The organism is Intrasporangium sp. DVR, assembly GCF_040365325.1.
Taxonomy (GTDB): Bacteria; Actinomycetota; Actinomycetes; order Actinomycetales; family Dermatophilaceae; genus Intrasporangium.
The window spans coordinates 562571-607816 of the sequence record NZ_BAABZW010000005.1 but is presented as its reverse complement, the minus strand read 5'-3'; the positions used below and the strand labels follow the sequence as shown (position 1 = coordinate 607816).

The 45246-nt window shown below is 67.0% G+C and carries 41 protein-coding genes and 2 tRNA genes (1 of these 43 running past the window's edge); 28 read left to right on the top strand and 15 right to left on the bottom strand.

Annotated features, from left to right (window positions below):
• The first annotated feature begins 734 nt into the window (after positions 1–734).
• Together ABWV20_RS07370 and ABWV20_RS07365 are read left to right on the top strand one after the other, a co-directional pair.
• Entirely contained in the window at positions 735–1583 is an 849-nt protein-coding gene (locus ABWV20_RS07370) for a DNA methyltransferase (protein WP_353354181.1), read from the top strand.
• A 2-nt stretch (positions 1584–1585) separates the two neighbouring features.
• Positions 1586–2362, top strand: coding sequence for a DNA-methyltransferase (locus ABWV20_RS07365; RefSeq protein ID WP_353354180.1), 777 nt, complete (start codon positions 1586–1588; stop codon positions 2360–2362).
• Here the strand turns inward: ABWV20_RS07365 and ABWV20_RS07360 are convergent.
• Positions 2316–3623 carry a hypothetical protein gene (locus ABWV20_RS07360; RefSeq protein ID WP_353354178.1) on the bottom strand — a complete coding sequence of 436 codons (1308 nt, stop codon included), beginning with the start codon at positions 3621–3623 and terminating at the stop codon, positions 2316–2318. The genes ABWV20_RS07365 and ABWV20_RS07360 overlap by 47 nt on opposite strands.
• Before the next feature lie 1567 nt (positions 3624–5190).
• On the opposite strand from ABWV20_RS07360, the gene ABWV20_RS07355 reads away from it, so the two are divergent.
• From ABWV20_RS07355 to ABWV20_RS07310, 10 genes are all read left to right on the top strand, one after another.
• Positions 5191–5442, top strand: coding sequence for a hypothetical protein (locus ABWV20_RS07355; RefSeq protein ID WP_013490916.1), 252 nt, complete (start codon positions 5191–5193; stop codon positions 5440–5442).
• 5 nt (positions 5443–5447) lie between these two features.
• On the top strand, positions 5448–5900 hold the full coding sequence (locus ABWV20_RS07350) for a hypothetical protein (protein ID WP_353354176.1): 453 nt from the start codon (positions 5448–5450) through the stop codon (positions 5898–5900).
• A complete protein-coding gene (locus ABWV20_RS07345; protein WP_353354175.1) occupies positions 5897–8413 on the top strand; it encodes an ATP-binding protein in 2517 nt (838 codons plus the stop codon). The genes ABWV20_RS07350 and ABWV20_RS07345 overlap by 4 nt, the downstream gene beginning before the upstream one ends.
• A gap of 41 nt (positions 8414–8454) precedes the next feature.
• Positions 8455–10452 (top strand): hypothetical protein, encoded by a 1998-nt coding sequence (locus ABWV20_RS07340; RefSeq protein ID WP_353354174.1) that lies wholly within the window; start codon positions 8455–8457, stop codon positions 10450–10452.
• Positions 10445–11059 (top strand): hypothetical protein, encoded by a 615-nt coding sequence (locus ABWV20_RS07335; RefSeq protein ID WP_353354173.1) that lies wholly within the window; start codon positions 10445–10447, stop codon positions 11057–11059. Before ABWV20_RS07340 ends, ABWV20_RS07335 begins: the two co-directional genes overlap by 8 nt.
• Position 11060: 1 nt before the next feature.
• The gene (locus ABWV20_RS07330; protein ID WP_353354172.1) at positions 11061–12179 is read left to right on the top strand and encodes a C40 family peptidase; all 1119 of its coding nucleotides are present in this window, start codon (positions 11061–11063) and stop codon (positions 12177–12179) included.
• Positions 12172–12870 (top strand): hypothetical protein, encoded by a 699-nt coding sequence (locus ABWV20_RS07325; RefSeq protein ID WP_353354171.1) that lies wholly within the window; start codon positions 12172–12174, stop codon positions 12868–12870. Before ABWV20_RS07330 ends, ABWV20_RS07325 begins: the two co-directional genes overlap by 8 nt.
• A gap of 104 nt (positions 12871–12974) precedes the next feature.
• Positions 12975–13790: a helix-turn-helix domain-containing protein gene (locus ABWV20_RS07320; RefSeq protein ID WP_353354170.1), complete on the top strand. Its 816-nt coding sequence runs from the start codon at positions 12975–12977 to the stop codon at positions 13788–13790.
• 20 nt (positions 13791–13810) lie between these two features.
• Positions 13811–14032: a DUF397 domain-containing protein gene (locus ABWV20_RS07315; RefSeq protein ID WP_353354169.1), complete on the top strand. Its 222-nt coding sequence runs from the start codon at positions 13811–13813 to the stop codon at positions 14030–14032.
• Positions 14029–15243, top strand: coding sequence for an MFS transporter (locus tag ABWV20_RS07310; protein WP_353354168.1), 1215 nt, complete (start codon positions 14029–14031; stop codon positions 15241–15243). The genes ABWV20_RS07315 and ABWV20_RS07310 overlap by 4 nt, the downstream gene beginning before the upstream one ends.
• On the opposite strand, the gene ABWV20_RS07305 is transcribed toward ABWV20_RS07310, so the two are convergent.
• Entirely contained in the window at positions 15240–16115 is an 876-nt protein-coding gene (locus ABWV20_RS07305; protein ID WP_353354167.1) for a TY-Chap domain-containing protein, read from the bottom strand. The genes ABWV20_RS07310 and ABWV20_RS07305 overlap by 4 nt on opposite strands.
• 174 nt (positions 16116–16289) lie before the next feature.
• On the bottom strand, positions 16290–18152 hold the full coding sequence (locus ABWV20_RS07300; protein ID WP_353354166.1) for a DUF262 domain-containing protein: 1863 nt from the start codon (positions 18150–18152) through the stop codon (positions 16290–16292).
• Between the two features lie 368 nt (positions 18153–18520).
• On the opposite strand from ABWV20_RS07300, the gene ABWV20_RS07295 reads away from it, so the two are divergent.
• Genes ABWV20_RS07295 through ABWV20_RS07260 form a run of 8 tightly spaced genes read left to right on the top strand, consistent with a single transcriptional unit; the run spans position 18521 to position 24254 of the window.
• Positions 18521–18979: a plasmid replication, integration and excision activator gene (locus tag ABWV20_RS07295; RefSeq protein WP_353354165.1), complete on the top strand. Its 459-nt coding sequence runs from the start codon at positions 18521–18523 to the stop codon at positions 18977–18979.
• 32 nt (positions 18980–19011) lie between these two features.
• Entirely contained in the window at positions 19012–19260 is a 249-nt protein-coding gene (locus ABWV20_RS07290; RefSeq protein ID WP_353354164.1) for a hypothetical protein, read from the top strand.
• Positions 19260–19514: a hypothetical protein gene (locus ABWV20_RS07285; protein ID WP_353354163.1), complete on the top strand. Its 255-nt coding sequence runs from the start codon at positions 19260–19262 to the stop codon at positions 19512–19514. Before ABWV20_RS07290 ends, ABWV20_RS07285 begins: the two co-directional genes overlap by 1 nt.
• Positions 19511–20932 (top strand): FtsK/SpoIIIE domain-containing protein, encoded by a 1422-nt coding sequence (locus tag ABWV20_RS07280; RefSeq protein ID WP_353354162.1) that lies wholly within the window; start codon positions 19511–19513, stop codon positions 20930–20932. The genes ABWV20_RS07285 and ABWV20_RS07280 overlap by 4 nt, the downstream gene beginning before the upstream one ends.
• Positions 20929–21309 carry a WhiB family transcriptional regulator gene (locus ABWV20_RS07275; protein WP_353354161.1) on the top strand — a complete coding sequence of 127 codons (381 nt, stop codon included), beginning with the start codon at positions 20929–20931 and terminating at the stop codon, positions 21307–21309. The genes ABWV20_RS07280 and ABWV20_RS07275 overlap by 4 nt, the downstream gene beginning before the upstream one ends.
• Positions 21306–22841, top strand: a complete 1536-nt coding sequence (locus tag ABWV20_RS07270; RefSeq protein WP_353354160.1) for a replication initiator — start codon at positions 21306–21308, stop codon at positions 22839–22841. The genes ABWV20_RS07275 and ABWV20_RS07270 overlap by 4 nt, the downstream gene beginning before the upstream one ends.
• 4 nt (positions 22842–22845) lie before the next feature.
• Positions 22846–23049, top strand: coding sequence for an excisionase family DNA-binding protein (locus tag ABWV20_RS07265; RefSeq protein ID WP_353354159.1), 204 nt, complete (start codon positions 22846–22848; stop codon positions 23047–23049).
• Complete coding sequence (locus ABWV20_RS07260) at positions 23049–24254, top strand: tyrosine-type recombinase/integrase (protein ID WP_353354158.1); 1206 nt, start codon at positions 23049–23051, stop codon at positions 24252–24254. Before ABWV20_RS07265 ends, ABWV20_RS07260 begins: the two co-directional genes overlap by 1 nt.
• Before the next feature lie 76 nt (positions 24255–24330).
• Here the strand turns inward: ABWV20_RS07260 and ABWV20_RS07255 are convergent.
• The 6 genes from ABWV20_RS07255 to gyrB form a co-directional block, all read right to left on the bottom strand.
• Positions 24331–24406 (bottom strand) — tRNA-Ala (locus ABWV20_RS07255).
• A gap of 21 nt (positions 24407–24427) precedes the next feature.
• Positions 24428–24613 (bottom strand): DLW-39 family protein, encoded by a 186-nt coding sequence (locus tag ABWV20_RS07250; RefSeq protein ID WP_353354157.1) that lies wholly within the window; start codon positions 24611–24613, stop codon positions 24428–24430.
• 27 nt (positions 24614–24640) lie between these two features.
• A tRNA-Ile gene (locus ABWV20_RS07245) sits at positions 24641–24717 on the bottom strand.
• Between the two features lie 163 nt (positions 24718–24880).
• Positions 24881–25591: a DUF3566 domain-containing protein gene (locus ABWV20_RS07240; protein WP_353354156.1), complete on the bottom strand. Its 711-nt coding sequence runs from the start codon at positions 25589–25591 to the stop codon at positions 24881–24883.
• Positions 25588–28341 (bottom strand): DNA gyrase subunit A, encoded by a 2754-nt coding sequence (gene gyrA, locus ABWV20_RS07235; RefSeq protein WP_353354155.1) that lies wholly within the window; start codon positions 28339–28341, stop codon positions 25588–25590. The genes ABWV20_RS07240 and gyrA overlap by 4 nt, the downstream gene beginning before the upstream one ends.
• Positions 28342–28434: 93 nt before the next feature.
• Entirely contained in the window at positions 28435–30549 is a 2115-nt protein-coding gene (gene gyrB, locus ABWV20_RS07230; RefSeq protein WP_353354154.1) for a DNA topoisomerase (ATP-hydrolyzing) subunit B, read from the bottom strand.
• A gap of 321 nt (positions 30550–30870) precedes the next feature.
• On the opposite strand from gyrB, the gene ABWV20_RS07225 reads away from it, so the two are divergent.
• Both ABWV20_RS07225 and ABWV20_RS07220 read left to right on the top strand, forming a co-directional pair.
• Positions 30871–31380, top strand: coding sequence for a SigE family RNA polymerase sigma factor (locus tag ABWV20_RS07225; RefSeq protein WP_353354153.1), 510 nt, complete (start codon positions 30871–30873; stop codon positions 31378–31380).
• Positions 31377–32696 (top strand): hypothetical protein, encoded by a 1320-nt coding sequence (locus tag ABWV20_RS07220; RefSeq protein ID WP_353354152.1) that lies wholly within the window; start codon positions 31377–31379, stop codon positions 32694–32696. The genes ABWV20_RS07225 and ABWV20_RS07220 overlap by 4 nt, the downstream gene beginning before the upstream one ends.
• A gap of 64 nt (positions 32697–32760) precedes the next feature.
• Here the strand turns inward: ABWV20_RS07220 and ABWV20_RS07215 are convergent, their stop codons facing one another.
• The 6 genes from ABWV20_RS07215 to dnaA form a co-directional block, all read right to left on the bottom strand.
• Positions 32761–34269, bottom strand: a complete 1509-nt coding sequence (locus tag ABWV20_RS07215; RefSeq protein WP_353354151.1) for a protealysin inhibitor emfourin — start codon at positions 34267–34269, stop codon at positions 32761–32763.
• Positions 34270–34431: 162 nt separating this feature from the next.
• A complete protein-coding gene (locus ABWV20_RS07210; RefSeq protein ID WP_353354150.1) occupies positions 34432–35001 on the bottom strand; it encodes a DciA family protein in 570 nt (189 codons plus the stop codon).
• A complete protein-coding gene (locus ABWV20_RS07205; RefSeq protein ID WP_353354149.1) occupies positions 34994–36247 on the bottom strand; it encodes a DNA replication/repair protein RecF in 1254 nt (417 codons plus the stop codon). Before ABWV20_RS07205 ends, ABWV20_RS07210 begins: the two co-directional genes overlap by 8 nt.
• A gap of 9 nt (positions 36248–36256) precedes the next feature.
• Complete coding sequence (gene gnd / locus ABWV20_RS07200) at positions 36257–37381, bottom strand: phosphogluconate dehydrogenase (NAD(+)-dependent, decarboxylating) (RefSeq protein ID WP_353354148.1); 1125 nt, start codon at positions 37379–37381, stop codon at positions 36257–36259.
• 82 nt (positions 37382–37463) lie between these two features.
• Positions 37464–38591, bottom strand: a complete 1128-nt coding sequence (gene dnaN / locus ABWV20_RS07195) for a DNA polymerase III subunit beta (protein ID WP_353354147.1) — start codon at positions 38589–38591, stop codon at positions 37464–37466.
• Positions 38592–39395: 804 nt separating this feature from the next.
• The gene (gene dnaA / locus ABWV20_RS07190; protein ID WP_353354200.1) at positions 39396–41150 is read right to left on the bottom strand and encodes a chromosomal replication initiator protein DnaA; all 1755 of its coding nucleotides are present in this window, start codon (positions 41148–41150) and stop codon (positions 39396–39398) included.
• A gap of 553 nt (positions 41151–41703) precedes the next feature.
• On the opposite strand from dnaA, the gene rpmH reads away from it, so the two are divergent.
• The 6 genes from rpmH to rsmG all read left to right on the top strand — a co-directional run.
• A complete protein-coding gene (gene rpmH / locus ABWV20_RS07185; protein ID WP_013885212.1) occupies positions 41704–41841 on the top strand; it encodes a 50S ribosomal protein L34 in 138 nt (45 codons plus the stop codon).
• Between the two features lie 8 nt (positions 41842–41849).
• Complete coding sequence (gene rnpA, locus ABWV20_RS07180) at positions 41850–42218, top strand: ribonuclease P protein component (protein ID WP_353354146.1); 369 nt, start codon at positions 41850–41852, stop codon at positions 42216–42218.
• Positions 42188–42595, top strand: a complete 408-nt coding sequence (gene yidD / locus ABWV20_RS07175; RefSeq protein WP_353354145.1) for a membrane protein insertion efficiency factor YidD — start codon at positions 42188–42190, stop codon at positions 42593–42595. Before rnpA ends, yidD begins: the two co-directional genes overlap by 31 nt.
• Positions 42596–42653: 58 nt before the next feature.
• Positions 42654–43850: a membrane protein insertase YidC gene (gene yidC, locus ABWV20_RS07170; protein ID WP_353354144.1), complete on the top strand. Its 1197-nt coding sequence runs from the start codon at positions 42654–42656 to the stop codon at positions 43848–43850.
• 142 nt (positions 43851–43992) lie between these two features.
• A complete protein-coding gene (locus ABWV20_RS07165) occupies positions 43993–44616 on the top strand; it encodes a Jag family protein (protein ID WP_353354143.1) in 624 nt (207 codons plus the stop codon).
• Between the two features lie 90 nt (positions 44617–44706).
• Positions 44707–45246: the 5' portion of a 16S rRNA (guanine(527)-N(7))-methyltransferase RsmG gene (gene rsmG, locus ABWV20_RS07160; RefSeq protein WP_353354142.1), read on the top strand. Its footprint extends 258 nt past the window's final position; only the first 540 of its 798 coding nucleotides appear in the window; its start codon is at positions 44707–44709; the stop codon falls past the right edge of the window.

The window sequence follows — 45246 nt, the reverse complement described above, 5'->3', positions numbered from 1 at the left end:
CCCCGACGACGCGCAACGAGTGATCGACGACCTCGCCCAAGGTGGTCACTAATCTGAAGCAACTCAGGCCTGGCACGGGCCCTTCGAGGCCATCCCGGCCGCCGAGCTCTGGTTCCGCTTTCGGCACGATGCGCGCCTAGTGGGGGACCGGTGACCACGGGCACGAAAGAGGCCCTCTCCCGGAGTGGGAAAGGGCCTCTGACCTGTGGTGGAGCCAAGGGGACTCGAACCCCTAACCCCCTGCTTGCAAACTCGAAGCGGACTCCTCGGGGTCTCTCGCCCAGACACGGACGGAGCCGTCCAGGGTCGTCGAGGGTCGTGCGCGGGCGATCGCGTTGCAGTACTTCGTTGCAGTACGTGCGGTCGGCTCGGCGCCAACGGGCTCTGAGTGCAGCCGGTGCCTGCACACTGTCGGAGTGCCTTGTGCCGGACGAGCCCAAGCAGGTCGTGGACTGCAGGGGGCTCGGTGATGCCCAAGACTCGCGACGGTCCTGCTCAAGGATGCCGCTGCAGCGTTACTCGGATCGCCCTTGCGCTCCTCGCAAGGGAGGGCACAAACGTAGCCATACCCCAGCTGAGCCAGGCACCGCGAACACTTCGATCCGTGATGTGGGCCTACCCGGGGACACGCCGAGCCCCGGAACGACCTGGCCTCCAGGTCCGCCTAGCATGCTCTACAAGACTGTCGGCGGACCCTGCGAGGCTTCCGGAGTCGTCACATGAGGAGGAACAGGTTGGCCAGCAACGAGGAAGAGCCTCGGGTGTCCCCCAAGAACACACTCAACCACCTCACCTCCAAGGAGTGGCTGAGCGAGAGCGTCAGTGTGTGGACCCAGCGTGGGCTCGGGGCGGCGCACGCTGAGGCCGCCATCGAGAAGCTGCATCCCGCGCCTTTCAGTTATCAGGATGTCGCTCGTCTCATCCGAATGCTGTCAAAACAGGGCGGCCGCGTGCTCGATCCGTTCAGTGGCGTCGGATCGACGCTGAAGGCCTGCGCGTTGGAGGGTCGCGAGGGTATCGGCTTCGAGCTGTATCCCCACTTTGCCGAACTGACGCGCGTACGTCTCGCGACAGAGCTGCCTCAGGGACTCGAAACCTTGCCACAGACCATCTACGAGGGTGACGCGCGCATCTTGGCGTCCAAGCTCGAAGAGGGCAGCGTCGATTTGATCGTCACAAGCCCGCCCTACTGGGGCATTTTGAACAAGAAGGCCGACCACAAGGTCAAGACTGAGCGAGTGGATCGGGGGCTCGCGACCAATTACGGTGACGACAGCCGCGACCTTGGGAACATAAAGGACTACGACGAATTTATCGAGGAGCTGGGGGCTACTCTGGCGGCCTGTGGCCAGGCCCTTAAACACAAGGGATACATGGCGCTCATCGTGGGCGACTTCAGACACAAGAGCCGGTATTACATGTTCCATGCGGACATCGTCAACTCTCTTGAGAGGTATGGGTACACCCTTCAAGCGATGAACGTTCTGTATCAGCGCCACAAGCGAGTGTTTCCCTATGGTTACCCATACGCATATGTTCCGAATGTGCATCACCAGAACATTGTAATCTTGCGGAAGGTCTGAGCTTGAACCTCCTGATTCAAGGCGACTCTATCGAGAAGTTGCGCGAGCTGCCTGACGGCGCGGCACAACTGGTCATTGCCGACCCTCCTTACAACGTCGGACCCTCCTTCGGCATCGACCGCGAGTGGAATAGGTCAACTGAGTGGCTGCCATGGTCGGAAACTTGGATTAAAGAGTGCATCCGTGTCTTGGATGACGATGGGCAGATATTCATCTATGGAATCCACCACTACCAGTGCTACATCCAGGTGCTTCTCTATCAATTGGGCATGCACTACCGACGTCAGATAATTTGGCACTACGAGAATGGTTGGAGTCGTAGTCGAAAGACGCTCGCGACACACTATGAGCCTTTGCTCTGGTTTAGCAAGAGTGAACGCTACACCTACCACCCGGTGCGCGAGCCATACAAGAGCACCGAACGGTTAAAGCACAAGATCGTGAAAAACGGCAAGGTGTGGACGCCGAACCCCGAAGGCCGCATGGCGGGCGACGTCTGGCGATTTCCGACGTTGGCGGGCCGTCGATTCCAGGATGAGCGGGTTGCCCATCCCACGCAGAAGCCGCTGAGCCTAACCGACCGAATCGTTCGACACTTCAGCAATGAGGGCGACCTTGTGGTGGTCCCCTTTGCAGGAAGTGGAACGGAGTTGGTGTCTGCGGTGAGAAATGGCCGCAAGTACTGGGGCTGTGAAATCAATCCCGACTTCATTCAAATCGCCCAGGAGCGACTTAGGTCTCCGGAAGCTGATCCAAGATTGTCTGCCCAATCGAATTAACCGCGCGTGGTTGGTCCTTGTCCTCGTGAACGATCGCCCCGATGCCATCGTGGTTCAGATAATCGGCTAGAGCGCCTGGGATATCGGCGTCGAAGGCAGCGGCGCGAGCGATGGTGCGCCCTGTCCAAGTGGGCTCGACGTGGAAGTACTGGTAGTAACTGAGTTGCCCAACCGCATGGCGAGCCCGAGCGTACGCGTCCGTTTCGTTAGAGACTGACTTCATCTCCCAGAGCACGAGTGGCGCCGAGTCGTCATCTGGCACCCAAAGTAGGTCATAGCTGAACTCGTCTTCGAAGAGTTCGCCGACGCCGTCGCCAATGTGCAGGGCCAAACGCTTGACTAAGGCTTGGTGTAAGGCAGTGCGCTCCTGCAGTTTCTCTGCAGCCCGTGCCTGCTCCTCCGGAGATAAGGTCTTTGGGGGCTTGGTAGCACGGCGCGCCGCCACGGAGTCGGTGGTCACCAACTTTCCGACGGTCGTGCGGCGGCCTCGGCGTTGTGCTATGGCCTTCTTCGCTGCTGCTGGAGGGAGCGTGGCGGCCGTGGATGCCCCGCCAATGATGTTCCAACCATCCTGGGAAAGGGAGAAATACCCGTGGTCGTCCTCCACGATGAGACCAGCCGTTACGGCTAGAGACGGGAAGATCTTGACCGCGTTAGCGCGTTGGTGCTGAGTTATACCCAGCGCTTTCATCCGGTCACTTCTCGAGAGCCCGTACAGCTTGGCAACACGGTCAAACTCAGCATCGGAGTCGTCGACCGGCGCAAGTGCGAGCTCGAGTCCCTCGCGATGAAGGCTCGGGGCAAGCGCCAGCAGTCGCAGCATCGTGCGCACTGGATGGTGATAGTGAATTTGGCCCCTGTCGTACGCTTGGATGCTCAGCAGTCCCTCCACCAAGAGGGCCTGCTCTTCGACGCTATTAATCCCGGTCGCAAGGAGTGCCTTGCCCTCGTCAGTCACTTGGGCGCTGTCCTCGATCCAACCCATGTCCCGCAGAGTCCTGCGCAGTTCACGGGCGAACGTGAGCACCCCCTGACTAGATTTGGGCTTCTCCTTCTCCTCATCAATTCGCGCATCGACGTCGGCCTGGGTCGCATGGGTGCCGTCGAGGCCACGGAAGGTGTACACGCCCGCCTGGGCAGCGGCGTAGCCCAGCGCTTCGTCCGCGGTCGCGTCCTCCCCCTGGTCGTTGAGTTCGTGGATGATCGCCAAGGTGTCCCGAATGCGCCCGAAGGTGGACGCTTGGTTCGGGTAGTTTTTCAAGGCTCGACTCCCTGCATGCTGGCGGCCAATCTGGCTCACGGACGGTCTGATGATTTGCTCGGCCTCGTGGCCACAGCCTGTCGGGTTCGTCCCCTCTGGACGCTAGTGGCATTACGCGTCTCTGTCGGCGAAATGACCGCAATGGCCTAGTCGAGGCGGCGAGGACGGCGCGCCAGCGCCGCCCGCAGGCGCCCGCCGGCGGAGCCGGCGCCTTGATCTCATAGAGGTCTATTCGGCAACAGAGTGCTTCCGGAAGCTGTCGACGGCGACGGCACCAGCCCCGGGGGTGTCGAAGCCGCCGCCGGCGTCCCGCGGATACCGTGTGAGCAGCGCAACCGGATCCACGACGCGCGCGAGCGACGGACCCACGTTGTAAGCGTCCCCTGGTCACGGATGGACAGGCCCCAACCTAGATTCATGGCAGGCTTTGACCATGCCCATGGATGGGAGAGAGCCGGCGGACCTAGCAGAGCGGTGCCGGCTCGAATCCGAGTATGGATTGCTCGTCGACGGCACCTTGCGCCGCGTTCGCTTTGAAGGCGTCGAGGAGTACAGGAGCCTGAATCCCAAAGCGATCGACAAGCGCCGTTACCGGACACACTTTGTTGAGTTGCGTGAGGGACTGTCAGACCGCGAGTTTCATGTGCGCGGACAGGTCGATCGGCTGACGCCTTGGCCGATCTGGATCAGGGCCCAACGGGCAATCTCTTGGCTAGGTCTCCAGACCGAGCCAAGCAAGGGGTTGCTGGGCGGCCACTACTGGCGGCTTGAACGGGAGCAGATGCAGAACGTTGCTCGAGAGATCGATCGGGTTGGGATGTCCCATCCCAGCGTCGCCGAGCTCGGATGGCCAGTCCCCTCTCGCAGTGCACCTTTCCGGCCGCCTCACTGGCGCCTTGACCTCCGCCAGCTAGTCGCCTTGTCAGTGATCCTTGAGGCCCCGGATCGATAGGAGTGCCAAGCGCGGACTGACCTCGATTTGGTTGGCCAGGAGGTCGCGCGTTCAAGCTCAGGCCCGAAACATGGGCGAGCGAACAACGGCACCGAAGAGCAACTCAGGGACCTCGCCAGCGCGGACAGTATGACGCCAGTGCGTTGGCCTTACAAGGTTCATCGTCGCAGCCGCGTGAAGCAGCGCCGATGTGTGGCGGCACGGCACCCACCTTGATTCTGAGTTACCAATCGGGCGTGTCCGCTCTCTTACTGACTTCCAACCACCTTGGCACCGCCGCGCATCTGTGGATAACTGCGTGAGGGCACACCGCAGGGATGATCCCCTTAGCGGAGCAGAAGTAGGGCCGGACCGGACGGGTCAAGGGTGGCCGAAGGGCATCGCGCAGCGACGCCGCAGGCGCCCTTGACGCGACCGGGGAGGCCCGGATGATGTCCGCGACGGGGTCATCCCGGCTCTCAGCCACGTCCCTCCTTCGCGCGCAGCGCGAACGTAAACGCTTGGTGGACAGCGGTTCTGGAGTTCGTCAAGACTTGGCAAGTTTCTAGACTCGCTCCGCGCTGCGTTCCTTAATGGATCGGGGAACTACCCCAGACCATCTGAAAGGGGACGAAGATGCACACCTTGGAGACGCTCGCCACAGCCGCGGGCACGACCGGCCTGCAGGGCTGGATCAAAGCCAACATCATCCCGCTGCTGCTCCTGCTCATCGCGACGATGCTGTTCGTGCTCGCCCAGCGGGGCGACAACGCCAAGGCCATGCGGGTCGTGTCCGGCGTGATCATCGCGCTGGCGGTCCTGGGCCTGGCGACCAGCGGCAAGGCCGACAGCTTGGGGTCCTGGATGGCCTCGCTCATCACGGGGTGAATGCAATGCGACTTCCCGTGGATGACGAGATCTACAACGTCAACGCTGTCTGGCTCGGCCCGCCGAACCGTACCCTGCCGTTCCGTGCCCGTTACGTGGCCTACGCCGTTGGCGCGGTCGTGTTCCTGCTTCTGCAGGTCATCGAGCGACGCCTCGGCATCGGGCTGGGCTTCTTCTCGCTGGCCTACAGCCTTCTCGCGACCGTCGCGCTCACGCGCCTGATCCTCTCCGTCGTCAACCCCGACCGGCCCTTGGCCGCGGTCCTCGGCGCGTTCGTGCACGAGGTCTCCGCTCCTCGCCAGGAGTCACGGGTTGCGACGCACACAATCCGCCCGGCTCGGGTGCGTGCCGTCCCCGCGCGCCTGAGCCGGGCCCAACGCCGGCTGGCGAAGAAGAGCGTGACCGCTGCGGCCGCGGGCACCACCGATCCCGGGGACACGCAGGAGGTGACCTCATGACCGGCAAGAGCGGCCTCGCACTCCGCCGAATCAGTGGCCACTGCACCATCACCGGCGACAAGCTCATGGCTTGGTACCTTCTCGACCCCCAGGGCTGGTCGTTCCGGCCCGACGGCGTCCGAGAGCAACTCATCGTCGACGGAGCCGACGTCTTCGGACAGCTCGTTCGCCGAGAGATCCACATCCGAGTTACCACGCGTCCCTATCCGGTCGCGCGCTGGGCCGCCGACCACGACGCGAACGCACCCTCGCCGCTGCCCGCATGGCGTGACCACCTCATCACGGACCAGCGGCGCCTCGCCTCTCTGAGCATGGCCGACAAGGAGGTCTACCTCGGTGTCGAGATTCCGACCCGAAGCCCGGCCTACAAGGCGCTGGGCTCGTTCTGGGGATCGATGTCCGACCGTGAGGTCGCCGCGCTGTCGGGTCACGTCCGGGCAACCGACGAGCTGATGGCCTCCCCAGGCATCGAGGCCGCGCCCGCGACGCCCCGCCAGCTCGAGTGGCTCCTCCACAGGTCCTGCTCCCTTGGCCTGCCCGCGCCGGTCACCTTGGGTGCCGCCGAGCTCGAGGCCTGGGACGTCGCGGACCTTCACGAGTTCACCGACCACGTCCGGTGGTTCGCAGTCCCATATGGCCGGACGATCCGGGTCGTCGGCGAGCACGATGACGAGCGCATCGAGCGTCACGTCTGCGTCCTCTCGGTGGGCCGGATGACCGACCTCGAGATCCCACCCGGGATCCCGTGGATGCAGCGCACCGACCAGCTTCCCTTCCCCGTCGAGTGGTCCGGCCGCGTGCGGATCGAGGATGCTGCCAAGGTCGGCACAGCCTTACGCCAGAACATCCAGAAGATCCGGGCGCAGCGGGACCACTACGAGGTCGAGCACCAGGAGCCGGCGCCCGGGGCCCTCGACCGTCAGGCCGCCCGTGCCCTCACCGTCGAGGACGAGATCTCCATGGGCCTTTCCGGCCTCTCGACCCGCACTTCTGGTTGGTACCGCATCGCGGTGTCCGCCCCAACCGAGGAGGAGGCGATCCAGCGGGCCGGCATCGTGCGCAAGCTCTTCACACCGCAGATCACCATCGCGCGCCCGCACGACCAGTACGCCGTGGCACGTGAGTTCATCCCGGGTGAGCGGCTCAGCACAACGGCATACCGACGCCGTATGCCGGTCACCACGCTCGCGGCCGCCGTACCCGCAGCGACGGCCAAGGTCGGCGACCGGATCGGCATCCACCTTGGAGAGACGTCCGGCACCTCCTCGCGTGTCGTCACCTGGGAGCCCTGGCTCGCGACCGAGAGGGGAGAGGAGTCAGGTCTCGCGGTCCTGTGCGCGGGCCTCGGCGGCGGCAAGTCGACGGCAGGCGGCAACATCATCTACCGCACCGTCATCCAAGGCGTTCCCTGGACCGTCCTGGACCCCTCCGGCCGGCTCACCGCCCTCTGCCGGCTTCCCGAGCTCGAGCAGTACTCCCGCGCCATCGACCTCCTGGACGCCACGCCCGGCGCGCTCGGCACCTACCGAGTCATCGCCGAACCCCGTCGAGACCACTACGCCGAGGAGAGCGACTGGCGAGCTGCGATGGACCAGGCCCAAGACACCCGCCGGCTCCTCACGAGCAGCGTCCTGCGGGCCATGCTTCCCCGGCAGCTGCAGGAGCACGTCCTCACCGAGGTTGCCCTGCTCCGGGCCGTGGGACGGGTGCCGGCCAACGCGTGGAGCTCGTGCGACCAGGTCGTCTCCGAGCTCGCGTCGCTCGAGGGCGATGAGGCGCTTGTGCGTCACGCCGGGTACATGGCCGACTTCCTCCGCGAGGCGGCCAAGACGAGCCACGGCAGGCTCATCTTCCCGGCAGGCAAGTCCCTCGACCCCTCGGGGGCGGAGCCGCTCCTGACGGTCTACTCGCTGCGCGGCCTCGCGCTTCCGGACGAGTCGACGGCGGGCTCGGAGGACCTCGACGAGCGGCTCTCAATGTGCGTCATGTACCTCGCCGCCTGGCTCACGCAACGCGGCATGTACTTCGGCGACATCAACGCACGGAAGGGCATCTTCATCGACGAGGCGTGGGCGCTCTCGACCTTCAGCACCGGCCGCCGCTTCATCGACCGAGCCGCCCGTGACTCCCGCAAGCACAACACGCGCGTCCTCATGGCGAGCCAGAACCCCTCCGACCTGCTCAAGCTCGACCTGGCCAACCTCAGCTCCGCGGCCTTCATCGGCCGGCTCACCGGTGAGGAGGCCCAGCGCGACGCCCTGCGATTCATCCCCGGCATCCGAGATGGGCTCGGGTACGAGCAGATCTTCGGCACGCTCTCGAGGCCCAGCCGCGACGGGCTCAGGGGGCCTCGTGAGTTCGTCTTCAGCGACGGCAACGGAGGAATCGAGCGGATCCGCATGGACCTCTCGGCCCATCCCCACCTCCTCGAGGCACTCAACACGACCGCCGAGCCGCTCAAGGCACGCAACCGCGCAGCCCGGGAGCTCGAAGACGAGAAGGCGAGTGCGTGATGACCAGAAAGATCCTCGGCTCCCCCTCTCGGACTCGCCTTGTGCGGCGACTCTTGGTGGCCCTGTTCCTCACCATCATGACCGGCGTGGCGGTGGGCTCGGAGGCCATCGCGACTCCGACCCTGCCCGCTACACCCTGGGACTGCAAGGACGCTCCCGTCGCTGCCATGCCGGACGCGGGGCTGCCCGGCTTCTTCGACCCGGCACCTGACCCGATCCCACCGCAGGGCGACCCGTTCGCCGCCCAGCGGTCGACCACCGTTTACGACCAGTACGGTTACGCCGGCCTGTCGTGGAGCACTTACGACCTGGGCTGTGGGGGCGCGGTCCGTGACATCGAGGCCACCACGGACACGTTCCTCGGGAACTTCTTCTTCTCGGGCGCCACCTGGATGGCCTCCGCTACTAACGGCATCCACAACAAGGTCGCGCATCCCGACGAGTACATGGCGCCGTTGGACGACGTCGTCGGGACCGTCACACAGCGTATGCACGAGCGGATCTGGTCGCCATGGGGCATGGTCGCCTTTCTCGGCGTGGCCGCACTACTCCTCGCCTACTCGCTGCGAGGTCACCTGTCGTCGGTGATGACGGCCGCAGCCTGGGCACTGCTGGTGCTCGCGGTCCTCTCGGGGATCTCGCAGTACCCAACCCGCACGGCGAGCTTCTTCGACGAGACCGTGACGCAGTCCATCGCCTCCATCAACCAGACGAGCGCGGGGCTCACCTCGTCGGCGGGCAGCGACCCGACCAGAGCGCAGGGTGCCCTCATCGTCGATGACGTGCTCTACCAGGCATGGCTACGTGGCCAGTTCGGCGACCCGAACAGCGCAGCCGCCCAGAAGTGGGGTCCCGTCCTCTTCCGGGAGAGCACCTTCAGCCGTACCGAGGCGGCGACGGCCTCGAGCACGCCCGACGGCCTCCAGAAGATGACTGAGCAGAAGGCCAACGACTGGGTCGCCACCACGCAGGAGATCCAGGACAAGGACCCCGTCGCGTATGCCGCGGTGCAGGGCAAGTCGAAGGGTCGGGCCGGTGCCGGCTTCATGGCCTTCATCGGCGTCCTCTTCACGGGCTTGTTCCGGCTCGTCGCCGACCTTTTCATGTTCGCCGGCCTGGTCATGCTCCGGCTGCTCGTGATGTTCTTCCCTGCTGCGGCCGTCTTCGGGGTGCTCGCACCCATGGCGTCGATCGTCCGGCGTATCGGCAATATCGCGGGCGCCTCGGTCATCAACGTGATCGCGTTCGGGGCCGGCTCGGCGATTCACACCGTCCTCATCGCCGCGATCCTCTCCCGAGCCGAAGGCGCCGGGATGGGCGTGCTGACCTTCGTCCTCTGCCTCGTCGTGACCGTGGCGGCGTTCATCATGCTGATGCCCCTGTTGTCGCTCACGAACATTCTCGGCCGCCCATCGAGCACTCAGACCCTCCTTCGTCGCGCTGGCCGTGGAGTCAGGCGTCGTGGACTCCGGCGCGGCCGTCATGGGCAGGACGATGACGACGACGAGAGCGAAGAGGAGGAATCGGAAGAGGACGAGGACGAAGAAGAGGCCCCACGCCGTCGCTCAGGCCGTCGCAGGCGTCGCTCGACCCGTCGCGCGCGCCCTCCGGTGGAGGCCTTCGGCCGGCCCGCCACAGTCCCGTTGAGCACCCCAGTCTCAGCCGCAGACCCCGGCATCCGCAGCACCGCTCCCCGCGACACGGCGCCTTCGTGGCCGGCCCCGGCAAGGGAGTCCCGAGTCCCAGCAAACGCTGAAGGAACTTCCGACCTGCGACCGCCCACGGAGTCTCCGGCTCCTTCTGGTGGTCATGGAGTCCACCGACCGTCCACAGCCGAGACGCCTCACGCGCGGGACAGGGTCGTGGTCGGCGTCCTCGTCGACGAGCTGCCCACGGAGATCCGCGAGACACCGGTCACCCGGATTCACGACTCGCACACCGAGATCCGCCCAGACGGCGTCGGTCCTCGACTGTACGACCCGGCAACCAGGCAGACCGTGCTGCCCGAAGCACACTCAGGAGGAGTAGCGGATGAGTGACAACCTGAACCGCGCCCTCCGCTGGCCGCTGTGGTCATGGCGCAACCTGGCCATCACCGTGGTGTCGCTCTTCGTCGTCATCGCCCTCATCGGCCGAGTCAGCTCTGCCGTCGGCAGTGAGGGCGAAGAGCCGGCCCAGGTCACGTCCACCGTGGCCCCCGAAAGCACAGAGTCGGCACCCACGGTTATGCCGTCGACCGAGCCGATCGCGACTACGACCCAGACCTCGGCTGCCGTCGTTGCCGCAAGACCGGGCACTGACTGCCTCTCGAGCGCAGCAAGGTTCCTTCACGAGTGGATGCAGTCGGACCGTCCTCAGAAGGTGTGGCTAGCAGCGATGGCTCCCTACGCGACTCCCGCGTTCCTCGAGGAGTTGCGCAGCGTCGATCCCGCAAACGTCCCGGCCACCAAGGTCGAAGGGGAGCCGCGGCTCGTTGGCCAGAACGGCGACCTGCCCATCGCGCGGATCACCACCGACGGGGGGCACCTCGACGTCGTCCTTGCGCCGACCGGGTCCGCGTGCCTCGTCGGTGACATCCGCCCGACAGACGACGTGCCCGGCGCTCCGACACCTGTCCTCACAGCCACACCCGAGGCAGGAAACTGAGATGCCAGCCCCTGTCGCACTCGCTGCCGCCCTCGCCAAGAAGCTCCTGTGGCGACGGGTCCGCCGCGTCGCCTATGTCGTGCTCCCTCTGGTCGGATCCGGGCTGCTCGCGGTCATCCTCTTCACCTCGCTGCTCGGCGCCTCGAGCGAGCAATCCGGGATGCCATCCAGCGGTGGCGCGTGTCCGGGAGCGGAGCTGAGCGACAAAGACGTTCCGGGCCTGACAGGGGAGCAGACCCGGAACGCGCGCACCATCGTAGCCGTGGGCCGGGACCTCAAGGTTCCGTCCTACGGCTGGGTCATCGCCGTCGCCACCGCCATGCAGGAGTCGAGCCTCGTCAACATCCCGCACGGCGACCGTGACAGCGTCGGCCTCTTCCAGCAACGGGCCGCCTGGGGCAGCACCCCCGAAAGGATGGACCCTGTCCAGTCCGCCCGGATGTTCTACACCGGAGGACGGGGCGGTCAGCCGGGGCTCCTCGACATCGCCGGCTTTGAGTCCATGGCGGTGACCGAGGCCGCGCAAGCCGTCCAGCGCAGCGCCTTCCCCAGCGCTTACGCCAAGTGGGAGGCATTGGCCGTCCAAGTCGTCGGCGAACCGTCCATCCTCTCGTCGGCCTGCTACTCCGCCGCTTCGGCCATGGACGGAACCGCAGGAGGCGAGGCCGTTCGCGCCGCGCTGAAGTGGCTCGGCACGCCCTACAGCTGGGGCGGAGGGACGATCAACGGCCCCGGGGAGGGATTCGGTCGAGGCGCCGGCATCGTGGGATTCGACTGCTCATCTCTGACGCAGTACGCGTGGCACCAAGCGGGCGCCCGCATCCCTCGAGTCGCCAGCGCCCAGGCCGCGGCTCTCCCTTCGGTCGGGCTCGACCCGGCGGCATGGAGAGCTGGAGACCTGGTGTTCTTCCACGCGCCCGGGGATCCCGCGACCTTCTTCCACCATGTCGGCATGTACGACGGGCAAGGCGGCATGATCCACGCCCCCCGCACGGGCCTGACCGTCGAGGTCGTCCACGACTTCCTCTCTCAGCCCTACTGGCGCAACGAGCTCGCCTACGTCGGCCGCCCGGCAGCTTCCCAAGAACCACCCGTCGTCGCAGGAGCCCACCATGACTGAGTACCAAGCCAGCGACTTCGACGCGCAGTTCGCCGCCCTCGTCGCCGGGCTCGAGCCAGTTGGTGAGGCGCTGACGCCTGCGGCTGCGGGCAGACCCGCAATCCTCACGGACCGTCTCACGCCAGGCCAATCCTCGCCCCGAGGCCTGCGAGCCAGGTTCCTCATGACGAGCCTCGACCACCGAGCCGGCCTCACGGCATACGGTTGGCGCGACAGCCTGCGCGTCGTCTCGTACGCGCCACCACACGCACACGGTCTCGACGAAGTCGGCGTCGTTCTGCAGGATGAGGCCGACTTCTACACCGGGAACTCAGATCGACGAGTCGTGGTCGGGCTGTCTCGCGTCTGGGTCGAGCGTCTCGTCATCGTCGACGAGCACACCCCCACAGCCACAGCTCCCGATGCGTGGCTCGAGAACGCCATCACCGATCCCAACCTGTCGCGGATCGAGCCTCTTCAGCGCGTCGCCCGGAAGCATCACCTGGTCGGCACTCGGGTCACGTTGGAAGTGGAAGACGGCTACTTCGATGAAGATCTGAGGGCCGTCTCCCCGGTGCAGCTCGGGTCTGGCGGTGACCTCGTCGTGGGCGTGGTCACCGAGCGTGACTGGTACCTGTGGGCTCAGCACTCGTATGCGCCAGGCGAGCGTGTCGTCCGCGTCGTCCCGATCGACCGCGTGTGGATCCAATGACCACCACGACACCCTCGCCTCCGGCGCCCCTCTGCCTGAGTTCTCGATTCCCTGTCCTCGCCGCGTATATCGTCGTCCTATTCATCACTGCATGGAAGGACGCCATGATCGAGGTAGGTGCCGAGCTCCGCCGCATCCGGGAGGCTGCGGGGATCTCGGGTTCAGCAGTCGCCCGCGACCTGGGCTGGTCCCAGTCGAAGATCTCCAGGGTCGAGACGGGACGCTTCGGCGCGTCCGTCAGCGAGGTCGCCGAGCTGTTGAACTACTACGGGGTCGCCGAGGAGGTACGCGCAGAGATCCTTGGGTCCGTCGCTCGAAGCAGTGGGCTCGAGGGTGCGTGGATCGTCAGTGCCGGGGGAGCTCCCCGACGCCAGGCAGCCGTCGAGGCCGTGGAGACGCGGGTGAAGCGGTTGCGCCAGTACCAGGCGTCGTGGATCCCGGGCCTGCTCCAGACCGAGGCCTACACACGCGGAATCTGCGAAGCTGCGGGCCTCGACGCGGAGGCTGTCGTCGGGCAGCGTCTCGAGCGCCAGAGGCTCCTCGGAGAGCGGCTCGGCGTCCGCTACGACGTGGTCCTGGATGAAGCGGTGCTTCGCCGATCGCTCAGGACCACGCGAGTGGACATGGCGAGCCAGCTGGAGCGGCTCCTCGAGCGCATCGAAGAGGGGTTCGCCGACCTGCGGGTTGTCACCCTCGGGTCGACCAAGGCCACCTACGTCGCAGGGTCCTTCGTCCTCTACGAGTTCAAGGCCGGCACTCCGGTCGTGCTCGTCGAGGCACAGACCGCGGACCTCTACCTGTCCGCGGAGCGTGACATCACGGCATACGAGCGGCTGTTCGAGCAGCTACGCAAAGACGCCCTCGACGTCGACGAGTCCCGTCGCGCGATCGAGAGTGCACGGCGCGACTGGGCGTCGTGAAGACAAGGAGAGGAACAGTGATGAAGCCGGACTGGAACACCGCTGCATGGCGCAAATCCGTCATCAGCGACACGGGCGCGTGCGTCGAGGTCGCCCACTCAGCGGGGATGGTGGGTGTCCGCGACTCCAAGGCCCGCGGCGAAGGGAGCATCCTCGAGTTCACCGAGGCCGAATGGCGCGCGTTCACCGGCGGTGTCCGGAACGGCGAGTTCGACTACGACGAGCTGCGAAAGTCGGGATGAGCACGGCCATGGAGCGTGAGGAGACGGTCGAGGTCCCAACAGGACGGGGTCTCGGCCGGCTCCTTGCCTCAACCGGCGTCTCCATTGCGGGCCAGGGCATGGTGCTCGCCGCCGTGCCACTGCTCGCTGCGCGACTGACGAACGACCCCTTCCAGGTCTCCCTCACCGTTGCCGCGACGTATGCCGCGTGGCTCCTCGTCGGGCTGCCTGCGGGTGCGCTCGTGGACCGCTGGCCACGCCGTCGGACGATGGTGATTGCGGATCTCGTGAGGGCGCTGATCATCGGCGGTCTCGGGCTCGCGGTGATCGCCGGCGTCGCTCAGATGTGGCTTCTCATCCTGAGTGTTTTCCTGCTCGGCGTGGCGAGCTGCTTCTTCGATCCCGCAGCTCAGGCTGCACTTCCGGCCGTGGTGGGGCGCGATCCATCTGTTCTGGCCCGTGCAAACGGACGCATGTGGTCACTGGACCTCATCGGGCGCAGTCTCATCGGGCCACCCGTTGGAGCCGCGCTGTTTGTGATGGCCGCAGGACTACCCTTCTTCGCGAACGGCGCGACGTTTCTGCTCTCCGCGGCCCTACTTGTCGGCATAAGTTCGCTGCACCCGCCAGCACGGGTCGGTGAGCAGTTCCGGCTTGCCTTGTCCATTCGCGAGGGATTGGGCTACCTAGCGCGCCACAGCGAGCTTCGCACTCTGACTATCGGCATGGGCTCCTTCAACTTCGTGTACAACCTCGCTTACGCAACGCTGGTGCTCTACGCGAAAGATCGCCTTCAGGTGACCGAGCAAGGCTTCGGCCTTCTACTCGCTTCTGCCGCGGTCGGTGGACTCTTTGCCGGCTATGTCGTGTCGAAGGTCGGCCGGAGCCCTCGGGCCAGCACGCTGTACGCCGCTGGACTTGCGATGCAAGGCTTGGGGTGGCTGATGGTCGCAGCTATGCCGAACGCATGGGTGGCTGCTGCAGCTTTGGCGATGGTGGGCGCGGCGTCCATGTCGGTGACGATTCTTGGCGGTGCAGCTCGACAGAGACTGACACCTGACGCAATGCTCGGAAGGGTCAGTGCCATAACCCGCGTGATCGGGATTGGCGCGGCGGGCCTTGGCGCCCTTGCCAACGGTTTGGTCGCGGGATCTCTGGGGCTCCAGCAAGCGGTCCTGATTGCTGGGAGTGCCTCGGTCCTCGCCGCAGTCTTCTTTTGGCGGTCAGATTAGGGTCTCTCGTGGTCCGCCAATTCAAAGACGTACTCCAAGGTGTCTTTCACCATCTTGGTGACGGAATATGCCAACGGAATGTCCACCTTGTCGAGGTCACCGAGCTTCCACTCGTACCAGTAGTTCGGGAAGTCGTCTGTGCCCAAGACCGGATGACGCCAGCCGATCTCCTTGATCTGGCGGACTTGTCCCGGCGTGAGGGAAGCTGACCCACCCAGCTCCGCTCCGGATGAGACCTCGGCCCTGACTCGATCCAGCCGCAGTCCTACTTGTATGTACCCCCCATACCTCATGTTCGTTACCCAATTATCCTCTTGCTTGGCCTTCTGAAGCCACTCTGCCAGTTCGCGGACCACATCAGATACGAATGTCTTTTCGGGCAGGCGACTCCACTCGGCATCAGGTGATGGGGGAGGCCCTGGTCGCCACAGTGGCAAGCCGTTGACTTCGGACCACCCACTCTCAGATAGCCGGTACGGCTCGCCAACCGGGTGGTCTTTCAGGAGGCCGTCTGGGAGGGGAGAGATCGAGAGAAAGTCTGTGTGGTTGAGAATGCGAACAACAGAATCGAAGAACACGTCTGCGTCCTCGTCGTCGGGCTGATGCAGTGCGGCAAGACCTTGGGGAAGGTCGTCGAACAGGAAGCCGCCCATGCGCACCCAGTCCCATTCGTTGTTGTAGTACACCGTCAGGTCTCTCCGACGGTAACTTCCCTCAACGAATACCCACGTGTCCCACTCCTCCTCTTTAGTCCAAATGGTGAAGTCGATGATCCAATCGTCTCGCTCTCCAGCCGTGAACGTGGCATGCGCGATCAGCGGGCCCATCCCATCGACGTTTAGCTCAAGAAGGCCAGAGTCGTAGGCCTTCACGTCATGCGATCCACCTGCCTGCAAACTCGCGCCGCTGGTCACCCTTCCATGTTCGTTGCCGTCACGGCAGACGGCAAGTGCCCCAGACGGAGTGAGGCACACCTGACAGGCGGCTCTGAGTGTGAGCGCCGGATCGGTTGACCCGCGCATGAGCGCGTCCCCAGGGAAAGGTCGTCACTCGTCTTCGTCACCTTGATCGTCCTGGGCAGTCCTCATGGGTCTCATCTGGCTTTGGCCTACCAAGGCTTCGAGGTGCTTCTTCAGGAGCTGTCCCCTGGCGGCAATGAAAGTGGGAAAGGCCTCGAAGGACAGGTCGGTGCCTGGCGGGATTTTCGGGTCCAGGGTGGTTTTGCCGTGCAGAGACTCAAGCCACTGCTTGAGTGGCTTGTCCAACTTGGAGAGATTCTCGGTGTCTGACAGGAGGTGTAGGTTGATGATGCCGTTCCAGTTCTCGGGTTCTCGATAAAAGGCGAGAAGCTCCGGATCATTCGCGATTGATGGGATCCGGTCGAGTCTGCTCTTGCTGAAGGCCGCGGCAGGGTGGAGGTGGTCGATATGCAACGCCTGGCTGATATCGACGTCCGGCTGCAGCAGAGCCAAGACCGAATAGCAGGCAGGGTCGTCCTTCTGCGTGCGCAGCAGTCGGTCGACGAACTCGCCATCGAATGTCAGGTCCCGCGCGGTGCCCTGATAGTTGTTCAGGATCTGCGGTAGAGGAAACCCTCCTGGATGGCCAAGGCTCTGCTTGATGATGGTGCGCAGACCGTTAAGGAGATTGTCGCCGGCTCGACCAAACACCCCTCGAAGGAGCGACATGAGTAGCCATTGTCGGATCTGGGCGCGGTCCTCGTGATGGTCGATCGGCCTGTTGATGGTGGTGAACCGTCCACGGGAACCCGCATCGAGATCGCGTCCCTTGTGAAAGAGATAGTAGACGATCGGGATGACAGCGTTCTTGGCGCGGAGGGAGGCGTCGTTGAGCCCGAATCTGCTAACCAGTCTGAACGACTCGACGATCGAGTCTCGGATGTCGTCCCACGAACCCTGGATCCTCGCGACATTGGTCGCGTCGAAATTCTTTACCTGGAAGCGGACGTCAGCATCTGTGACCATAACGGCCGTCTTCATCACGAAGTTGCGGTCGATGGAGAACAAGAACTCAGTGCGCACGAGGTTGACTAGCTCGTCCACCCGCTCACGTGCGTCTTCCCAGTTTGCTGAGGTGATGGACATGAGCAGGTCGGAGAACGACAGAGGGGTGCCGCCCTGGTTCGTTCTAATGAAGATGTCTAGCACGCGGTCGATCTCTTGACTCTCCTCGACATAATAGTTGAGGTTCAGCTCGCGCCGGATAGCGTAGTAGAGGCGTAACAGAGTGGTTCGGGCGTGCTTGTTCCCGGACTGACCGATTCGGTCGAGGTAGTCGAGGACGTGATCGAGTATTTCGTCATCGGTCTCCACCGTGGGGAAGTCCAGGATTTCGCCGACTTCGAACCAGATATTCTCTTCGTCGACAGTCTTTCTGGAGATGTTGTCCGCGGTCAGGAATTGGAAGTCATGGAGCATCTGGCCCTCATTCGCCTCCGGATCTAGAGGCTTAGCCAGGTTCAAATAGAGCTTCCGCGGCGGCAGAACTGCGGGATCGTATGCTTTCGGCCACCAGAGACGGTGGCGCTTTATGGCGTAACTACCTTTTAGTCCGATGTAGAGCGAGGTCAAACGCTGCTGTCCATCGATTACGGCAAAGAACTCACCGTGTCCTTTGGTGTCGAAGTTGGGATTGTTCTCAGCGAATCGCTGGACGTACTTCTCGAGGAAAGAATAGAACCGGAATCCCTCGCGCACCGCCGCGGAGTCGACTCGCCAGAGCATGAGGCTATTGATGGGGTAGTGCTGCATCACGGAGTCGAAGAGACGGGTTATCTGGTCCATGCGCCATGTGAAGTTCCGCTGGATCGACGGGAGGAGATAGCGACGCTCGACGATGTTCCTAATCGCGCTCTCAATCGTGATGGGCTTCTCGTAACTCCCAGCCATCCCTGTTCCTTTCCCCTGCTGAGACCCCCTGCCTTGACGAGTCTCCCACCCCCTCCCTGCGCAAAGGGCGGTTTGAGCGCTTGCTGTGGCGACGAGCGAGATATGAGCGGTACCCGGTCCCTCAACCGGTCTCGCATCCGCGCCCGCGAGGTGTCCTCTGGTGTAGCGCGTGCGTCAGAGGCGGCTTCGTGGACCTTTCACTGGTCAGCGGGTTACGCGTGGCTGTCACGGTCTGCCTGTGCCTGAAGTGCATCTAGGTCGTCGCACAGCTCGGTGAGCATCATCGCTTGACAGGAGTCTATTCACCACTGCATAGTCGAATCATGCAGTGGTGCATAGGGCATCGCGCAGGTACCAAGGAGACGCACATGGCCATCGCACGCAAGCTCAAGATCTCCCACGACGAGGTGTTCCCGCACGGGGCGTACCTGGTCTCGGAGGTCACCCCGGTCGTCGACTACGACCGCTCGACCAAGGACAACAAGGTCCAGCAGGTCGACAAGGACACTGGTCTGCCGATGTGGACCGTCGACGTCCTCGACGCCGACCCGGAGGCCACCAAGAAGAACCGCACGGTCTCCGTGAAGCTCATCGCCAAGGTGCAGCCCGTCCCGCCGGCGTCCGACGGCTCCTCGCCGTTCACCCGCGTCGTGTTCGACGGTCTGACGGCCACGCCCTGGACCGACACGTCGAAGTGCAAGCCCCCGGAGCCGGGTCGCGGTCACCGTTGCGGCGCACAGAACGCCTGGTCTCTCCGGGCCGATGGCATGTCCGCCCCCGGCAAGTCGGCGCCGGCCCCGAGCCCCAGTCCCAACAAGGCCGCCTGAGCCACCGCGACAGAGAGATCGGGGAGATCTGAATGCGCACCGTTGACACCGTCGCCTGGACCGAGAGTCTCGGCGTCCACCCCGGCTTCCTCGAGCGGGCGATGAACGAGAAGCTCCGCCGAATGCAGGACGCCGAAGAAGAGCTTCGTGGCCTCTTTAACGTCATGAAGGACGCGCCTGACGACGAGATGGTGTTGTCCTTGCGCTCCGCCAACCGGTCTCTCACGCAGGCCGTGGAGTGCATGGAGGCCTGCATCCGGCTCGTGAGGCGGGCGACGTGATGCGAGGCAACGACGTCCAGGCGTGGTGTGACTTCCTCGAGTCGGCACCGGACGAGCTGCACGCCGAGATGGTGCGCCTCTACCGCGAGGCCTGTGACACGCAGTCCGTGCTGGAGCGTTTCGCGATGCGTTTCAAGGACGCTCCCAGCACGGACCTGCGGGTCCAGCACCGAATCCTGTCGCACGCCATGAGCGCCATCGTCATCGAGATCGGGATGCAGCGCAGGGAGCTGTGGAGAGCGAGGACTCCGTGAGCACGCGGGGTCAGGCCCGTTCGGGGCTCTTCGACAGCGACGACTTGCTAGCAGTGGCGCTCGAGGCCGTGGTCCTCGGAGTCTTCGGGCTGATCCGCGCCCTTGGGTCAGCCCTCGTCACGACAGTGCGGTTCCCGGCTGTCGCACTGCCGGTGTTACTCGTGAGCGCGGGTGGAGTCCTCATGGGCCCGAAAGCGGCCGCGCTCGTCCTGGTCGTGCTCGCAGCCCTCCTCGGAGCGTGGCGATTCATGGCTCCGCTGAGCTTCCATAGGCACGTCTCGGGCCGTTCGGCGTTCATGGCCAGAAATGCGGTCTACCGGCTGCGATGGTCGAGTGTGGCCCACCGGACCGACCTGATCGCCCACGACGGACGTCTCGGTCGGGGCCGGGAACCTGAGCTGGTGTCGTTGCTGCGGGTGCGTTCCACGACCGCAGGATCCGACCGACTGCTTCTCCGGCTCCCGACGGGCCTCACCCCGGACGACGTCGCAGCCAAAGCTGACGCCATCGCGCACGCCTTTCGCTGTTCGGCCGCAAGGATCCACCCTGACCGCCCGGGCAGGGTCTGGCTCGAGCTTCGCAGAGCGGACCAGCTCGCGGCACCGATCCTGCCCCTGCCCCAACCAGACGCTCCTGACCTGGCGGCGGTGCCGGTAGGCCATGCAGAGGACGGCTCGGTCTGGCACCTGCGGTTGGCGGGCACCCACCTACTCATCGCCGGCGCCACAGGGGCGGGCAAGAGCTCAGTGCTCTGGTCCATGCTTCGAGCGCTCACCCCGGGGATCAACCAAGGTCTCGTCGAAGTCTGGGCGGTGGATCCGAAGGGCGGCATGGAGCTCCGGCCCGGCCGCGCCCTCTTCGCACGGTTCGAGGACACCACGGCGGAGGAAATGTGCGCCATGCTCGAGGACCTCGTCGTCCTCAAGGATGCTCGCGCGAAGGAGCTTGCCGAGTCGGGCCAGCGAAGCCACCTCGCACGAGCCGGCTCCCCGCACATCGTCGCGCTCCTCGACGAGCTCGCCACCCTCACGGCCTTCGCCGACCGGGCCGTTACCCGACGCATCGATACCGCGCTCGGACTGTTGCTCACCCAAGGTCGCGCGTGCGGCATCACCGTGGTTGCCGCCGTCCAAGACCCGGGGAAGGACATCGTCGGCTGGCGCGACCTCTTCCCGACCCGCGTCGCCATGCGTCTCGACAACCCCCTCCAGGTCGCCATGGTCCTCGGCGACGGCGCCAGAGAGATGGGAGCCAAGGCCGACGAGATCAGCGAGCTGACACCCGGTGTCGCGTTCGTCCGCGTCGAGGGAACCCGCCAGATCAAGCGCGTGCGCGCGGCATACGTCAACGACAACGCCATCGCCGACCTGGCGACACAGGTCAGCGGCGGGCAGACCCAGTGGGAGGAAGTGCAATGAGAGCTCAGGTCAACGCGGGCGTGTTCCTGCACAAGTACGGTCGCGCCGACGACACCATCAACCACGGTGACGGTCCCTCACCCGAGGCGCTGTTGCGGGCGAAGTGGATGCGGGCTGGCTCCTGTCGAGGCGACGAGCACGACCGCTGGTTCGGCCAGCCGAACACACTCAAGAGTCGCAGGGCGGCCGCCATCTGCCAGGAGTGCCCCGTGCGTGACATGTGCCTCGCGTCTGCGCTCGTGTTCGGCGAGGAGTTCGGCGTCTGGGGTGGCCTGAACCCCGTGGAACGCCGCCCCCTCCACCGGCGCCTGGCGTTGGGGGAGACCTTGGGCTCCGTGCTGCGCTCCGTCTTCGGCGGCGAAAGGCGGGCGGCGTGAAGAGCTCCATGTTCGAGCCCGAGGTTGTGCAGGAGCTGGCCCTCAAGGAGGGGGTGTGCGTGCGTCCGCTGCTCAACCGTGTCACCGACCGGCAGACCGGCGACACCACTGTCGTCGTCATGCCGTGCCGGTCCACTCGTGAAACTCGGTGCCCCAGCTGCGCCAACGCTGCTCGCCGGCTCCGAATCCAGCAGTGCGCCGAAGGCTGGCACCTCGAGCACGAGCCGACCCGACCCGAGCAAGAGCCGGAGGACGCACCAGACGAGCTCGAGGAGGAATACGAGGTCGTCGACGAGGAGGAAGTCCCCGAGCGACGGGTCCGCTCCACCAGACGACGCTCCGACGTGGCAGACCTTCCGCTCAAGCCGTCTGAGAACCGCACCATCGGCGCAGTCTTCGAGGGCAACCTCGGCCGTCGCTACCGGCCCTCGATGTTCGTCACGCTCACGCTGCCGTCCTACGGCTCCATCGCCATGGGCCGCGGCGTCCCCACCGACCCATCCAGCTACGACTACCGAACGGCCGCTTTCGACGCCCTCCACTTCACGAAGCTGCTCGATCGGTGGATCCAGAACCTCCGACGCTGCGCCGGCTTCAAGGTCCAGTACTTCGGCGCCATCGAAGCCCAGCGACGCCTCGCACCCCACTTCCACGTCGCTCTCCGCGGGGCCATCCCTCGCTCGATCCTGCGAGAGGTCACACGGGCGACCTACGCCCAGGTCTGGTGGCCACCCTGCGACGAGCCGGTGTACGTCGATCGCGTCCCGGTTTGGGATGGCGTCGACTACCTCGATCCCGACACGGCGATTCCTCTCACCACGTGGGAGGACGCCATGGCCGAGCTCGATGAGGATCCAGGCGCTCGGCCGATGCACACCCTGTCGTTCGGACGCCAGGTCGACATCAAGGGGTTGCTCGGAGGAACCCCGGACGCTGACCGATCCGTCCGCTACCTCACGAAGTACCTCACCAAGGCCGTCGCTGAGACCTACACCCATGCTGAGGTCTTCGACGCCGCGTACGAGGCGCACATCGACCGACTCCACGACGAAGTCCGGTACCTGCCCTGCACGCCGAGCTGCGCGAACTGGCTCCGCTTCGGCATCCAGCCCAAGCAGGCTGGCCCAGGGCTCCAGCCGGGACGATGTCCTTCGGCGGCACACGACAGGGAGAACCTCGGCGTCGGAGGTCGTCGAGTCCAGGTCTCGCGTGGCTGGTCGGGCAAGACCCTCTCCGACCACCGCGCAGACCGGGCCGCCGTCGTGAAGAAGGTCCTCGAGGAGGCCGGCTACACCGCTCCCGAAGCAGACCGGATGTCCAGCGAGACCCTCGCGACCGACGGCGAGCCGCGCTACCTCTGGCAGACCGTGCACCTCCCTCCCCAGAAGGCCTCCGAGGCGATCATCGCCTCAGTCCTCGAGCGACGGCGGTGGCGCAACGAGTATGACCGGGCCAAGGCGGCCCAAGTCTCCACGGGACCACCTGTGGAAAACCGTTCGGCAACTGACAGCGAAGTCGAGAGCGAGGCGTGAGGCCATGACCACCTACGAGATCAAGCGCCGCTGGCACACCGTCGCCGAGGTCGCCGAGATGCTCGGATACGGAGAGACCAAGGTCCGCATGGCCATCATCTCGGGCGACCTCAAGTCAGTGAAGGACGGCAAGTTGCGGCGCATCCTGCCGCAGTGGGTCGACGAGTACGTCGCCCTCAAGGTCGCGGAGTCCGAGCAGGAGCTGTGATGGCCAAGAGGGGAAACGGAGAAGGGTCCATCTACCCCTACCGGAACGGCTACGCCGCTCACGTGTGGGTCGTGACTCCGGAGGGTCGCCGGGTGCGCCGTGTCGTCTACGGAAAGACGCGCGAGGTCGTCCACGAAAAGTGGCTGGCGCTCCACGAGCGGGCACGTCGCGGCCCGGTCCCATCCAGAACGCCGCGGCTGAGTGAGTTCGCCGAGGGATGGCTCAAGGACGTCGTCAAGCCGAATCTCGCCCCCAGTACCTCGTCCAACTACGAGCTCTTCCTCCGGCACTACATCCAGCCGGACTTGGGCGGGAAGCGCATCGACCGGCTCAGTGTCCGGGATGTGCGCGTCTGGCTCAACGACCTTCGCGACCGGTGTCAGTGCTGTGCTCAGGGTAAGGATCGAGCCAGGGAGCAACCGAGGTGCTGTGCTGCCGGCCGCTGCTGCAGACAGGTGGCTTCGGAGTGGACTGTTCACCAGGCCTGGACTGTGCTCCGCAGCCTGCTCAGCGAGGCCATGCGTGAGGAGCTGGTCGCCCGGAACGTTGCCGGGCTGGTGCGGGTACCTGTCCCACGGGCCCGCAAGCGTGCTCACTGGACCGTTGAGGAGGCCCGACGCTTCCTCGAGTCAGCGCGGGCGAACGATGACCCCCTGTACGCGGGGTACGTTCTCATGCTCATCCTCGGTCTCCGTCGTGGGGAGCTGCTTGGACTCGCCTGGGATGACATTGACTTGCCGACGCGCGAGGCGCGGATCAGCTGGCAGCTTCAGCGGATCGACGGTGAACTGGTCAGACGCAAGACCAAGACTCACTCGTCTGAGGCGCCTCTGCCCTTGCCTGACATCTGTCTCGAGGGCCTGAAGCAGCGTCGCCACACTGAGAACCGACTGCGGCTGGCAGCCGGCGAGGCCTGGGCCAATGCCGGCCTCGTCCTCACCACACGGTTCGGGGACCCCATCGATCCGCGGAACTTCCAGCGCGCTTTCCGCTCCAGCGTCCGCCGGGCGGGAGTTCCGGTCATCCCGGTTCACTCGACCCGTCGAACCTGCGCCTCCCTGCTCGTGGCCCTCGACGTACACCCGCGCGTGGCCATGGCCATCCTGCGCCACAGCAAGATCGCCGTCACGATGGACATCTACTCCCAGGTGTCCGCTGCTTCGACCAAGGAGGCTCTCAAGCGGCTGGGGGAGGCGTTCCAGTGAGCACTGTTGCCGTACTTTGCTGGAATCAGGGCACGAAAGAGGCCCTCTCCCGGAGTGGGAAAGGGCCTCTGACCTGTGGTGGAGCCAAGGGGACTCGAACCCCTAACCCCCTGCTTGCAAAGCAGGTGCGCTACCAATTGCGCCATGGCCCCGAGCGGGCGAGCCCGCGGGACTCAGGACGTCGCGGCGGGCGTGTCCTGGTCGGCTGCCGGAGAGGGCGCGGGAGCGGGCGTCTGTGCCTTGACGTCGTCGGTGGCCTGGTTCCACAGGTCCTGCTCGGCCTGCTGCTGGCGGGCCTTCTTCCGGAAGAAGGCGACCCCTGCGATGGCTCCGGCGATGAGGGCAAGACGCTTGAACATGCTCTGTTCCTCTCGTGGCGGCGGTGATGGTGGGCCTAACAGGACTTGAACCTGTGACCTCTTCCTTATCAGGGAAGCGCTCTAACCGTCTGAGCTATAGGCCCATCGTCACCTTCTTGCGGTCGAGGCGGATCTCGGATCGAATCCTCGACGCGAGGGCACACGTTACCGGATGCCGTGCACCACCTCCAAAACGGGCCGGCCCCGCTCGACGACGATGCCGTATGCCGCTGGGCTGGGGTGCGTGCGACCCGCTCCGCGCCGCTCTCAGTCGTCGGTCAGGGTCAGCTGGATGCCGCCGACGAGCGCGGAGCAGATGTTGTAGAGGAAGGCCATCACGGTCGCGATGGCCGTCAGGAGGATGACGTCGATGACCCCGATGACGATGGAGAGCGAGACGACCCGGCCGAAGCCGACGTAGTCGCGGATCGAGAAGTTGTCAGCGGAGCCGGCCGTCTGGAGCGACTGGAGGACGCCCTCGATGTCGGTGAAGACGTTCATCGTCGACAGGATCATCCACAGCACAGCGGTGAGGATGACGCCGGCGATGCCGAGCGCGACGGAGAGCAGGAAGCTCATCTTCATGACGGACCACGGGTCGACCCGGGCGACGGCGAGCCGGACCCGGCGCGGACCCTTTGCTTTGCGACTGGTCTCCTTCGCCCGCGCTGCAGCCGCCCCGGCTGCAGGTGCGCTGCTGCCGGTCCCGGTGGGGGCGGCGCTGGCCGTCGGCGTGGTCGGCTGGGCGCCGATCGGCCGGGTCGGCTGGGTGCGTGAGGTGATCGCGCCGCGCGAGAGGGTGGCGTCGCTGGAGCCTGGCCCCGACCCGTTGTTGTCACGGGTGCCGTAGTCCGGCGTGGAGCCGTAGCCGGACGGGCGTGAGTAGTAGTCGCTCGACGTGCCGGAGTCGGTCGACGGACCGGCAGAGCTCGAGCCGTAGCCGCTCACCCCGGACCCCTCAGAGCTGGGCGTGCTCATTCGTCACCTCCACGGTCGCCGTCCGTCGGCGGAGTCGGCTGGTCACTTTCGTCCGACGGTACGCCATCGGTGCTCGGAACCGTAGTGATGGGAGCCGACGGAGCGGTTCCCTCGAGGTCGCCGACCTCCTCGAGCTCTTCCTCGGTCACCGTCTCGGCGTTGCGCGCCACGGCGACGATCGAGTCGCCCTTGTCGGGTGTCGCGAACTTGACTCCCTGGGTGCTGCGGCTCGTGTGACGGACCTCGTCGACCCGAGAGCGGACGATCTTGCCCTTCTCCATGACGACCATCACCTCGTCGTTGGCGGTCACCGTGAGCGCTCCGACCAGGTCACCGCCCTTCTCAGAGAGCTTGGCGACCTGGATGCCGTAGCCCCCGCGCCCCTGGACCCGGTACTCGGAGACGGGGGTGCGCTTGGCCAGGCCGTTCTCGAAGACGACGAAGACGTCGACGTCCATGTCGGCCGGGACCCGGGACAGCGCGAGGAGCGTGTCGCCGGGCCGGAACTTCATGCCGGTCACTCCGGACGTCGAGCGCCCCATCGGCCGCAGCGCCGCGTCGGTGGCCGTGAAGCGCACCGACATGCCCTTGCGGGACACGAGGAGCAGGTCGTCGGCGGCCGCGACGAGGCGCGCACCGACGAGCTCGTCACCCTCGCGCAGGTTGATCGCGATCAGGCCGCCCGAGCGGGGGGAGTCGTACTCGCGCAACCGCGTCTTCTTGACCAGGCCGGCCCGGGTGGCGAGGACGAGGTAGTCGGCCGCGTCGTAGTCCTGGATCGCGAGGACCTGGGCGATCTGCTCGCCGGGCTGGAAGGCGAGCAGGTTGGCGACGTGCTGGCCCTTGCTGTCGCGCATGCCCTCGGGCAGCTCGTAGGCCTTGGCGCGGTAGACGCGGCCCAGGTTGGTGAAGAAGAGCAGCCAGTGGTGGGTCGTCGTGGTGAAGAAGTGCTCGACGACGTCCTCGCCGCGCAGCTGGGCACCCTTGACGCCCTTGCCGCCGCGCCGCTGCGACCGGTAGAGGTCGGTCCGCGTCCGCTTGGCGTAGCCGCCCCGGGTGATCGTGACGACGACGTCCTCCTGAGGGATCAGGTCCTCCATCGACATGTCGCCGTCGAAGGGGACGATCTCCGTGCGTCGCTCGTCGCCGTACTTGTCGACGATGCCCTGCAGCTCCTCGGAGACGATCTCGCGCTGACGCTCCGGGGAGGCGAGGATCGTGTGGTACTCGTCGATGAGCTCCTGGAGCTCGTCGTGCGCCTGCTGGATCCGCTCGCGCTCGAGGGCAGCGAGGCGGCGCAGCTGCATGTTGAGGATGGCCTGGGCCTGGGTCTCGTCGATGTCGAGGAGCCGGATCAGACCGTCGCGGGCGTCCTCCACGGTGCGGGACCCGCGGATGAGGGCGATGACCTCGTCGAGCATGTCGAGGGCCTTGAGGTAGCCCCGCAACAGGTGGATCTCGGCCTCTGCCTTGCGGAGCCGGAACTCGGTGCGGCGCCTGATGACCTCGATCTGGTGGTCGACCCAGTGCCGGATGAAGCCGTCCAGCGGCAGCGTGCGGGGCACGTCGTCGACGAGCGCGAGCATGTTGGCGCCGAAGTTCGTCTGCAGCTGGGTGTGCTTGTAGAGGTTGTTGAGCACGACCTTGGCGACGGCGTCACGCTTGAGCGTGATGACCAGCCGTTGCCCGGTGCGCCCGGACGTCTCGTCGTTGATGTCGGCGATGCCGGAGATCTTGCCGTCCTTGACGAGGTCGGCGATCTTCATCGCCAGCTGGTCGGGGTTGACCTGGTAGGGCAGCTCCCGGACGACGAGGCACTGGCGGTTCTTGATCTCCTCGACGTGCACGACCGCGCGCATGATGATCGAGCCGCGGCCGGTGCGGTAGGCGTCCTCGATGCCGCGGTGGCCCATGATGAGCGCGCCCGTCGGGAAGTCGGGGCCCTTGATGATGCCCAGGAGGGCCTCGAGCAGCTCTTCCCTCGAGATCTCCGGGTGGCGCAGGTAGTACTGGGCGCCCTCGGCGACCTCGCGCAGGTTGTGCGGCGGGATCTGGGTCGCCATGCCGACGGCGATGCCGGCGGAGCCGTTGACGAGCAGGTTGGGGAAACGGCTCGGCAGCACGGCGGGCTGCATCGTCTTGCCGTCGTAGTTCGGGACGAAGTTGACGGTGTCCTGCTCGATGTCGCGCACCATCTCGAGCGCGATCGGGGCCATCCGGCACTCGGTGTATCGCGGGGCGGCGGCGCCGTCGTTGCCGCGGGAGCCGAAGTTGCCCTGCCCGTCGACGAGCGGGTAGCGCATCGACCAGTCCTGGACGAGACGCACGAGGGCGTCGTAGATCGCCGAGTCACCGTGCGGGTGGTAGTGCCCCATGACGTCGCCGACGACACGCGCGCACTTGTTGTAGCCGCGGTCGGGCCGGTAGCCACCGTCGTACATGGCGTAGACGATGCGGCGGTGGACCGGCTTCAGGCCGTCGCGCACGTCGGGCAGGGCACGGCTGACGATGACCGACATCGCGTACTCGATGTACGAGCGCTGCATCTCGGTGTTGAGGTCGATCGGCTCGACCCGGTCGTGCTGACTCGGGTCCCGTTCGACGGCGGCCGTGCCCTGCTCGTGGCTGGTGTCCGGCTCCTCGTCCTGGCCGCCGAGGTCGCTGGTGTCGAGGATGTCCTCGAGCGACTCCGGTGTCTCGTCCGGCGTCTCGTTGACGTCGTCGCCGTTGGTGGGCGGCTGCTCACTCACGTCGGTTCCCTTGTCCTGTCGTTCTCGTCAAAGCTTGATGTCGTATGCCGCTGGGCTCGGTCCGCGCGGAGGCTCCCCAGGCGCGTGGCGGGCCTAGATGTCGAGGAAGCGCACGTCTCGCGCGTTCTTCTGGATGAAGGTGCGGCGGGACTCGACGTCCTCGCCCATGAGCACCGCGAACACCTCGTCGGCCTTGGCCGCGTCGTCGAGGGTGACCTGCAGGAGGGTGCGGGTCTCGGGGTCCATCGTCGTCTCGCCGAGCTCGGTGTAGTTCATCTCACCGAGGCCCTTGTAGCGCTGGATCGGGTTGTCCTTCGGCAGTCGCCAGCCCTTGGCCTCGCCGATCTGCCTCAGGCCGTCCCGCTCGCGGTCGGAGTAGGCGAACTGGTGCTGGGCGTTGCTCCACCGGAGGCGGAACAGCGGCGGCTGGGCGAGGTAGACGTAGCCGGCCTCGATCAGCGGGCGCATGAACCGGAAGAGCAGGGTCAGCAGCAGCGTGCGGATGTGCATGCCGTCGACGTCGGCGTCGGCCATCAGGATGATCTTGTGGTAGCGCGCCTTGGCCAGGTCGAAGTCCTCGCCGATGCCGGTGCCGAACGCCGAGATCAGGGCCTGCACCTCCTGGTTGGCGAGGATCTTGTCGATCCGCGCCTTCTCGACGTTGAGGATCTTGCCGCGGATCGGGAGGATCGCCTGGGTGTAGGGGTTGCGGGCCTGGGTCGCGGAGCCGCCGGCGGAGTCACCCTCGACGATGAAGACCTCGGAGATGCTCGGGTCCTTGCTCTGGCAGTCCTTGAGCTTGCCGGGCAGGCCCCCGGACTCGAGCAGGCCCTTGCGCCGCGTCGCCTCGCGGGCCTTGCGGGCTGCCATCCGTGCCGCCGCGGCCTGGATCGACTTGCGGACGATGTCCTTGCCCTCGCCGGGGTGGGCCTCCAACCAGTGGCCGAACTCGTCGGTCATGGCCCGCTGGACGAAGCCCTTGACGTTGGAGTTGCCCAGCTTGGTCTTGGTCTGCCCCTCGAACTGCGGCTCCCCGAGCTTGACGGAGATGACGGCGGTGAGGCCCTCGCGGACGTCGTCGCCGGTGAGGTTCTCGTCCTTCTCCTTGAGGAGGTTCTGCTTGCGGGCGAAGTCGTTGATGAGCTTGGTCATCGCCGCCCGGAACCCCTCCTCGTGCGTACCGCCCTCGTGGGTGTTGATCGTGTTGGCGTAGGTGTGCACCGACTCGCTGTAGGCGTTGGTCCACTGCATCGCGAGCTCGAGCGACAGCGACCTGGCCTCGTCCTCGACCTCGATGGAGATGACGTCCGGGTGCACGGGCTCGCTGCGCTTGGAGGAGTTGAGGTGGTTGACGTAGTCGACCAGGCCTCCGTCGTAGCGGTAGGTGATCTTCTTGGCGGTCACCGTCTTCTTCTGCGCGTCGGGGACGTCGTGGCCGTTGTCACCCTCCTCGACGACCTGGGCGAGCTCGCTGTCCACGCCGTCGAGGTCGACCTCGGTGTGCGTGTCGTCCCGCTGCTCGACGCGCTCGTCCACGAGGTTGATGGTCAGCCCCTTGTTGAGGAAGGCCATCTGCTGGAACCGGGCCCGCAGCGTCTCGAAGTCGTAGTGGACGCTGTCGAAGATCTCGTCGTTGGCCCAGAACGTGATCGTCGTGCCGGTCTCGTCGGTCGCCTCCTCCTGGCGGAGCGGGCCGTCGGGGACGCCCATGCTGAAGCTCATCCGGTGGACGTGCCCCTTCTGCCGCACCGCGACCTTGAGCCGGGTCGACAGGGCGTTGACCACCGAGGACCCGACGCCGTGCAGCCCACCGGAGACCTTGTAGCCGCCCCCACCGAACTTTCCGCCCGCGTGCAGCTGGGTGAGGACGAGCTCGACCGCGCTGATCTTCTCCACGGGGTGGATGTCGGTGGGGATGCCACGCCCGTTGTCCTTGACCCGGACCCCACCATCGGCCAGGAGCGTCACGTCGATCGTGTCGGCGTAGCCGGCGAGCGCCTCGTCGACGGAGTTGTCGACGATCTCGTAGACCAGGTGGTGCAGCCCCCGCTCACCGGTGGACCCGATGTACATCCCCGGGCGCTTGCGGACCGCTTCGAGTCCCTCGAGAACGGTGATCGCGCTGGCGTCGTACTCGACTCCGTTGGGACGATGGTCGACGTTCGGGCGGGTGGTGCTGTCGGCTGTCGTCTCGGCGGCGTCTGACACGTTTCTCCTCGGATGAACCCTCATGCGGGCGGCTCGACGTGGACGTCGAGCCGCTACCCCGTCATTCTAACGGTCCGCGCGCCCCGAATGTGCCCCTCAGCGGCCTCTGGCGGCCAATTTCCCGCCCGAGAACCCCGGATTTCGAGGGGAGGATCACGACCGGGCCTCTCAGCGGCCCTGCGGCGTGATCTCGCGGTCACCCGGCCGGCCCGGCGGCATACGAGAGAAAAGACCGACCGTCATGACAACCTTGGGGGCGGCCACGGGGTTTGGACCTCTGTGAACGGCACGATGGTGCAACCCAGGGGGACAGGAGACGTCATGGACGACGCGGCGCGCGGGGCCGACTTCACGGAGTATGTCCGGGCCCGCGAGGTGTCGCTGGCGCGGCTGGCCTACCTGCTCACCGGCGACCGCGACGGCGCCGAGGACCTGCTGCAGAACGCGCTCGCCAAGTGCTACCGCCACTGGGACCGGATCCGCGCGGTCGAGCAACCGGACGCCTACGTGCGCCGCGTCATGGTCAACGAGCGCAACAGCCGCTGGCGCGGCCTGCTCCGACGACGGGAGTCGCCGGGGAGCCACCTGCTCGAGGTGTTCGACCCGCCGGTGCCCTCAGGAGGGCTCGACCCCGGCGAGTCCCTCGACCTGTGGCGGCACGTCCAGACCCTGCCGACCCAGCAGCGGGCCGTGGTCGTCCTGCGCTTCTACGAGGACCTGACCGAGGCCCAGACCGCCGCGATCCTCGACTGCTCCGTCGGAACCGTCAAGAGCCACACCAGCCGCGCCCTGGCGGCGATGCGCCTGAAGATGAGCGAGGCCCCCGCATGAACACCACCGACCCCCGGCTCAAGGACCTCTTCGCCGAGCGCAGCCAGCGGGTGCACGTCGTCGGCGACGTGGCCGAGCGCGCCATCGCCCGCGACCGCGCCAACCGCCGCCGCGAGATCACGACCGCCGTCGCCGCCGGAGGGCTCGCCCTCGCCGTGGCGGTCCCCGTCGGCTGGAACGTGATGCGTCCCGACGGCGTGCGTCCCGCCCCGGCCGTGAGCACCTCCGAAGGTCCCACCTCGACCCAGCCGGTGCCGTCACCGAGCCCGAGCCAGAACACGACCACCGGCGAGCCCACCAACCGTCCGACCTCCATACCGACGATCACCCTGAGCGGCGCCCCGGCGGCCGCGACGCTGGACCCGTCGGACGACCCCAGCGACCCGGGCGGCGAGACCGCCGTCGCCTACGTCATCGACGGGGAGCTGCACGACGGCCAGTCGAGGATCGCCCTGCCGGAGGCCCTCGCCCGACCCAACCAGGTCGCCCGTCTCGCCGACCGCCTCGTGCTCCTCGTGACCAACGACGGGGTGACCGTCGTCGACTCCTCGGGCGCGGTCCTCACCGACCTCCCCGGAGGACGCGCCGTGGCGTTGTCGTCGGACCGCGCCCACTTCATCCTCACCGGGGACTCCGGCGACCTGACCTACCACGACGCCCGGGGCCGCCAGGTGGCCCGCCTGTCGGCGGAGACCTGCAAGTGCGGGACCGACGGTGGCGCCCCGGGTGGCTACCAGGGAGCCGTCGGCCTCGTCGGCACGACGGCCTACGCGACCAAGGGTTCCACCGGCAAGACCGTGGCGTGGGACGTGGAGACCGGCGCCACCAAGGAGCTGCCCGGCCTGTACCGACTCATCGACCAGGACCGGGCGGTCGCGATCGTCCAGATCGGCGGAGAGGCCGGCGACACCCCGTGCTACGACCTGCGCGACCTGACGACCGGCACCCGCCGGTGGCGCGTCTGTGGGCCGGTGCTCATGCAGTCGTTCTCCCTCGACGGCCAGTACGTCGTCGGCACCGGCGCTGTCGACGGACTCCGGTCGTCCGTGACCTACCCCACGGTCCTCGTGTGGCGCACCACGGACGGCGAGCTGCTCCTCGAGAGCGGCGACCCATTCGGACCCGGACCGTGGTCGGTGAGCGCCCGTGCGGCCACCGGTCAGGACATCGCGGTCCAGGTCGGACACGCGGACGGCACGCGGTCCCTGCAGCGCTGCACCCTGGAGGGCAGCTGCGAGGTGATCGCCCCGGCCCGCCCACGGTGGCAGTCCGACATCCCCGAGGGCGACGACCCCTATGTCCTCTCGCTGAACTGACCCCGCCCGTGCCCTCGGTCAGCGGAGGCACCCGGCGAGCCCGGCGGCATACGGCCGGGTCTGGTCAGCCGTCGTCGAGAGTGCGCTCGAGGAGCTGGTGGATCGCCTCGGGCAGGTGCGGCTCCGGCACGGTGACGGCGAGGCGGACCTGCGGGCACTCGACGTCGTAGCACAACGCGTCGGGGTGGGCCTCACCGGCCGTGGCGGCGATCCGCTGGAGGGTCGGTGCGGCGAGGAGGTGCTGCCAGTCGCGCGCGTCTCGCTCGGGGAGCTCGCCGATCGTCACCCGGCGCTCGCGCACCCGTCCCGCGAAGCCACCCGTCCGGCGGATGAGGACCTCGGCGTCGACGCCGGGCACCTCGCCGTGGGCCGGTCCGCTCGGGGGGCCGTCCCCCTCGTCAGCCTCGGCTGACGTGGTGGGCTCGTCAGTGCCGACCGACACACCGACCCCGAGCCAGGCGTCGCGCACGGCGGAGTGCTGAACCGACCCGTCCCCGTGCCGTGCGGCCGCAGCGGCGAGCGTCAGCCCCGCGAAGGTGGCGAAGTCGCAGTCGGCGCGGATGCCGTCACCCGTGAGGGCCGCATGCCAGATGCCTCCGGCGTCCTCCCAGGCGGGGCCGCCGATGGCGAGCGCAGCGAGCACGAACGCCCGGTTGGGGATGCCGGAGTTGATGTGCACCCCGCCGAAGTCGCTCTCGGTGACCACGTAGTCGTCCATGTGGGCCGGCTGCGGGTCAGCGCCGAGCTCGGGGTCGTCGTAGGCCGTCCCCGGGTTGCGCATGTCGCGCAGCGCGCGCCCCCGGACGGTCGGCAGCAGCAGCTCGGCGCCGACCAGCCAGTCCGCCTCGGCCGCCGTCTGGCCGAGGACGCGCTGTTTGACGAGCACCCCGAAGACGTCGGAGATCGACTCGTTGAGCGCGCCCGGCTGGCCCTGGTAGAGCAGGCCGGCCGTGTGCTCGGTGACGCCGTGGGCAAGCTCGTGCCCGATGACGTCGAGCGACGTGGTGAACCGGTCGAAGACGACCCCGTCGCCGTCGCCGAAGACCATCTGGCGCCCGTCCCAGAAGGCGTTGTCGTAGCGCTGCCCGTAGTGGACCGTCGCCAGCAGTGGCATCCCCTTCGCGTCGAGAGAGTCCCTGCCGTATGCCGCTGACCACAGCTCCCAGGTCGCGCCGAGTCCGTCGTAGGCCTCGTCCACTGCGGGATCGCCCGTGGCCGGCTGCCCCTCCCCGCGCACCGTCTCGCCGGGAGTGGTGCGTCGGCCCCGGGCATCGCCGATGGTTCGCTTCGGTCCCCTGCCGGCGGGCGGGGTGGGCTCGGTCGGCTCGGTCGGCTCGGTCGGCTCTGGGACGGGTGGCCCCGGATCGGTCGGGATGCCCGGGCCGGGCTCGTTGACGTCGGTCGGGGGAGCCACCCGACCGCCCGACCGGCGGGCCCGGCGAATCGCCTCGTCCAGCGCGAGTGATGCGCGGGCAGCCTCGGCGACTCGGGGCTCGGCGCTGCGCGCCAGGGACTCGAGGATGTAGGGCGGGACGATCGAGCACCGGCTCGAGGACTCCGTCACGGGATGCATGTGCCCATCCTGCGCCCCGGGACGGACACTCGCGCGACGAGAGGCGAGGAAGCGCCAGCCCACCCCCCTCCCGCCGCAACACACCCGGCACCTCCCAACACCCCTGGGTTGCAGGCGGGTGTGTCGCACGTTAGCCGGGTGTGTTGCGGTGTCAGCGGTTTGTCAGCCGTAGGTGTCGCGTGGGCCACGCGAGTCCGGCGAGCGATGCCGGCCCCGGGACCACGACGGTGCGCTCGGTCCCACGACCCGGAGCTGGGACACCGCCCCGGCGCCGATCTCCTCCTCGACCCGGCCGAGGACCGAGGAGGCGAGCAGCTTCATCTGGGTGGCCCAGGCGGTCGAGTCGGCCCGGACGGTCAGGATGCCGTCGGCGAACGACATCGGCTCGACGTGGGCGGCGATGTCAGGACCGACGATCTCGGACCACCGCCCCATGATGGATCCGACGGCGACGTCCAGCTGCCAGCCCCGGTCGACGAGGAGGCGGTCGAGCTGCTCGCCGAGCAGGGTCGGATCGCGCCCGTCACGGCCGGCGCCCGACCTCACCTGCTGGGAGTCATCGGCACGGGGGCGCCTGCGTGGCTTCATCCCGGGGCGCAGTCCCTTGCCGCGCGCGGCGGCCCGGGCCCGGGCCAGGGCAGAGGCGGCGGCGTCCGCGATACGGGTGTCGTCGGACGCGGAGTCGTCGGTGGTCGGCGGGGCGGGTGTGGGCGGGTCCGGCTCGTCAGGCATCGGACCCATCTTCCTCCGGCCCGGTCGACAGGGGCTGCACCTCGCCCAGCTCGACCTCGTAGGTGTGGCCCCGCTCCCGCAGCTGTGACGGGACGTCGGCACCCACGGCCGCCGTGATGATGACCTGCTCACAGCCCCCGATCAGCTCGGCCAGTCGCTCGCGACGGCCCGAGTCCAGCTCCGCGAAGACGTCGTCCAGCACGAGCACCGGGTCGTCGCCGAGGTCACGCGCCAACAACCGGTAGGCGGCCAGCCTGAGTCCCAGCGCGAAGCTCCACGACTCGCCGTGACTCGCGTACCCCTTGGCCGGCAGGTCGCCGAGGGTGAGGACGACGTCGTCCCGGTGCGGGCCGACGAGGCTGACCCCCCGTTCGATCTCGGCTCCACGGACTGCCGCGAGGCTGTCGAGCAGCGCCTGACGCAGCTCGTCGATCTCCGGCACCTCACCGGCAGCGAGCCGTTGGGCCGCCTCCTCGTGCAACGAGCTCTTGTAGCGCGCCGTAGCCCGAGCCTCGGTGGCAGACACGGCGTCGTAGCTCGCGGCGAGGTCCGGCCCCAGGTCGCGAAGGAGCCTCAGCCGCGCGTACAGCAGCTGAGAACCGACCGTCGCGAGGTGCTCGTTCCACACGTCGAGGGTGTGCAGCGCCGCCTCACGGGCCTCATCCAGGGGAACCTCGTCAGGCCGCGGCCGCGGGGACCCGGCCCTGCCTGCACCGCGGCGGCCGGCGCGCAGCACCGGAGCCGCGGACTTGAGCAGCGCATTGCGCTGCTTGAGGATCTTTTCGTAGTCCGAGCGCACCCCCGCCCACCGCGGCTGGCGCTGAATCAGCAGGTCGTCGAGGAACCGACGCCGCTCGGACGGGTCACCCTTGACGAGCGCCAGGTCCTCGGGGGCGAACAGGACGGTGCGCAAGGTGCCGAGCACATCGCGAGGACGAGACACCGGTGCGCGACCCAGCCGGGCCCGGTTGGCCCGCCCCGGCGTGATCTCGAGCTCGATCATGGTCTCGTGCCCGCCCCGCATCACGGCACCTCGGACGATCGCCTGGCTCGCGCCGAAGCGGACGAGTGGCTGGTCAGTGGCGACCCGGTGCGAACCGAGGGTGGCGAGGTACCCGATCGCCTCCACGAGGTTGGTCTTGCCCTGACCGTTCAACCCGATGAGCGTGGTCACACCCGGGCTGAACGCGACCTCGGCCCCGGGGTAGCTGCGGAAGTCCTTGAGGGTCAGGTGGCGTACGTGCACCTGGCTCGCTCAGTCGGCTTGCTTGGAGCGCTCCGTGCCGAGCGCGGTGTCTGCCGTGTCGGTGCGCTCGGTCGCGGGTGGGGCGCCGGCCTCGACGGCCTCACCTGCCGCCTCGACGTTGGCCTGGGACGCCCGCTCGAAGGCCCGCGCGCTGGCCTTGCCCTTCTCCTCGAAGGACTGCTCGTCGTGCACGGCGTCGGCCTGCTTCGCCGGCGCGCTCGGAGCCGCGCCCTCCCGGAGCGCCACCCCCTCGGCAACGGTCATCACCTGGTGGCCACCGAACTGGCCACGCAGCGCAGAGACGGCCTGCATGGCGGGGGAGACCTGCTGCCGGGAGGCGAACCGGGCAAAGAGGGATGCCGAGATGACGGGCACCGGGACGCCGAGGGCGATCGCCTCCTCCACGGTCCAGCGTCCCTCGCCGGAGTCGTTCGTGTAGTCGGACACGTCGTCGAGGTGAGGGTTCTCCTCCAAGGCGTCCACCATGAGGTCGAGCAGCCAGGAGCGGACGACGGTGCCGCGGCTCCACGCCTTGAAGGTGCCCGGCACGTCCTTGACGATGTCCTTCGCCTCGAGCAGCTCGTAGCCCTCGGCGTAGGCGTGCATGAGGCCGTACTCGATGCCGTTGTGAACCATCTTCGCGTAGTGGCCGGCACCGACCTCGCCGGCGTGGACGAAGCCCTCCTCGCGCGGTCCCTCAGGACGCAGGGCGTCGAAGATCGGCATCGCCCGCTCCACCCAACGCGCGTCACCGCCGCACATGAGGCCGTAGCCCTTCTCGAGTCCCCAGATGCCACCCGAGACGCCGCAGTCGACGTAGCCGACCTGCTTCTCGGCGAGGAGCTTGGCGTTCTCGAAGTCGTCGGTGAACCGCGAGTTGCCACCGTCGATGACCAGGTCGTCGGGCTCGAGCAGCTCGGCCAGCCTGGCCACGGTGTCGCGGGTCGGGTCTCCCGAGGGCACCATGACCCAGACGACCCGCGGGGCAGTCAGGCCCTCGACCATCGCCTCGAGTGAAGGGGCATCGGACACGTCGGGGTTGCGGTCGTAGCCGATGACCTCATGGCCGGCACGGCGCAGTCGCTCGCGCATGTTGCCGCCCATCCTGCCCAGACCGATGAGACCGAGCTGCATGTCGAGTGCCTTCCTTGAGGGAGCTCCGATGCCTGTGAGGCTAGTCGGCGAGGATCGTCCTGTGTCGTCTCGGCCCGGGCGTTCAGCTCGCGAAGCGGACCGGCATGAGGACGTAGCGGTAGGAGGCGTCGGTGTCGCTGTCCGCCTCCTGCTGCCCGGTCAGCACTGCCGGACGACTCGGCTGGGTGAAGGAGAGACGACTCCAGGGCTGGCCGACGGCGTGCAGTCCGTCCAGGAGGTACTGGGGGTTGAAGGCGATCTGGATCTCCGGGCCGTGCAGCACCGCTTCGACCGCCTCGCTCGCCTGGGCATCGTCACCGGTGCCCGCCTCGATCGCGACCTGACCCTCACTGAACTTGAGCAGCACGGGCGTGTTGCGCTCGGCCACCAGAGCGACGCGCTTGACGGCCTCCTCCAGCGCCGCCGTCTCGATGACGGCCTCGGTGTCCACCGAGCTGGGGAAGATCGAGGTGACCTTGGGGTACTCCCCGTCGAGCAGGCGGGTCGTGGCCTGGCGCCGGCCCGCCTCGAAGCCGATGAGACCATCTCCGCCGCCGCCGAAGGCGAGCTGGACGGATCCCGAAGCACCGAGAGCCTTGGCCGTCTCCGACAGCTGTCGAGCAGGGATGAGGGCGACATGGCTGGCGTCGGGACTCGCCGGGGTCCACGTCAGCTCGCGCATCGCCAACCGGTAGCGGTCGGTGGCCAGCAGGACGATCTTGTCGCCCTCCACCTCCATCCGGACACCCGTGAGGATCGGCAGGGTGTCGCCGCGGTCAGCAGCGATCGAGACCTGGGCCACTGCCTGGGTGAACACGTCTCCGGCGATCGTGCCGCTCGGCTCCGGGGGTGCCGGGAGGGTCGGGTAGTCACCCACGGGCATCTCGCGGAGGCTGAAGCGGGAAGAGCCACAGGTGACCGTGAGCTTGGCCCCGTCGGTGCTGACGTCGATGGGCTTGGCCGGCAGGTTGCGAGAAATGTCCGCGAGGAGGCGCCCGAGCACGAGGACCTGCCCCGCTTCTGCCACGTCGGCGGGCACGGTGATCCGCGCGGAGACCTCGTAGTCGAAGGCGGAGAGCGTCAGGCTCCCGTCCTCGGAGGCCTCGAGCAGGACGCCGGCGAGCACCGGCACCGGCGGGCGAGCAGGAACCCCGCGAGCCACCCACGTGACTGCCTCGGCCAGGACGTCTCGCTCAACCCGGAACTTCACGACGACTCTCTTCACGACGATGGACATTGGGGCCTCAGACACTAGCCCGTGCAGTGATTCTGCACCACAGCCCCGACGGTGGTCAGGAGGACTGCTGCACTGCTCCATCGAGGGGTAGGTGTCGGACCGTCGTACGCGGGGCGACTCGCCATTGTCTTGAGTCTCGTCATAGTCGTAGGTGGTGTGGATGGTGTGGACAACTCACGTCGGGGCAGGTCGCCGTGAATGAGCCCCCTGTGGGGTTTCTGTGGGTTCACAGCCGTCTCTCGACCGACTCATGTGGACGGCGGAATCGTCGTGCACAGGCAGATCACAGGCACACCGGTGCTTTTCCGCAACATCAGGCACTTTGTCCACAGATATCCACAGGGCCGTGTGGACAACCATGGGAGGGCCACCGAGAAGGGAGACTTTTCCACAGCCGCCCTGTGGGTCGTGTGGACGGAGCGCTCCACACGGTTATCCACAGGCGGTGGACAACTCGTCGTGTGGTGCGCGCCCTGTTGGTCACGGCTCGGTCTCGCTGTGCACACAGGTGTGGATGAGCCTGTGGAAGGCAGCGAGTCCGGTTGTCCACCGGTGGGGACGCACGAGCCCACGGGGTGAAGACGGGACGAGGACGCATCGTCCAGGAGCCTCTCCAGAGAGGGCGTGCCGGTGGACGCGGCGGCCAGGGCAGCGAGGGCAGGGAGGGCAGGGAGGTACCGCGCAGTGTGGCCACCCAGCCCGCAAAGCCAGCTCAGCGGCGTACGGCTGCGCTGCTCACGGGAGACGACCTCGGAGCGTACGTCTGAGCCCAGTCGATCAGGTCGACTGCTGGCGGATCCGATTGGTGAGCTCGGTGACCTGGTTGTAGATCGCACGCCGCTCGCTCATCAGCTCGCGGATCTTGCGGTCGGCGTGCATCACCGTCGTGTGGTCGCGGCCGCCGAAGTGCTGGCCGATCTTGGGCAGCGAGAGGTCGGTCATCTCGCGGCAGAGGTACATCGCGATCTGCCGCGCCGTGACCAGCTGTCGCGACCGAGAGGACCCACACAGGTCCTCGATCGTCACCGCGTAGTAGGCGGAGGTGACCGCCATGATCGTCGCGGCGGTGACCTGGTTGGGCGTCTCGTTGGGCAGCACGTCTTTGAGGACCACCTCGGCCAGCGGCAGGTCGATCGGCTGGCGGTTGAGGTTGCTGAACGCGGTGACCCGGATCAGGGCGCCCTCGAGCTCGCGGATGTTGGTGCTGAAGTTGCTCGCGATGTACTCGAGGACATCGTCCGGCACCGACATGCGCTCCTGGATCGCCTTCTTGCGCAGGATCGCGATACGGGTCTCGAGGTCGGGCGGCTGGACGTCGGTGAGCAGGCCGGACTCGAAGCGGGTGCGCATCCGGTCCTCGAACCCCGAGAGCTCCTTGGGCGGCAGGTCCGAGGTGATGACGATCTGCTTGTTGGCGTTGTGCAGCGTGTTGAACGTGTGGAAGAACTCCTCCTGGGTCTGCAGCTTGCCCTGGAGGAACTGGATGTCGTCGATGAGGAGCACGTCGACGCTGCGGTAGCGGCTCTGGAACGCGCTCGCCTTGTCGTCGCGGATGCTGTTGATGAAGTCGTTGGTGAACTCCTCGGAGTTCACATAGCGCACGCGCACGTTGGGGAACATCGTGCGGGCGTAGTGGCCGATCGCGTGGAGCAGGTGCGTCTTGCCCAGGCCCGACTCGCCGTAGACGAAGAGCGGGTTGTAGGCCTTGGCCGGAGCCTCCGCCACCGCCACCGCCGCCGCGTGCGCGAACCGGTTGCTCGCCCCGATGACGAACGTGTCGAAGGTGTACTTGGGGTTGAGCCGCGTGTCGCTGGCCTGGGCGGGCTCGGGTCGCTGCTGGCGGAGCGGCCCGCTCTCGCCACCGCGCAGGTGAAGTGGCTGCAGCAGAGCGGGGTCGTGCTGGTCGGCGCGCAGCTGGTCGGCGCGCAGTTGGTCGGGTCTCAGTTGGTCGGGTCTCAGCTGGTCGGGGTGGAGGTGGCTCGGCAGCGGGTTGACGTAGGGGTGCTCCCGGTGGAGCGCGTCGGCGGTCGACCCGTTGGGGCTGAGCGGGAAGGCGAAGGGAGCCGGCACCGCGCCGTCGAAGTCCGCGGCCAACAGGTCGGGGGCGCTTGCCTCCAGATCCTTGAGCGGGTCACCGCTCGGCACGAGCGGAGCCATCGGGGAAACGCGTGGGTCGGCGGAGCCGAAGGCGTGGGCGACCCGGCCCACCTCGGACAGGGCCGGCTGTCCGGTCGGCTCGTCGGTGATGAGCCCGAAGTCGTCCTGGTCGAGCGTCTCGTCGACGCTGACGGCGAGATGGACCGGGTGTCCGAGCAGCTCGGAGAGGGTCGCGACGACCTGGCCCTTGAGCCGGGTCTCGAGGAAGTCCTTGGTGTAGGCGTTGGGAACCTTGACGAGGGCGGTCTGGTCGAGCACTCCGACGAGTCGGCAGAGCCGCACGAAGGCTCGCTCCTGAGCAGTCACCCCGGCTGAACCGAGAGAGGCGAGGGTCTGTTGCCAGATCTGGCCGTAGTCGACGTCTCCGCCCGTCACTGCTTCACCCGTCCCTGACTGCTCTGCGTGCCCGATGCCGACAACTGCTTCGACCTGTCCCGAGTCGGCGGCCGGTGACGTCCACCCTGTCACCTCGCCGACGTGCCGGTCGACGTTTTCCACACGATTATCCACAACCTGTGCATCATGGCGGAGGGGTACACGAGAGCGGGCACCGTGAGAACCGAAAACCTAACAACTCGGGGTGCTCGTGACAACCTGTGCGCATCAGAAAGGCCGCTTCCTCCGGCGTGTCGAGTTGCATTCGTCAGGCAGTTGTCGACGATGGGAAAGTTTGGGCCCGGGACTGGGCGGACGCCGTGCTGGTTTGACCCCCCTTCCCACGCTCCCGTATCGTGGACCGAGCGTGTCCGCGACCTCTTTCGCATGCCCGTGGCGCGGCCCCGTCGAGTCCCTGATCGACTCGGTGGGGGGAACCATGGGCTTGCCGATTGCGGTCGCCGCATCGCTGCAATCCGCAGTTGAACCACTCGATTGGACTCGGGACCGGGTCGGCGTGTGCCGATCCCACCCCCAAGCAACGGAGAACCTCGTGAGCAAGCGCACCTTTCAGCCGAACAACCGCCGCCGCGCCAAGACGCACGGCTTCCGTCTTCGGATGCGCACCCGCGCCGGCCGCGCCATCCTCGCCGCCCGTCGTCGCAAGGGCCGCTCCGAGCTCTCCGCCTGAGGGCCGGCGTGCTGCCGGCACGTCATCGTCTGCGCGAGCGGGCGGACTTCACGGCGGCAGTGCGCGGACCAGGTGCCAGCAGAGCGGGCGGCCGACTCATCGTCGTGCATGCCAACCGGACCGATGCGCGGGCGGAGCTTCCGCCGCGCGTCGGTTTTGTTGTGTCCAAGGCCGTCGGTAACGCCGTGACCCGCAACCTCACCAAGCGGCGACTGCGCGCCATCACGGCGAGCCAGCTCAGCGGCATACCCCAAGGGGTGGACGTCGTGGTCCGCGCCAACCCGGCCGCCGCAGCGGCGACGTTCCAAGAGTTGGCGGATTCCCTTGTCGCCCAACTCGATCGGGTATGCCGCTCACTTTCCAAGGCGCCCTCGTGACCGCGAGTGGGGGGTCGGGAACCGCCAGCCCGATGGTGCGGCGGCTGGCCCTCCCACTTGTGTGGGTGGTCCGGGCCTACCAGCGGTTCGTGTCGCCGCTGCGGCCGCCGACCTGCCGCTTCCACCCCACCTGCTCAGCCTACGCCGTCGAGTCGCTCGAGCGCTTCGGACCGCTCAAGGGTGGCTGGCTGGCAGCACGGAGGCTCGGGCGGTGCCACCCGTGGACGCCCGGCGGGGTGGACCCGGTGCCGCAGACCTGGGCTGAGCGAAACTCGTGGCGTCCCGAGCACTACCGACCGCCCGCTGACCGGGACGGTGGCGAACCTCATCCGCCGGCCGCCCCTGGCCGGTCCACCAGATCTGACCATCCGGCATGATGTGCCGAACACTGCTGAGCGGCCGCGCGACCCGCCGCCCGACGACAGAGGACCTCCGTTGATCGACTTCTTCCACACGCTGCTCTACCCCATCAAGCTGGGTGAGGCGTGGGTGATGTACGCCTGGCACTGGCTGTTCGATCTCGTCGGGCTGCCGACGGGCTGGGCCTGGGCGCTGTCCATCGTCGGACTGACGATGATCGTCCGCGTCCTGCTCATCCCGCTCTTCGTGCGGCAGATCCACTCGTCGCGCAAGATGCAGCTCATCCAGCCCGAGATGCAGAAGATCCAGAAGAAGTACAAGGGCAAGCGTGACCCAGAGAGCCAGAAGGCGCAGCAGGCGGAGATCATGGATCTCTACCGACGCACCGGGACCAACCCGTTCAGCTCGTGTCTGCCGATCCTGCTGCAGTCGCCGTTCTTCTTCGCGCTCTTCCAGCTGCTCAACAACCTGCGCGCCATCGCCGAGGGCAATGTCGCGAACGGTGGCACCCCCGTCGGCCCGATCACCCAGGCTGTCGCGCGGTCGATCGAGGAGTCCCGGATCTTCGGGTCCCGCCTCTCCGATGCCTTCTTCAACTCGGACACAGTCAGCACCCAGGTCCTGACGGCCGTCCTCATCCTTGCCATGTCGGCGACCACCTTCACGACCCAGCACCAGCTGATGCGCAAGAACATGCCGGCTGCTGCGCTCGACAACCCCTTCGCGAAGCAGCAGAAGGTGCTGCTCTACCTGATGCCGATCTTCTTCGCGATCTCCGGTGTCAACTTCCCCGTGGGCGTGCTCATCTACTGGACGACGACCAACCTGTGGACGATGGGGCAGCAGTTCTACGTCATCCGCAACATGCCCGCCCCCGGCTCCCTCGCCTACCAGAAGATGGAGGAGCGGGACCGCCGGAAGGGCCGAGCCACGAAGCACGTGACCGTGCCCGGCCTCGAGGCCGGGGTCGGCGAGGCTGAGCTGGAGTCGCAGAAGACTGGACAGCGGCAGCAGCCGAAGAGCAAGAAGCGCGCCAAGGGCGGTGGCACGGCGAAGGCCTCCGCGGGTGCCGGTGCCGGTGCCGGTGCCGCGACGGGCCCGGGCGGTTCCACGACGGAGAGCAGCCCCGGCGCCCCCACGAGCGGCGTCCCAGGTGGCGAGACCAAGCATGCCAAGGGGGTCTCCGCACCGGGCTCTGCCAGTGGCGAGCGACCCCGAGCGGGTAAGAAGCCCAAGTCGAAGAAGCCGTCGTCGGCGAAGGACCGGCGTTAGCTCGCTGTCCTCGCGGGCTCATCCCAGCGGACGGTCCGGCCCGGCACGGGCTCGGTAGGCCGCACATACACGTGAAAGACGCAACCAGGACCGCAGGTCGTCCACAGGTTGTGGGAACTTTGTGAATAAAGGAGCAATCCCCATGAGTGACACCACCCCTACGAGTGGCACCGACACCGTTACCGAGCCGGATGAAGCGGTGAGCCCGGCGGTCGACGCCGACCCGAGCTCGGAGGTCGGTCCGGAAGGGGCCGTGGAGGCCAGCGAGAGCAAGCCCGAAGGGGCGAAGACATCGCGCCTCATGCAGCTGGAGCGTGAAGGGGAAGTGGCTGCGGACTTCCTCGAGACGCTCCTCGACATCGCCGACCTGGACGGCGACCTCGACGTCGACGTCGATGGCGACCGCGCAGCAGTGGCCATCGTCGACTCCGACGAGGGCCGGGTGCCGCGGCGGCTCGTGGGCCCCGACGGACGAGTGCTGGAGGCGCTGCAGGAGCTGACCCGGCTCGCGGTGCAGGCCGAGACCGGCGAGCGCAGCCGCCTGATGCTTGACGTGGCGGGCTACCGGGCAGAGCGACGCGCCACGCTGGTGGCGCTGGCACAGTCGGCGATCGCCGAGGTGCGTGAGTCCGGCGAGAAGAGGGCGCTGGAGCCGATGAGCGCGTTCGAGCGCAAGGTGGTCCACGACGTGGTCGCCGAGGCAGGTCTCGTGTCTGAGTCTGAGGGTGTCGACCCGAAGCGTCACATCGTCATCCTTCCGGCCTGAGGCTCGCGCGTGTTTCACGTGAAACACGCCTGAGGATCTGCCCACCGCATCCGACCATCGGGTGCCCGGAGACTCCACAAGGGGAGGGCGATGACCGACTCTGAGGAAAGCGACTCTCCTCGGTTCGTTCCGCCCACCCCGACGGCGGCTGCTGACGTGTTCCAGACGAGGGTCAGGCTGGCGGAAGAGTTCGTGGCCATCCTGGCGGACACCGGGATCAGCCACGGTCTGATCGGACCTCGCGAGGCGCCGCGCCTGTGGGAGCGTCACGTTCTCAACTGCGGCCTGATCCGCCACGCCATCCCCGTCACCGCAGAGGGACAGCGGGTGATCGACGTCGGTTCGGGCGCTGGCCTGCCGGGTATCGTGCTCGCCATTGCTCGACCCGATCTCGAGCTGCACCTCGTTGAGCCGCTCTCCCGGCGGACGGGGTGGCTCTCCGGTGTCGTCGCGCAGCTGGACCTCGAGAACGTCGTCATCCACACGGCACGGGCCGAGTCGCTGTGGGACCGGCTTTCGGCTCCATTTGTGACTGCTCGTGCCGTCTCGGGCATTCTCCAACTGGCCCAGTGGAGCCTTCCGCTGCTGGAGCCCCGAGGCTCACTGCTCGCCCTCAAGGGCAGTCGGGCG

Coding starts and splice junctions, on each gene's coding strand:
- ABWV20_RS07355 (WP_013490916.1), top strand. CDS start 5,191: ATGCACACCTTGGAGACGCTCGCCACAGCCGCGGGCACGACCGGCCTG.
- ABWV20_RS07350 (WP_353354176.1), top strand. CDS start 5,448: ATGCGACTTCCCGTGGATGACGAGATCTACAACGTCAACGCTGTCTGG.
- ABWV20_RS07345 (WP_353354175.1), top strand. CDS start 5,897: ATGACCGGCAAGAGCGGCCTCGCACTCCGCCGAATCAGTGGCCACTGC.
- ABWV20_RS07335 (WP_353354173.1), top strand. CDS start 10,445: ATGAGTGACAACCTGAACCGCGCCCTCCGCTGGCCGCTGTGGTCATGG.
- ABWV20_RS07330 (WP_353354172.1), top strand. CDS start 11,061: ATGCCAGCCCCTGTCGCACTCGCTGCCGCCCTCGCCAAGAAGCTCCTG.
- ABWV20_RS07325 (WP_353354171.1), top strand. CDS start 12,172: ATGACTGAGTACCAAGCCAGCGACTTCGACGCGCAGTTCGCCGCCCTC.
- ABWV20_RS07320 (WP_353354170.1), top strand. CDS start 12,975: ATGATCGAGGTAGGTGCCGAGCTCCGCCGCATCCGGGAGGCTGCGGGG.
- ABWV20_RS07315 (WP_353354169.1), top strand. CDS start 13,811: ATGAAGCCGGACTGGAACACCGCTGCATGGCGCAAATCCGTCATCAGC.
- ABWV20_RS07310 (WP_353354168.1), top strand. CDS start 14,029: ATGAGCACGGCCATGGAGCGTGAGGAGACGGTCGAGGTCCCAACAGGA.
- ABWV20_RS07300 (WP_353354166.1), bottom strand. CDS start 18,152: ATGGCTGGGAGTTACGAGAAGCCCATCACGATTGAGAGCGCGATTAGG.
- ABWV20_RS07295 (WP_353354165.1), top strand. CDS start 18,521: ATGGCCATCGCACGCAAGCTCAAGATCTCCCACGACGAGGTGTTCCCG.
- ABWV20_RS07290 (WP_353354164.1), top strand. CDS start 19,012: ATGCGCACCGTTGACACCGTCGCCTGGACCGAGAGTCTCGGCGTCCAC.
- ABWV20_RS07285 (WP_353354163.1), top strand. CDS start 19,260: ATGCGAGGCAACGACGTCCAGGCGTGGTGTGACTTCCTCGAGTCGGCA.
- ABWV20_RS07275 (WP_353354161.1), top strand. CDS start 20,929: ATGAGAGCTCAGGTCAACGCGGGCGTGTTCCTGCACAAGTACGGTCGC.
- ABWV20_RS07265 (WP_353354159.1), top strand. CDS start 22,846: ATGACCACCTACGAGATCAAGCGCCGCTGGCACACCGTCGCCGAGGTC.
- ABWV20_RS07260 (WP_353354158.1), top strand. CDS start 23,049: ATGGCCAAGAGGGGAAACGGAGAAGGGTCCATCTACCCCTACCGGAAC.
- ABWV20_RS07250 (WP_353354157.1), bottom strand. CDS start 24,613: ATGTTCAAGCGTCTTGCCCTCATCGCCGGAGCCATCGCAGGGGTCGCC.
- ABWV20_RS07240 (WP_353354156.1), bottom strand. CDS start 25,591: ATGAGCACGCCCAGCTCTGAGGGGTCCGGGGTGAGCGGCTACGGCTCG.
- ABWV20_RS07225 (WP_353354153.1), top strand. CDS start 30,871: ATGGACGACGCGGCGCGCGGGGCCGACTTCACGGAGTATGTCCGGGCC.
- ABWV20_RS07220 (WP_353354152.1), top strand. CDS start 31,377: ATGAACACCACCGACCCCCGGCTCAAGGACCTCTTCGCCGAGCGCAGC.
- ABWV20_RS07215 (WP_353354151.1), bottom strand. CDS start 34,269: ATGCATCCCGTGACGGAGTCCTCGAGCCGGTGCTCGATCGTCCCGCCC.
- ABWV20_RS07210 (WP_353354150.1), bottom strand. CDS start 35,001: ATGCCTGACGAGCCGGACCCGCCCACACCCGCCCCGCCGACCACCGAC.
- gnd (WP_353354148.1), bottom strand. CDS start 37,381: ATGCAGCTCGGTCTCATCGGTCTGGGCAGGATGGGCGGCAACATGCGC.
- yidD (WP_353354145.1), top strand. CDS start 42,188: ATGCCGCTCACTTTCCAAGGCGCCCTCGTGACCGCGAGTGGGGGGTCG.
- ABWV20_RS07165 (WP_353354143.1), top strand. CDS start 43,993: ATGAGTGACACCACCCCTACGAGTGGCACCGACACCGTTACCGAGCCG.